General features: G+C 45.8%; 45 protein-coding genes and 2 tRNA genes (2 of these 47 only partly in view). 21 read left to right on the top strand and 26 right to left on the bottom strand.

Going from position 1 to position 57,671, the window contains the following annotated elements; genetic code table 11:
• Nucleotides 1-912, bottom strand: the 5' portion of a protein-coding gene (locus CLV93_RS08095; RefSeq protein ID WP_106541677.1) for a DUF4301 family protein. The gene continues 633 nt to the left of window position 1, outside the view; only the first 912 of its 1,545 coding nucleotides appear in the window; it begins with the start codon at nucleotides 910-912; its stop codon lies beyond the left edge, outside the window.
• Nucleotides 913-1,068: 156 nt separating this feature from the next.
• On the opposite strand from CLV93_RS08095, the gene mnmL reads away from it, so the two are divergent.
• On the top strand, nucleotides 1,069-2,034 hold the full coding sequence (gene mnmL, locus CLV93_RS08100; RefSeq protein WP_106541678.1) for a tRNA modification radical SAM protein MnmL/YtqA: 966 nt from the start codon (nucleotides 1,069-1,071) through the stop codon (nucleotides 2,032-2,034).
• Here the strand turns inward: mnmL and CLV93_RS08105 are convergent.
• Nucleotides 2,031-3,932, bottom strand: a complete 1,902-nt coding sequence (locus tag CLV93_RS08105) for a YgiQ family radical SAM protein (protein ID WP_106541859.1) — start codon at nucleotides 3,930-3,932, stop codon at nucleotides 2,031-2,033. The two genes, mnmL and CLV93_RS08105, sit on opposite strands and share 4 nt — an antisense overlap.
• A 172-nt stretch (nucleotides 3,933-4,104) precedes the next feature.
• Here CLV93_RS08105 and CLV93_RS08110 point away from each other — a divergent pair, with 172 nt between their 5' ends.
• Nucleotides 4,105-5,919 (top strand): bifunctional lysophospholipid acyltransferase family protein/GNAT family N-acetyltransferase, encoded by a 1,815-nt coding sequence (locus CLV93_RS08110; RefSeq protein ID WP_106541679.1) that lies wholly within the window; start codon nucleotides 4,105-4,107, stop codon nucleotides 5,917-5,919.
• A gap of 68 nt (nucleotides 5,920-5,987) precedes the next feature.
• Here CLV93_RS08110 and CLV93_RS08115 read toward each other — a convergent pair whose 3' ends face one another.
• The 6 genes from CLV93_RS08115 to CLV93_RS08140 form a co-directional block, all read right to left on the bottom strand.
• Nucleotides 5,988-6,569, bottom strand: coding sequence for an indolepyruvate oxidoreductase subunit beta (locus tag CLV93_RS08115; protein WP_106541680.1), 582 nt, complete (start codon nucleotides 6,567-6,569; stop codon nucleotides 5,988-5,990).
• Nucleotides 6,570-6,592: 23 nt separating this feature from the next.
• Nucleotides 6,593-8,206 carry a thiamine pyrophosphate-dependent enzyme gene (locus CLV93_RS08120; protein WP_106541681.1) on the bottom strand — a complete coding sequence of 538 codons (1,614 nt, stop codon included), beginning with the start codon at nucleotides 8,204-8,206 and terminating at the stop codon, nucleotides 6,593-6,595.
• Between the two features lie 177 nt (nucleotides 8,207-8,383).
• Nucleotides 8,384-8,797 (bottom strand): secondary thiamine-phosphate synthase enzyme YjbQ, encoded by a 414-nt coding sequence (locus tag CLV93_RS08125; RefSeq protein WP_106541682.1) that lies wholly within the window; start codon nucleotides 8,795-8,797, stop codon nucleotides 8,384-8,386.
• Nucleotides 8,798-8,826: 29 nt separating this feature from the next.
• Entirely contained in the window at nucleotides 8,827-9,567 is a 741-nt protein-coding gene (locus CLV93_RS08130) for a CAP domain-containing protein (RefSeq protein ID WP_106541683.1), read from the bottom strand.
• Between the two features lie 11 nt (nucleotides 9,568-9,578).
• Nucleotides 9,579-10,004, bottom strand: coding sequence for an arsenate reductase/protein-tyrosine-phosphatase family protein (locus tag CLV93_RS08135; protein WP_106541684.1), 426 nt, complete (start codon nucleotides 10,002-10,004; stop codon nucleotides 9,579-9,581).
• Between the two features lie 5 nt (nucleotides 10,005-10,009).
• Nucleotides 10,010-11,212: an anaerobic sulfatase maturase gene (locus CLV93_RS08140; RefSeq protein WP_106541685.1), complete on the bottom strand. Its 1,203-nt coding sequence runs from the start codon at nucleotides 11,210-11,212 to the stop codon at nucleotides 10,010-10,012.
• A 171-nt stretch (nucleotides 11,213-11,383) separates the two neighbouring features.
• On the opposite strand from CLV93_RS08140, the gene CLV93_RS08145 reads away from it, so the two are divergent.
• From CLV93_RS08145 to rocD, 3 genes are all read left to right on the top strand, one after another.
• Complete coding sequence (locus tag CLV93_RS08145) at nucleotides 11,384-13,843, top strand: TonB-dependent receptor (protein ID WP_170108895.1); 2,460 nt, start codon at nucleotides 11,384-11,386, stop codon at nucleotides 13,841-13,843.
• 77 nt (nucleotides 13,844-13,920) lie between these two features.
• Nucleotides 13,921-15,969, top strand: a complete 2,049-nt coding sequence (locus CLV93_RS08150) for a vWA domain-containing protein (RefSeq protein ID WP_106541687.1) — start codon at nucleotides 13,921-13,923, stop codon at nucleotides 15,967-15,969.
• A gap of 156 nt (nucleotides 15,970-16,125) precedes the next feature.
• On the top strand, nucleotides 16,126-17,343 hold the full coding sequence (gene rocD / locus CLV93_RS08155; protein ID WP_281351393.1) for an ornithine--oxo-acid transaminase: 1,218 nt from the start codon (nucleotides 16,126-16,128) through the stop codon (nucleotides 17,341-17,343).
• Between the two features lie 77 nt (nucleotides 17,344-17,420).
• Here rocD and CLV93_RS08160 read toward each other — a convergent pair whose 3' ends face one another.
• The 4 genes from CLV93_RS08160 to CLV93_RS08175 all read right to left on the bottom strand — a co-directional run bounded on the left by CLV93_RS08160 (nucleotide 17,421) and on the right by CLV93_RS08175 (nucleotide 23,423).
• Nucleotides 17,421-19,928, bottom strand: coding sequence for a LysM peptidoglycan-binding domain-containing protein (locus CLV93_RS08160; protein WP_106541688.1), 2,508 nt, complete (start codon nucleotides 19,926-19,928; stop codon nucleotides 17,421-17,423).
• 157 nt (nucleotides 19,929-20,085) lie between these two features.
• Entirely contained in the window at nucleotides 20,086-21,072 is a 987-nt protein-coding gene (locus tag CLV93_RS08165) for a dihydroorotate dehydrogenase-like protein (protein WP_106541689.1), read from the bottom strand.
• A 21-nt stretch (nucleotides 21,073-21,093) separates the two neighbouring features.
• Complete coding sequence (gene gltA / locus CLV93_RS08170; RefSeq protein WP_106541690.1) at nucleotides 21,094-22,584, bottom strand: NADPH-dependent glutamate synthase; 1,491 nt, start codon at nucleotides 22,582-22,584, stop codon at nucleotides 21,094-21,096.
• Entirely contained in the window at nucleotides 22,584-23,423 is an 840-nt protein-coding gene (locus CLV93_RS08175; protein WP_106541691.1) for a sulfide/dihydroorotate dehydrogenase-like FAD/NAD-binding protein, read from the bottom strand. The genes gltA and CLV93_RS08175 overlap by 1 nt, the downstream gene beginning before the upstream one ends.
• Nucleotides 23,424-23,706: 283 nt before the next feature.
• On the opposite strand from CLV93_RS08175, the gene CLV93_RS08180 reads away from it, so the two are divergent.
• Genes CLV93_RS08180 through CLV93_RS08190 form a run of 3 tightly spaced genes read left to right on the top strand, consistent with a single transcriptional unit; the run spans nucleotide 23,707 to nucleotide 27,405 of the window.
• Nucleotides 23,707-24,042, top strand: a complete 336-nt coding sequence (locus tag CLV93_RS08180) for a TraR/DksA family transcriptional regulator (protein WP_211297780.1) — start codon at nucleotides 23,707-23,709, stop codon at nucleotides 24,040-24,042.
• A gap of 14 nt (nucleotides 24,043-24,056) precedes the next feature.
• Nucleotides 24,057-24,407, top strand: coding sequence for a translation initiation factor (locus CLV93_RS08185; RefSeq protein WP_106541692.1), 351 nt, complete (start codon nucleotides 24,057-24,059; stop codon nucleotides 24,405-24,407).
• Between the two features lie 58 nt (nucleotides 24,408-24,465).
• Nucleotides 24,466-27,405: a DEAD/DEAH box helicase gene (locus CLV93_RS08190; protein ID WP_106541693.1), complete on the top strand. Its 2,940-nt coding sequence runs from the start codon at nucleotides 24,466-24,468 to the stop codon at nucleotides 27,403-27,405.
• 517 nt (nucleotides 27,406-27,922) lie between these two features.
• Here CLV93_RS08190 and CLV93_RS08195 read toward each other — a convergent pair.
• The 4 genes from CLV93_RS08195 to CLV93_RS08210 form a co-directional block, all read right to left on the bottom strand.
• Nucleotides 27,923-27,996, bottom strand: a tRNA-Arg gene (locus CLV93_RS08195).
• A gap of 64 nt (nucleotides 27,997-28,060) precedes the next feature.
• Nucleotides 28,061-28,134, bottom strand: a tRNA-Arg gene (locus tag CLV93_RS08200).
• Nucleotides 28,135-28,249: 115 nt separating this feature from the next.
• Nucleotides 28,250-28,549, bottom strand: a complete 300-nt coding sequence (locus tag CLV93_RS08205; RefSeq protein ID WP_106541694.1) for an MTH1187 family thiamine-binding protein — start codon at nucleotides 28,547-28,549, stop codon at nucleotides 28,250-28,252.
• Nucleotides 28,533-29,282 carry a hypothetical protein gene (locus CLV93_RS08210; RefSeq protein WP_106541695.1) on the bottom strand — a complete coding sequence of 250 codons (750 nt, stop codon included), beginning with the start codon at nucleotides 29,280-29,282 and terminating at the stop codon, nucleotides 28,533-28,535. Before CLV93_RS08210 ends, CLV93_RS08205 begins: the two co-directional genes overlap by 17 nt.
• Nucleotides 29,283-29,441: 159 nt before the next feature.
• Here CLV93_RS08210 and feoB point away from each other — a divergent pair, with 159 nt between their 5' ends.
• Nucleotides 29,442-31,946, top strand: coding sequence for a ferrous iron transport protein B (gene feoB / locus CLV93_RS08215; RefSeq protein ID WP_106541696.1), 2,505 nt, complete (start codon nucleotides 29,442-29,444; stop codon nucleotides 31,944-31,946).
• 9 nt (nucleotides 31,947-31,955) lie between these two features.
• Entirely contained in the window at nucleotides 31,956-32,159 is a 204-nt protein-coding gene (locus tag CLV93_RS08220) for a hypothetical protein (RefSeq protein WP_106541697.1), read from the top strand.
• Between the two features lie 55 nt (nucleotides 32,160-32,214).
• Here CLV93_RS08220 and CLV93_RS08225 read toward each other — a convergent pair whose 3' ends face one another.
• The gene (locus CLV93_RS08225; protein ID WP_106541698.1) at nucleotides 32,215-33,378 is read right to left on the bottom strand and encodes an iron-containing alcohol dehydrogenase; all 1,164 of its coding nucleotides are present in this window, start codon (nucleotides 33,376-33,378) and stop codon (nucleotides 32,215-32,217) included.
• 220 nt (nucleotides 33,379-33,598) lie between these two features.
• On the opposite strand from CLV93_RS08225, the gene CLV93_RS08230 reads away from it, so the two are divergent.
• Nucleotides 33,599-34,210, top strand: coding sequence for a hypothetical protein (locus CLV93_RS08230; RefSeq protein WP_106541699.1), 612 nt, complete (start codon nucleotides 33,599-33,601; stop codon nucleotides 34,208-34,210).
• A gap of 75 nt (nucleotides 34,211-34,285) precedes the next feature.
• The gene (locus tag CLV93_RS08235; protein WP_170108896.1) at nucleotides 34,286-35,020 is read left to right on the top strand and encodes a head GIN domain-containing protein; all 735 of its coding nucleotides are present in this window, start codon (nucleotides 34,286-34,288) and stop codon (nucleotides 35,018-35,020) included.
• A 50-nt stretch (nucleotides 35,021-35,070) separates the two neighbouring features.
• On the opposite strand, the gene CLV93_RS08240 is transcribed toward CLV93_RS08235, so the two are convergent.
• Together CLV93_RS08240 and CLV93_RS08245 are read right to left on the bottom strand one after the other, a co-directional pair.
• Nucleotides 35,071-36,072, bottom strand: coding sequence for an ornithine carbamoyltransferase (locus CLV93_RS08240; protein ID WP_106541701.1), 1,002 nt, complete (start codon nucleotides 36,070-36,072; stop codon nucleotides 35,071-35,073).
• A gap of 96 nt (nucleotides 36,073-36,168) precedes the next feature.
• A complete protein-coding gene (locus CLV93_RS08245) occupies nucleotides 36,169-37,125 on the bottom strand; it encodes a carbamate kinase (RefSeq protein WP_106541702.1) in 957 nt (318 codons plus the stop codon).
• A 312-nt stretch (nucleotides 37,126-37,437) separates the two neighbouring features.
• Between CLV93_RS08245 and CLV93_RS08250 the strand changes: the two genes are divergently transcribed.
• Both CLV93_RS08250 and lolA1 read left to right on the top strand, forming a co-directional pair.
• Complete coding sequence (locus CLV93_RS08250; protein WP_106541703.1) at nucleotides 37,438-39,882, top strand: FtsK/SpoIIIE family DNA translocase; 2,445 nt, start codon at nucleotides 37,438-37,440, stop codon at nucleotides 39,880-39,882.
• Between the two features lie 42 nt (nucleotides 39,883-39,924).
• Complete coding sequence (gene lolA1 / locus CLV93_RS08255; RefSeq protein ID WP_170108897.1) at nucleotides 39,925-40,575, top strand: outer membrane lipoprotein periplasmic chaperone LolA1; 651 nt, start codon at nucleotides 39,925-39,927, stop codon at nucleotides 40,573-40,575.
• A 79-nt stretch (nucleotides 40,576-40,654) separates the two neighbouring features.
• On the opposite strand, the gene pyk is transcribed toward lolA1, so the two are convergent.
• Together pyk and aroQ are read right to left on the bottom strand one after the other, a co-directional pair.
• A complete protein-coding gene (gene pyk, locus CLV93_RS08260; RefSeq protein ID WP_106541705.1) occupies nucleotides 40,655-42,100 on the bottom strand; it encodes a pyruvate kinase in 1,446 nt (481 codons plus the stop codon).
• Nucleotides 42,101-42,304: 204 nt separating this feature from the next.
• The gene (gene aroQ / locus CLV93_RS08265; protein ID WP_106541706.1) at nucleotides 42,305-42,721 is read right to left on the bottom strand and encodes a type II 3-dehydroquinate dehydratase; all 417 of its coding nucleotides are present in this window, start codon (nucleotides 42,719-42,721) and stop codon (nucleotides 42,305-42,307) included.
• A gap of 164 nt (nucleotides 42,722-42,885) precedes the next feature.
• On the opposite strand from aroQ, the gene xerD reads away from it, so the two are divergent.
• Both xerD and pckA read left to right on the top strand, forming a co-directional pair.
• Nucleotides 42,886-43,785, top strand: coding sequence for a site-specific tyrosine recombinase XerD (gene xerD / locus CLV93_RS08270; protein ID WP_106541707.1), 900 nt, complete (start codon nucleotides 42,886-42,888; stop codon nucleotides 43,783-43,785).
• Nucleotides 43,786-44,059: 274 nt separating this feature from the next.
• Nucleotides 44,060-45,679, top strand: coding sequence for a phosphoenolpyruvate carboxykinase (ATP) (gene pckA, locus CLV93_RS08275; protein WP_106541708.1), 1,620 nt, complete (start codon nucleotides 44,060-44,062; stop codon nucleotides 45,677-45,679).
• A gap of 51 nt (nucleotides 45,680-45,730) precedes the next feature.
• Here the strand turns inward: pckA and CLV93_RS08280 are convergent, their stop codons facing one another.
• Nucleotides 45,731-46,597, bottom strand: a complete 867-nt coding sequence (locus CLV93_RS08280; RefSeq protein WP_106541709.1) for a TIGR01777 family oxidoreductase — start codon at nucleotides 46,595-46,597, stop codon at nucleotides 45,731-45,733.
• A 365-nt stretch (nucleotides 46,598-46,962) separates the two neighbouring features.
• Between CLV93_RS08280 and CLV93_RS08285 the strand changes: the two genes are divergently transcribed.
• On the top strand, nucleotides 46,963-49,272 hold the full coding sequence (locus CLV93_RS08285) for a penicillin-binding protein 1A (protein WP_170108898.1): 2,310 nt from the start codon (nucleotides 46,963-46,965) through the stop codon (nucleotides 49,270-49,272).
• A 347-nt stretch (nucleotides 49,273-49,619) separates the two neighbouring features.
• On the opposite strand, the gene CLV93_RS08295 is transcribed toward CLV93_RS08285, so the two are convergent.
• The 4 genes from CLV93_RS08295 to folP all read right to left on the bottom strand — a co-directional run bounded on the left by CLV93_RS08295 (nucleotide 49,620) and on the right by folP (nucleotide 53,923).
• Nucleotides 49,620-51,053: a glycoside hydrolase family 125 protein gene (locus tag CLV93_RS08295; protein WP_106541712.1), complete on the bottom strand. Its 1,434-nt coding sequence runs from the start codon at nucleotides 51,051-51,053 to the stop codon at nucleotides 49,620-49,622.
• 98 nt (nucleotides 51,054-51,151) lie between these two features.
• On the bottom strand, nucleotides 51,152-52,276 hold the full coding sequence (locus CLV93_RS08300; protein WP_106541713.1) for a mechanosensitive ion channel family protein: 1,125 nt from the start codon (nucleotides 52,274-52,276) through the stop codon (nucleotides 51,152-51,154).
• A complete protein-coding gene (cdaA, locus tag CLV93_RS08305; RefSeq protein ID WP_106541714.1) occupies nucleotides 52,266-53,048 on the bottom strand; it encodes a diadenylate cyclase CdaA in 783 nt (260 codons plus the stop codon). Before cdaA ends, CLV93_RS08300 begins: the two co-directional genes overlap by 11 nt.
• Nucleotides 53,045-53,923 carry a dihydropteroate synthase gene (gene folP, locus CLV93_RS08310; RefSeq protein ID WP_106541715.1) on the bottom strand — a complete coding sequence of 293 codons (879 nt, stop codon included), beginning with the start codon at nucleotides 53,921-53,923 and terminating at the stop codon, nucleotides 53,045-53,047. Before folP ends, cdaA begins: the two co-directional genes overlap by 4 nt.
• Nucleotides 53,924-54,067: 144 nt before the next feature.
• On the opposite strand from folP, the gene CLV93_RS08315 reads away from it, so the two are divergent.
• The 4 genes from CLV93_RS08315 to CLV93_RS08330 form a co-directional block, all read left to right on the top strand.
• Nucleotides 54,068-54,610: a DUF1599 domain-containing protein gene (locus CLV93_RS08315; protein WP_106541716.1), complete on the top strand. Its 543-nt coding sequence runs from the start codon at nucleotides 54,068-54,070 to the stop codon at nucleotides 54,608-54,610.
• Nucleotides 54,607-55,767: a BT_3928 family protein gene (locus CLV93_RS08320; RefSeq protein WP_106541717.1), complete on the top strand. Its 1,161-nt coding sequence runs from the start codon at nucleotides 54,607-54,609 to the stop codon at nucleotides 55,765-55,767. Before CLV93_RS08315 ends, CLV93_RS08320 begins: the two co-directional genes overlap by 4 nt.
• A 100-nt stretch (nucleotides 55,768-55,867) precedes the next feature.
• Nucleotides 55,868-56,626, top strand: a complete 759-nt coding sequence (tpiA, locus tag CLV93_RS08325; RefSeq protein ID WP_106541718.1) for a triose-phosphate isomerase — start codon at nucleotides 55,868-55,870, stop codon at nucleotides 56,624-56,626.
• Between the two features lie 166 nt (nucleotides 56,627-56,792).
• On the top strand, nucleotides 56,793-57,671 hold the 5' end (the start) of the coding sequence (locus CLV93_RS08330; protein WP_106541719.1) for a DUF5686 and carboxypeptidase regulatory-like domain-containing protein. 1,839 nt of this gene lie beyond the right edge of the window; 879 of the gene's 2,718 nt are visible here — the first part of the coding sequence; it begins with the start codon at nucleotides 56,793-56,795; its stop codon lies beyond the right edge, outside the window.

Below are 57,671 nucleotides of genomic sequence, written 5' to 3' on the forward strand. Positions count from 1 at the left end.
TTTATAACGTACGGTCGGCTCTTTTAGTCTGTCAGGCACGACATTATCAATATTTTTAATAAAGATGATGTCGCTGTCAATATCGTTCAGGTTTTCGAGCAATGCTCCGTGTCCTCCGGGCCTGAACAGCAATGAGCCGTCTTTCTGGCGGAAGGGCTCGTTTTTGGGCGTTACCGCGATGGTATCGGTTGATGGTTTCTGTTCCGAAAAACCAACCTGGTAATGAGCGCCGTACTGATGCTCATATTTCTTCGCCGCTTCATCGGTTTTCTCTTCAAAGTAAGAAAGGTGCTCCGGCGATACAGTGAAATGCAAGCTCACTTGCCTTCCCGAATCCTTCCCATACAATGCACCTTCCACCATGTGCTCTTCAACGGGCGTTCTGGATTTCTCGCCATATTGATGAAATTGCAGCAATCCTTTCGGAAGAAAGCCGTAATTCAAGCCTTTCTCTGTTAAGACAAATTCCAGAATTTCCCGGTAGGATATGTGTCCGTCACCATCAGCCTTTTTCAGCTCATCGGGCAACTGATGGTAAAAAGCAAATTTCGGGAGGTTGTCGAAGAAAGCTCTTACATCGGCATGTGCTTCCTCTTTTAACAGCGAAACGGCCTGCTCCTGCGATTGGGCTGCATCCTGAAAAGCGAAAAGCTTTTGAAACATGCGACTGGCAGCTCCCGAAGCCGGTACAAACTTTTCGATGGCGATTCCCCGGTTGACCTCGTGCTCAAAGATGCCGATGTACCTTTCAATCCGGCCCTCGTCGAGCTTTATAATTCCGTCGTTTACAGTGGCTGGACGGAGAACATTCATAAAGGGAAATCCCTTTTTAAAATTCTCGATTTGATGTTCTACTTCCGGTAGCTGACTACCGCGATTGCTAATTTGCTGAATATCCTTTTCTGTAAACATAATCAACCAGTTACTTTAGTCGCTAAAGATAGAAAAAGGTTTAAAAAATAAAAACGAATAAACCTCTCCGAAACCTTAAGTTATCAAGAAGAAATGAACCGTTCGACATAATTTTATCCCTGTGCGGAGAAACAAATAACCGCTATCTTTGCGGCCATGAGGGCTGATGCACATTCAAACAGGAATTTTCCCTGGGGACACCAACGGAGATACAACGATTTTCCTACCTTTTTCAGGCGCAAATTTAATGAAAGGGTTCAGAAAATCTCAATCGATGCGGGATTTACCTGCCCCAACCGTGATGGCAACCGGGGAACCAGAGGTTGTACCTACTGCAACAATAAAACTTTCAAGCCTACCTACTGCAACCTCGAGAACAGCGTTTCCAGTCAGCTGGAAAAAGGCGTGGCGTTCTTTCGCAAGAAATACGACAGCATCAAATTCCTGGCTTATTTTCAAGCCTACTCCAACACCTACGCTCCGATTGAGGATCTCCGAAAACTATATGAGGAAGCGTTGGCTTACCCGGGCGTCATTGGTTTGGTCATTGCCACCCGTCCCGATTGTCTGGACAATGAAGTGCTCGACTACCTGCAAGCGCTTTCAGAAAAGCATTACGTGATGGTAGAGCTGGGTATTGAATCGGTTCATAACGACACGTTGAAAGCTATCAACCGTGGCCATGCCTGGGAAGAATCTGTCAGAGCGCTGGAAGAAACATCGAAAAGAGGGATTCATAATTGCGCTCACATGATTTTGGGACTTCCGGGCGAAAGCCGGGACAACTTGCTGCAACAGGCTGATATCATTTCCCGGTTGCCGGTAGAAAATCTGAAATTGCACCAGCTGCAAATTCACAAAGGAACAGTAATGGCCAAACAATATGCTGACACGCCCGAGATGTTCCATCTTTTCTCTGTCGATGAATACCAGGAACTGGTTGTTGACTACCTTGAACGGCTGAATCCTGAAATCATTGTCGAACGGTTTGTCAGCTCAGCTCCACCGGAGATGCTGATTGCTCCCCGCTGGGGACTGAAAAATTTCGAGTTTGTGGCTAAAGTGGAAAAACGTCTGGAAGAACGAAATACCTGGCAAGGACGCCTTTTTCAGAAACTCTAACGCCGCTTATGATGTTTCGGCTTCTTTCTTTTTGACTGATTTCTCTTATTTCCAGCCGGTTGTTGCTCTGCATCAAACAATCGTTTCTCCAAATCGGGCCGGTTAAGTCGTTGTAATTCCTGCATCAGTGAGTTCCGGTATTCTTTTTTGTACCAGAAGAAGAATTTTCGTTGTCCCAGTTTCTCCTTCTCGGTTTTCGGAACGAACACTTTTTCTAACGTGTACGGATGATATCCTGAATAATAAATCACGGTAGCCACCGTCATCGGCGTGGGCGTAAAATCCTGCACCTGCTCCAGTTTAAAATCCAACTCCTTGGTTTCAGCTGCTAGTTCCGCCATGTCCTCCAACTTACTTCCCGGATGACTGGAAATGAAGTATGGAATCAACTGCTGCTTCAGGCCTTCTTTCCGGTTCACAGAATGAAAGAAAGTGGTTAATCGGCGAAACAGTTCGAATGAAGGCTTGCGCATTACGTTCAACACATCATCCGAAGTGTGTTCCGGCGCCACTTTCAATCGGCCGGAAACATGGTGCCGGATCACTTCACGCAGATATTCCAGGTTGCCTTCGTCTTTTTTCGCACCACCGGTTTCGTGAAAGGCCAAATCGTAGCGAATGCCGCTACCAATGAATGCTTTTTTCACACCCGGGAAACTGGCTACTTTTTGATACAAACCGGTTAACGTACGATGATCAGTTTCCAGGTTCTTACAAACCGATGGATAGATGCAGGACGGGCGTTTGCACTGGCGACAAAGCTCCAAATCCTTGCCTGCCATGCGGTACATATTGGCCGATGGTCCTCCTACATCGGAAATGTAGCCTTTGAAATCGGGCATGTCTACAACGGCTTCCACCTCTTTCATCACCGATTTTTCGGAACGGGAAACCACAAATTTCCCTTGGTGGGCCGAAATCGTGCAGAAAGAACAGCCCCCAAAACACCCGCGGTGAATGTTAATAGAGTGACGAATCATTTCGTAGGCCGGGATTGCTCCTTTTCCGTTGTAGCGAGGATGCGGCAACCGGGTAAAAGGCAAATCGTAAACCTGGTCAATTTCCTTAGTTGAAAGCGGGGGCCATGGTGGATTAACCACAATCTGCCGACGACCAACCTGCTGAACGAGTTTATTAGCCTGCCAGCGGTTCGACTCTTCTTCGATGTACCGAAAATTGGCCGCAAACTTCTTTTTATCCTTCAGACATTCTTCATGAGCATTGATTTCCAGTGCTTCCCAATCGACCTTTGTTGCATAACTTTCGCCTTCCGGATTCATAAAGGCTGTCTGCGGAATGTTGGTCAGCGATTGCACGGGAACGCCCCGTTGCACCAGCCGGGCAAACTCTGAAATGGATTTTTCGGCCATGCCATAAAAGAGCAAATCGGCACCACTCTCTTCCAGAATTCCCGGTTTCAGCTTATCCGACCAGTAGTCGTAATGCGTCAGCCGGCGTAATGAAGCCTCAATACCGCCAAGCACAACGGGAATGTCGGGATATAATTTTTTAAGAATATTCGTATAAACCACCGAAGCGTAGTCGGGACGGGCTCCTGCTCTGCCTCCCGGCGTATAAGCGTCATTCGAACGACGACGCCGATTGGCCGTGTAGTGGTTCACCATCGAATCCATATTTCCGGCGGTAACGCCAAAAAACAAACGAGGTTCTCCAAGCTTTTTGAAATCGCGCAAATCATCCGTCCAGTTGGGTTGTGGCACAATCGCCACCCGCAATCCAGCGGCTTCCAGGATGCGCCCGATTACCGCTGCTCCGAAAGAAGGATGATCGACATACGCATCGCCGGTAAACAGGATCACATCTGCTGCATCCCATCCCAATGCCTTCATCTCTTTCGCCGAAGTCGGCAACCATCCGGATGTTTCTGGTCTATTCAAATTCTGAGTCAATTTGCTTTGTTTGCGGCAAAGTTACACTTTTCAGCATCTACATTTTCAAAAGCCTTTATTTTTACATTTTACATACAGAATGGTTACATCTCTCCAAAACATATCATACAGATTCCATTTTTTTTATCTTTAGCCCAACCTAGCACATGTTAAATTAACCATGGGAATCGTTAGCTCTAAAGACCTGGTAAAAGCCAGCCCATTCATCCAATATCTTGGGGGTGAATATTTTGCCAAATTCCTGATGCACCTCCTGCGCTTCAACGAGTTGAATACGCTCTACGAAGAAATTGGAAATAAATCGGGTATCGAATTCATTGATGCTTTAATTGATTATCTGGACATCCGTCTCGAATTTAATCCGCAGGACCTGGAACGCATTCCGGCAACGGGTGGATTTATAACGGTTTCGAACCATCCGTTTGGCGGTATCGATGGCATTCTGCTCATCAAACTAATGTCGATGGTACGCGATGATCAGAAAGTATTGGCCAATTTCCTGCTGAAAAAGGTCAAACCGATCGGAGAATACTTTTTCGCAGTCAATCCGTTTGAGAATATGCCGGAAGCGGGGTCGAGTGTCAGCGGGATGAAAGCTGCTTTCGACCACATTAATGAAGGAGGCGTTCTCAGCATTTTCCCTGCCGGGGAAGTTTCGACCAAATACAACTCTGCCAATTTCATTGCCGACCGGGAATGGTTGTATCCCGCCATCAAATTCATCCGGAAAGCAGATGTGCCGGTAGTTCCCATCTTTTTTCACGGAACCAACAGCCGCATGTTTCACTGGCTGGGACGTATTCACCCGACACTTCGAACAGCCAGACTGGCTTCGGAGTTGCTGAATAAAAAAGGGAAAACCATCAAGGTGCGCATTGGGAATCCCATTCCGGTGAAAGAGCAACATTCGTTTACCGATATACATCAATACGGACGTTACCTCCGCTCAAAAACGTACTGTCTCGACACTGGTCTGGAAGTGAAACGCTTTTTCAACTATTCACTGAAAAGAAAAACCAAACCGGAAGAGATTATAGCTCCGGCATCCAAAGAAGCCATTCTGGAAGAGATTCGAAATCTTCATCCGGATTTTTTGCTTTTCGACATCAAGAACTACTCAATATACTGCGCTCCTTCAGAAGTTATGCCCAATATCCTGCATGAAATAGGAAGATTGCGCGAAATTACCTTCCGGGAAGTGGGTGAAGGTACCAACCGCGCCACCGACCTCGACGAGTTTGACCTGTACTACAACCAGATGTTTATCTGGGACCGGGACGAGGAGAAAATTGTGGGTGCCTACCGCATTGGAAAGGGAGCTGATATCATCCGGCAGTTTGGTGTTCAGGGATTTTACACCCAGAGCCTTTTCCGGATGAAAAAAGGTTTTAAAGACACATTGAATCAATCGTTGGAACTCGGACGTTCGTTCATTGTAAAGGAATACCAGCGGAAACCGCTGCCTTTGTTCCTGCTGTGGAAAGGTATCCTGTATTTTCTCTTGCGGAATCCGGAATACCGCTATTTACTTGGACCGGTGAGCATTAGCAATACGTATTCAGAGAAATCGAAGGAGCTGATCATCCGCTATATTATGGCCAACTTTTACGACTACAAAAGCGCCAAACATATCCGTCCGCGAAACCGGCACAAAGTGACCACGCTGGATGAAAACCTGAATGTAGCGCTCGAGAATCTGACTGACGACATCCGCTCGCTGGATAAGTTTATTGGCGATATTGATGAATACAACAAAGGATTACCGGTACTGCTGAAAAAATACCTGGGACTGAACGCCAAAATTATCGGCTTCAATGTCGATCCGAAATTCAATAACTGTCTGGACGGGCTGATTATTTTGGATCTTTTCGATGTTCCTCAGGAAACCATTGTTTCCCTTTCGAAAGAAGCGAACGACATGAGTATTCTGGAACGGTTTTATTCCAACACAGAAACAGATAAAGCAAAAGAATAAGAGCAACTTAACGACATAAAAAACGCCCTTCAAAAGAGGGCGTTTTCATTTTATGGTGTGATAAATAACTATCGGTTAGCTTCCGCAAACTTTCTTCCGGCACGCAATGCTTCGAGGTTTAGATTAACAATCGCCTCTCCTTTCCGCGTAAAAATTTTGCGAATTCCGTCTTCAATCAGCTCAAACGGAATATCGATAAACGGCGAAGCAGCTCCCAGCATCACCATATTCGATGCGCGTGAGTTGCCCACTTCTTTCGCTACTTTGTCCGCATCTATGGCAATGTGATGCGGTTGTTTTTTTACTTCGCCCAACACTTTGTCAAGCTCCGGGTAATTCGGAATATTCACAAAGGGCGTGGTATTGGTTACCACATACCCTTTTTTCGACAAGAAAGGCAAATAACGAAGCGATTCCATCGGCTCGACCGAAAGAATAATATCAGCTTCTCCAGCTGGAATTAAATCCGAATAAATGGGATTATCCGACAATCGAAGGTACGATTGAACGGCTCCACCACGCTGACTCATTCCATGCGTTTCGGCCTGTTTGAGATATAAATCGTTTTCAACGGCAGCCATTCCAAGCACAGCAGCAATCGATAAAATGCCCTGTCCGCCAACGCCTGCCAATACAATATCACATTTCATTTGTTTTGATTTTTTCGGTTTGACTAAGCGTTCTGTTCACTCTTCATCTTTTCGGCGCGGATGCGACGAGCTGCTTTCTGAATACATTCCCTTCGAGGAACAATCACCGATACGCCCTCGTAATTCACCTCCCGGTCAAGCAATTCTACCAACTTATCGTGATTTTTGGGATGCGCTTCAATGGTATGCAGGTGATCCGGATCGACACCTAATCCAAGGCAAATGGATTCAATTTTACCCAACGCTGCCGAATCCTGACCTCCGGTCATCGAAACCGATTCGTTGTCACAAATCAAAACTGTAATCGGAGTTTTTTCATTCACTGCATCCAGCAAACCAGTCATCCCCGAATGAGTAAACGTGGAATCACCAATCACAGCAACCGACGGAAACAATCCGGCATCGGCCGCTCCTTTGGCCATGGTTATAGATGCCCCCATATCGACACAGGAATTGATAGATGAATAAGGAGGTAACGCGCCCAACGTGTAACAACCAATATCGGAGAATACATGGCCGTCACCAAATGGCTCCATCACCAAATTCAACGCTTTGTATGTATCGTGGTGACTACAGCCTTTACAGAGTGCGGGAGGGCGGTTGGCAATAACTTCCGGAGCTTTTTCTCCTTTTTTCACTTTTATGCCCAACGCATTCGCCACATGATCAGGATTGAGCTCCCCCATACGGGGAAGTGTTCCGTCGAGGCGACCTAAAATGCGACGGCCACGACAGAAGAATCCGCTCAGCATCTCTTCCACCAACGGATAACCTTCTTCCAGCACCAGAATTTCATCCACCTGCTCTTCCAGCTTCTTCAGCATATCTTCCGGCAACGGGTACTGACTCAGTTTCACATGCGGATAAGGACATTCCTCGGGATAATTTTCCTTCAGGTAATTATAGGTGATGCCGCAGCAAATGATTCCCAAACTTTTGTCCTCGCCATCAAAATACTGATTAAATGACGCCTTTTCTGCGCTTTCGCGGAAAGAATCCTGTTTCTCCAGCAGGCCAGCATAACGCTTGCGGGCAATGGCCGGTAGCAAAACAAATTGTCTCGGGTCTTTCGGCAATGAGCCGGTATTTTCAGGCATCGGTTCAACGGTTTCCACGCCGGCACGCGAGTGTGCCAAACGGGTGGTAATACGTAGCAAAACAGGAACGCCTAGCTTCTCGGATAATTCAAATCCGGTACGGGCCATTTCGTAAGCTTCTTGCTGATTGGATGGCTCCAGAATAGGAAGCATCGAGAATTTTCCGTAAAAACGGGAATCTTGTTCGTTCTGAGACGAGTGCATCGAAGGATCGTCGGCTACCGTGACAATCAAGCCACCATTCACTCCGGTAATGGCCGAGTTGACAAATGCATCGGCAGCTACGTTTAATCCCACGTGTTTCATGCAGACCATGGCGCGCTTACCGGCATACGACATGCCCAGCCCTGCTTCCATTGCTGTCTTCTCGTTAGCTGACCATTCGCGGTGAATATTCCGCTCCTTCGCTACCGTATTTTCCTGAACATATTCGGTAATTTCGGTCGAAGGAGTCCCGGGATAGGCATAGACGCCCGACATTCCTCCGTCGATTGCGCCCTGTCCGATGGCCTCCGCCCCGAGCAGTAATTTTTTAGTCATAGCGTATATGTACGTTTATCGGTTTGTGTTGTTGAATCTTGTCCATTAGATTCTTAAAGCAACGGAAAAAACGTACCAATAAAAATGATCGAATGCAGGATTCAACGTCCTGCATTCGCTATGACCTAATATAAAATGTTTCTAAACCAGATGAATAAATCGATATGCAATATGTGGTTATTCCCCCATGATCGTCACCACAATCTTTCGCGAACCACCGCGATTCCTGAATTCGCAAAGATAAATTCCCTGCCAGGTTCCGAGGTTCAGGCGACCATTTGTCACCGGAATCGTGAGATTTGCGCCAAGAAGAGACGACTTCAGATGCGCCGGCATATCATCCGAACCTTCGAACACATGCGTGAAAACCGGATCATTTTCCGGAACCAACTTATTCATGAACGATTCGAAATCATCGCGTACCGATGGATCGGCATTTTCATTCAGCGAAAGCGCCGCCGATGTATGTTTAATGAGCAAATGGACCGGTCCAATTTTCGGCAACTCGGGAAGCTGCCGCTGAATTTCGCTGGTGATTAAATGGTAACCTCGCCGGTATGGCGAAAGAGTAATTTCGAATTGCTTCATCATAACGATTCATCTTTTTGATTTCTGAATGGTTATTTGGTGCCGAAATCCTGAACCAGATAGTTGTCATATTTGCTCGCAGTGTTCCGGTAAAAACCGATACCCACAACCCGATACGAACCATTCAGTATATTTTTTCGGTGACCAACACCCGATATGCCTGTATCGATAATCAGCAGCTTGACAAATGCAATGGCCGCTCCATTCGGATCCGATTCGGCGTTGTAGGATGGATACGAGCCGGCAGCAATATTTTCTCCAACCGAGCCAGTGTAACCTTCGGCCTGAGCCCGCGATTGCGGCGTCCCGTTTTCGGTGTGCCCGAAAACATTGTTGTCGGCCATGTACTTCGCATATTTGGTTGCTGAAGTGGTCAGCAGGTCATTCAAAGTTAAGGCATTTACAGCAGAGCGGCTGGTTAAATCATTGTACGCTCCATTGTCTGTACCTGAATTATACTCGCTTTTCAACCGCTGGTTGGCATAATCTGCCGGCTTCGTCCGGGCAAAATTGATTTCGGCCAACATCGCATCTTTGAATGTTACATTCCCCGACGGCGTGGTGGATGTTGTGTCCGGTGGTGTCGACGTTGAAGTTGACGTGGTATCCGTCGTGGCTGTTGACGTTGAATCCTGAACGCTCCCGCTACCTGATTGATTCGGTAAAGGAACCAACGAATCGTCTGTCGAACAGCTCCATGCCAGCGCTATTAAAAATAATACGGCCATTATCCGGCCGGCGACCCAATAATTCTTCTGTTTTTTCTGTTTCATTTTCCCCCTTTTTAAAATTCCAGCCCTAACTTGCGAACCGCATAGTTAAAGGCATAATCATCTATCTCATCTACACTCTGGCGATATATTTTCAATCGCTCTTTCTCCTCACCCGTCGCCAGCTTCGGATCGTCAAAAATGGCCTCCTCCACTGTTGCCGACGGGTATTTACTCATCGCTTCACTGGTCGCCAAGGGGGTAAGCGTTATGATTTGGTCGAAATGAGTCTCGTCCAACTCTCCCAGTGTTTTACTTTTGGCTTCCCGGATATCCACCACTGCCTCAATCATTGCCTTTACAGCAAACGCATCCATGTTGCAGGGCTTCAAACCAGCGCTTCGAATCACCACATTGTTTCGCGTATAATAGCGCAGCCATCCCTCCAGCATTTGCGAACGGGCAGCGTTTTCAGTGGTCAATATCAAAACTTTCGCCATAAAAATTATTTCTTCACAAAATCCTTAAATGCATTATACGTCCCGCCGGTTTGCTGATACTCCTGGTAATCTGCCTGCTGTTTCTTCCATTCAGCAGCCATTTGAGACAGCACTCCATCGGCATGTTCGAAAAACATCATGTATGCATCACAAAAACGTGGTTTCCGATGATCGCGCGGGTCCTTAATCCGGTCCTTCGTGCAACCACCGTAACATTTCGTATACCAACGGCATTGACGACATTTTACAGGAACAGCACTCTTCGCACGTCCAAAAGCCTGTTGTTTTTTGGAATTCAACATATTAACAATTTTGTCATGCCGAATATTTCCCAAACGGTATTTCGGATCGACAAAAAAGTCACATGAATAAACATTGCCGTTGTGCTCAATCACCGTGTAAACTCCGCATTCGCGCATAAATGCACACTCGGGGGCTTCCATTCCCACATACGTGTGAAAAACCGTTTCGAAGTGACGAATGGACGTGGTGGGTTGTCCGTTTTCGAAATCGGCCAGCCATAAATCGAAAAGCTCTACCAGAAACTTGCCGTATTTTTCTGCTGTTACCGAAAAGGATGCAGCTTGGGTGGGATCATCCTTGTCCGGTTCCACTATGGGAATGAACTGCATATAAGTTAAGCCGAGACTCTTATAATAATCGTAAAGCTCCGCTGCATAATCAGCCGAATAATCGGTCACGCAACACATGGCATTCACAGCCACGCCCTCTTCCAACAACATCTTCGCCACATTCTCCACTTTTTCCCAGGTCGGCTGCTCGCCTTTATCCTTACGAAAATGGTCGTGAATATGTTGCGGCCCGTCCAGCGATAAACCAATGAGCCAGTCGTATTCCTTGAAAAATTTGGCCCAATCGCGGTTCAATAACGTTCCGTTGGTTTGAAAACCGTTGCCGATGGCTTTTCCGTAACCATATTTCTTCTCCAGCTCAATGGCTCGTTTGTAGAAATCCAGTCCCATCAAAGCCGGTTCACCGCCCTGCCAGGCAATGGAAACATTTTGTCCCGACTGCTGCATCACCTGCCTTATCATCTCTTCCTGGATTTCCGGCGACATCCGGTGTACTTTCGTATCCGGAAACAGCTCGTCCTTCTCCAGGTAAAAGCAATAACTGCAATCAAGATTACAGTCAGGGCCGGCAGGTTTTACCAGCACCGAGTTCAATGGTTTGTAATGTACGCTCACGGAAAAATCTATACTCTACAATTCTTTCTCAGTCTCACAATTATGTGATATTTGCAAACATAGTCAAAAATATGAGCGAGAGAAAATCATTCCTTTAGTTTAAATTCGCTCAATTCAGACGATTTAACCATCTTTATGGTAACCAAATTCACGTTGAAGCGCCCGATTCTTATGAGAAAATTTTTCGTCGCTTTTTCTATGCTCATTTGTTTGCTGGCTATTCCTTTAACAGGAAAAAGTCAGACGTTGACGGCTCATGTCAAAGGACAGGTGACCGACGAGAAAGGAGCTCCGCTCGAATTGGTGAACATTTCGCTCAAAGGTCTGGCTGTTGGAACCAGCACCGACGAAAATGGCCGGTTTATTTTACAGGTTCCGGCACGAAAAGAGGAAACACTTTTTATCTCCCGGGTGGGTTATCAATCGGTCGAGATGAAAATTCGACTCGCTCCCGGTGAAGAAAAAACGATCACACCAGTATTGAAGCTGCTCCCCGGAGAAATAGACGAAGTAACGGTTTCGGAATCCCGCCGCGAAAAAAACGGGATGACCACAATCAACCCGAAACTAACAACACACATTCCGGAAGTTTCGGGTGGTGGTGTGGAAGCATTACTGAAAACCATGCCCGGCGTTTATTCCAACAACGAACTTAGTTCCCGTTACTCAGTTCGCGGCGGGAACTTCGACGAAAATTTAGTGTACATCAACGGAATCGAAGTTTACCGGCCTTTCCTTGTTCGTTCCGGGCAACAGGAAGGTTTGAGTGTTATCAATCCTGACATGGTTTCGTCCATTGAGTTTTCGTCAGGAGGTTTCGATGCTTCCTACGGCGACAAAATGTCTTCGGTACTAGATATTCATTACCGGAAACCAAAACAAACCGCCGCGTCCGCGGAAGTGAGTTTACTGGGAGCTTCCGCTCATATGGAAGGAACAGCGTTGAAAAACCGGTTCACCCACATCACGGGAATCCGATACAAAACCAATCGTTACCTGTTGGGAACATTGGACCAAAAGGGAGATTATTCTCCCAACTTCCTTGATTTCCAAACGTATCTCACCTATCAGTTTTCACCGAAACTCACGCTGGGTTTCCTTGGAAATATTGCTTCGAATGTTTATCAGTTTATTCCGACAACCCGAGAAACACAATACGGAACCTGGAGTCAGGTGTACCAGCTAAAAATTTACTTCGACGGACAGGAAAAGGACCGGTACGAAACGAAATTGGGCGCGTTGAATCTGAATTATCATCCAATAGATGAGCTTCACTTGAAACTAACCGCTTCCGCTTTTCACTCGGTGGAAGCAGAACGATATGACATCCAGGGGCAATACTTATTGAACGAAGTGGATATTTCTCCCGGCTCGGCTACTTACGCTGACAGTACTATGAACATTGGCATTGGCTCCTATCTCGACCATGCCCGCAACAATCTCGATGCCAGAGTAATGAGCATCGAGCATCGTGGTGAACTTAGGGAAGGGAATCACAAAGTAGACTGGGGATTGCAATTCAGGCATGAAACCTTTGACGAAAAAATCAACGAATGGCAAATGCGCGATTCGGCCGGTTATTCACTACCGCGAAACGACCAGATGGTGGAGCTTTACCAATCGGTGAATGCAAAAAATAACATCAGCAGCAATCGCTTTTCCGGATTTATTCAGGATACCTGGAACATTCCACTGTCAGACGGCAATCTCAACCTGAACGGTGGAATCCGGGCTCAATACTGGGATTTCAATGAACAAACCATTGTGAGTCCTCGCGTTTCGGCCACGTGGTACCCAAACTGGCAAAAAAACTACGTTTTTCGGCTGGCCTGGGGGAAATACCAGCAAATGCCCTTTTTCAAGGAACTACAGACCCTCGATGGACAAATCAACCGGAATGTAAAAGCTCAGGATGCAACCCATTATGTGGTCGGCGTCGACCATCTGTTTAGACTGTGGGAACGTCCGTTTAAACTCTCTTCCGAAGTTTATTACAAGTCGCTCAAAAATCTGATCCCCTACCAGATTGACAATATCCGCATCCGTTACCTTTCGGGAGAAGTGGCCAAGGGTTATGCGTATGGTCTCGACATGAAACTGAACGGTGAGTTCGTCAGCGGCATTCAGTCATGGGCCAGCCTTTCGCTCATGAAAACGGAGGAAGACATTATCGGCGACCATTACACGATTACCGATGCGAACGGAAATACGCAAATTGTTTATCCGGGTTACATTCCGCGCCCAACCGATCAACGTGTCAATTTCAGTCTCTTTTTCCAGGATTACTTTCCGGGATATCCATCCATCAAGATGTACCTGACGCTGCATTACGGTTCGAAATTGCCTTTCGGTCCACCAAACAACGAACGTTGGATGGACACTTTCAGGATGCCGCCTTACCGCCGCGTGGATATCGGCTTCACCAAAACATTGTTTTCCGGTGACAACCACAACATAAAAAACCGATTGGGCATGAAAGCTGCGTCCATTTCTCTGGAGGTTTTCAATCTGATGGACATCAACAACACCATTTCTTACTTCTGGGTAACCGACGTCTACAATCAAATGCATGCGGTACCCAATTACCTGACGGGAAGAAGAATCAACCTGAAACTTTCGGCCCGATTTTAACGGCCTTGGCGGATTTCCGATTTTCAGCTAATTTCGGAGCCGGGAATGATTAACACCTTAATTCAACGCTAAAGCAAATGACCTTTTTATATCCGACATATTTCTGGGCGCTGTTCCTGATTCTCATTCCCATTATTATTCACATTTTTAAGTTCCGGCGTTACACCACGGTTTATTTCAGTAATGTCAGGGCCCTAAGCCAACTGAAGAAGGAGAAGAAACAGCAAAAGCATCTGAAGGAATTGTTGATACTCGCCAGTCGGATATTGGCAATCGCATTTCTGGTTACCGCTTTCGCTCACCCTTTTATTCCTCCAAAGAATGCCTCAACGGATACCAATTTGAATAAAGCAGGCATTTACATCGACAATTCCTTCAGTATGCTGGCCGGCTCCGAGGGAAACAACCTGCTGGAACAGGCCAAACAGGAAGCGCTGAACCTGGCTAATGCTTATCCGGCTGATACCAAGTTTGCATTGGTCACGAACGATTTATCGCTGCAAAACCAGCGTTTGCTCGACCGGAGTATGTTGATCAACCGAATCAGCGCAGTGGAAGCCACGCCGGCCCGTCCGCCACTTTCGCAAATCATTCGGGTGCTTTCCCGACGACTGAAAAGCGAAAAGAATGCCAGCCCAAATTCGGTCTACCTGTTCAGCGATTTTCAGAAAAACATAGCAGATATAGGGCGAATAAAGGCTGACACTTCGTTGAGCCTGAATATTGATTTGTTAAAGGCACAGCAATCCGACAATCTCCTCGTTGATTCAGTCTGGTTTGCCGTACCCGGAAGAATTAAAGGGACCGCAGAAACACTTTATGCCCGGGTCAGAAATAACGGAGCTCAGGAGTTGGCAGACGTTCCCATGCGTTACATCGAAAACGACTCGCTGCGTGCTGTCACCAGTTTTGACCTGAAGCCCAACCAAGAAAAAACCGTTTCGCTGAAATTCACTGCCCGAAGTGCGGGAATTAAAAATGCCCAGGTGGAATTGACCGATTATCCGGTTACCTATGACAACACGCTTTACATCGGCTTCCGGGTAACCGGACGGATTAAAGCACTGGTGATTCACGGCAACGAAGAAGGGACTAAATATCTTTCTGCATTACTAAAAACCGACAGCCTGGTGCATTACCAGGAAGTTAGCTGGCAACAGGTCCGAACCGGCGAATTCAGTAAGCAACAAATTGTTTTTCTTACTCAACTTCCGGAAGTTTCTTCCGGGTTGACAGCAAGTCTGGCCCAATTTATCCGACAAGGCGGAACGGTTGTCTTTTTCCCGGCGAAAAACGGTGATCTGGAATCATACAACCGCTTCATCAACGAAATGCAGGGAAATCCTTTTTCCACAACTGCCGACACAACTTCCATGCGCATCGCAAAGCTTGATGTCACGAATCCGCTTTTCCAGGATGTTTTCAGTGGTCCCCATCCGGATGGCGATTTGCCGGAAGTGAAAATTCATTTGCCCAGTCAAACCGTTCAGACCAGGGTATTGCCTATTCTTACGCTGGCTAACGGAAATCTGCTTCTGAGCGAAAGCCAACCCGGCAAAGGAAAATTCTTCCTCTTTACGCTGCCATCATCGCAGGAAAACCGTGCATTCTTCACCAATGCGTTGTTTGTTCCCCTGATATACAAAATGGTGCTGAACAGTGTGCAAGGTTCACCGCTGTATTACACCATCGGGCAAAATAAAGTGATTGACCTTCCCTTTCCGGGAAACGGAAATACACAGAGCGAAATGCAACTAAAAGGAGTTGGCAACTCGTTCGATTGGCTGCCCACCATACAGCCTCTTCCGGGAAACCGATTTCAAATGAAAACCGATGCCGTTACCCAGGCCGGAAACTACGAATTGACATCCGGAAACGGAACGTTACCGCTGGCTTTTAATTACGATCGGAAAGAATCTGCCCCGGATTGTTACAACGCCGACCAACTCAGAGAGCAACTCCAACAAACTGGCTTCCAAAAGGTGCATTTTATTACCGCATCAAAGACTGAACTTTCTGCTCACTTCGATGTCGTACATAATGGGAGACAACTTTGGAGGTTATTCCTGGTGCTCGCCATCATGGCCCTTCTGGCTGAAGTTTTAATTATCCGTTTTTGGAAATAATCCGGTAACAAATTAGCAACCACTTTTCATCTTTCGCTTCCGGTTTAACGTCAAAATAAAAACGGGGCTATTGCAGAACATTTTGATAATGCCAATTAAATCCTTTAGCTTCAACTCCCGCTGATAAATTTCCAATTGTATAAAACCATATTACGTATGAATATGACGACGAAAGACTACATTGCCCGTGAGGATCAATACGGAGCACATAACTATCACCCGCTTCCCGTTGTACTGGAAAGAGGCGAAGGTATTTTTGTATGGGACGTGGAAGGCAAAAAATATTATGACTTCCTGGCTGCTTACTCGGCGGTAAACCAAGGACATTCGCACCCAAAAATTGTAAAAGCATTGACTGAGCAAGCCAATAAACTGGCGCTGACGTCACGTGCTTTTTATAACAACGTACTCGGTGAGTGGGAAGAGTACATCACCAAGCTGTTTGGCTACGATAAAATGCTGCCGATGAACTCGGGCGCCGAAGCCGACGAAACAGCGCTGAAGCTGATTCGCAAATGGGCATATAAAGTAAAAGGCGTTCCGCAGAATGAAGCCCGCATTATTTGCTGCGACGGCAACTTCCACGGACGTACCATTTCCATCATTTCGATGTCGACTGACCCGGATGCATATGGCGACTACGGACCTTATACGCCTGGGTTTGTAAAAGTTCCGTATAACGATTTGGAAGCACTCGAAGCAGAGCTGAAGAATCCGAATACGGCAGGTTTCCTCGTTGAGCCGATTCAGGCTGAAGCCGGTGTTTACGTTCCGGAAGATGGTTACCTGAAAAAAGCCAAAGCATTGTGTGAAAAACACAACGTTCTTTTCGTTGCCGACGAAGTGCAAACCGGACTGGGCCGTACAGGCAAAATGCTGGCCTGCGACCACGAAGATGTTCGTCCGGACATTCTGGTACTCGGGAAAGCCATTTCAGGCGGTTTAATGCCCGTTTCCTGCGTGTTGGCCGACGATGATGTTATGCTGACCATTAAACCGGGAGAACACGGTTCTACGTACGGTGGAAACCCAATTGCCGCAAAAGTTGCGATTGCCGCTCTGGAAGTACTGCAGGAAGAGAACCTGGTGGATAACTCCGAAAAGATTGGCGCTTATTTCCGCAAGGAGATGAAAGCCATCGACTCGCCGTTGATTCAGGAAGTACGCGGAAAAGGTTTGCTGAACGCAATTCAGATTAAACCAACCAACGGTAAAACGGCATGGGATGTTTGTCTCGCGATGAAAGAGCACGGTCTTATCGCTAAACCAACCCACGAGCACACCATTCGTTTCACTCCGCCGCTTACTATCACCGAGGAGCAAATGGCTGAAGCCATCTCTCTGATCAAAAAAGCATTCGCTGAATTCGAATAAATACAAAACGTCAGACACAAAAAAAGGCCTCTCCGCATTGGAGTGGCCTTTTTATTTTTAATTCCCTGGTTTATTGACTAATTCCGGTTGCCCGGAAACGTAATAACATTGTTCTGTTGATTCGTATTTGTACTGTCGGACTGCATCTCTTCCGTTTGTCCTGAAATCAACAACGGCAAATCACCTACTTTTCCAACTGCCTTCACATGATAGTCGCGTGTATATTTCATGATGTACAGCGTGTGGTTCATATAACCGCCAAAATCGGAAACCTTCTGGAAGTTATAGTCGCCTTGCAGCAAGTGTACATTCAGGTACGGAAGGCATTGAGCAAAGTTGGTTCCGAATTTCTGAATAGCATGCACAAAATAATTCGTGATATCGTATCCCTGGAAACTAAACTGATTGGGCTCGTCGTAGAAATTATTCCGATAGCGCTCAATAAACCGCACCACACCTTTATCACGATAGTCGATGTAATAAGGCGTCAGGTAATGCAGCTTCAGGTTGTGCAGATAATCAGTTTCAATACTCCGGTAACGTGAAAATTCCGAAAGACCGACCAGCGTAATGTTATATTTCTTGGCCGCTGTATTCAGGTTTGTTACTGCCACACTTACGTCGGCTTCACGAGTCATCGGCACAATCACCACGTTATCCTTGTTCGGCTCAAGCAGATGAATCAGTCCGTAGTATCCGCCTTCGCGGAAATCGAATTCGTGAAAAAGAACCGACGGTGTTTGGTCATAATAGCCGGTAGCGAAGAATTTGTTCCGCACCCAATCTACCAGTTTCGATTCATCGAGATGCGCATTGTTGCCCATCTGCATCACAATGAAGTTCTTGTTAAAGTAGTCGTCGCCCAGATAGTCAGCCGTTGCTTTCAAACGGTACATCTTGTCCGGATTAATTTGGAAATAATACGGATTCTTGTCAGCAAGCCCTCCGTTTGACGCCAGCGGAGAAACCATCGGAATCCGGTTTTTGGCTGAAAGCTCCGATACCATTTTCTGGCATTTAGGGTACACCGGACCTATAATCAAATTCAGCGACAAGAACTCGGGACGTTGAACCAATTGCCGGATTACACTTGTATCCTGGTTTGTATCGTAAACATACAATTCCGTTTTAATACCTTGTTGTTTCAACGTATCCAATGCCAGTAAAACTCCTTCGTAAAAATCGAGGAAATTAACCGATGGCTCGTACACAATCTTGTGGTCTCTTACCTTCACCGAATCAACAACCGGGTCATCAATTCCAGCAGCCTTTTGTTCGTCAATCTGCTTCTGTATTTCGTCCGGTGTCATCCGGATATAATTGACCGTGTCATTTGCTTCGAGATACAACGGAAGGAACAATCCAATTTTAATCGGTTCGTTACCCGACCAGCTCATTCCCATACATTCAGCTTTCGGTGCAGCCGGATTAGGCTCGACTTCGTAAGCGGGCGTTTGAACCGGAACGTTGGATTTAATTTCATCCGAAAGATTTTCCTTCAACTCTTCCGGTACACCGGCCTTGGGAATCAGCAGTTGCTCGCCAACTACCGGTCCACGCAATTTCAGCACAGGGTTCAGCTCTTTCAGCTGACTGATTTTCACATTGTACTGATGTGAAAGTCCGTAAAGCGTTTCGCCTTTGGTAACTGTATGGTATTGAAACAGATTCTTATTGATGGGAACAACTTTCGTTGAAGCCACCTGTTTTTCCGGAATACGAATGACCAGACCAGCATTCAACCCATCATACAATTGCGGATTCAACTTCACCAACTCGTCCTGCGATACACCGAAACGCTGTTTCAGACTGAAATAGGTATCGCCCGTTTCTACACGGTAGGTAAAATATTTTCCTGAAGCCGTTGGAACCAACTGGGTAGGTTGAGTGGAAGCCTGTTTGGGAATTCTCAGCATACTTCCGGTTTCGAGTGACTGCTCTGCCCCGGGATTCGCTTTCACTATTTCGCTTATCTTCCTGTTATACTCTTTCGAAATGGAATAGAGTGTTTCCCCTTTTTCCACTTTGTGGTAAAAATAATTATCATTTGCCTGGGGCGCTTGCTGCATTTCCGTTGTCGGTTGTGTTTGCCGCGGAATGCGCAAAACTTCGCCTACCAGCAATTCTTTTCTAGCTTCCGGATTGTATTTATATATGGTTTGAACGTCGACGCCATACTGACGGGAGATGGAGTAAACCGTTTCCTGCGGTTTCACCGGATGGAAAAAGAAATCAGCCGAAGGTGGCAAAGCGTGCTGTTTTTCACGTGTTTTATGTCGGCGGCGTCTTTTTTCTTTCCGCGATTCACTTTTTTGCATCTTCCCCACAGGAATGCGCAGGATTTCGCCAATCGAAAGTCCATCCTTCACCGACGGATTTTCGTCCGCAATTTCGGTTTGTGGAACTCCGTACGATTGAGAAATCGAATACAAGGTTTGCCCTTTTTCAACGGTATGTAACAGGTATTTTTTTCCTCCAATAACTACGGTCTCGGACGAAATTTTGACCTGAGCCACTGTCGGGATTACCGTCAGCGCAAACAAAAAAGTGAAAACTATGGTAAAACGGCTTATTCTGGTCTTCATTTTCAATATCTACAGAAATGTCAAATAGTTGGCCGAAAGGTAAGAAATTTTGCAAACATTCCTGAACGCTCTCTTCCTCACAAGTGACGGAGAAACAAAAAAAAGCCGGCTTTCATTTGTCATTAAAAGCCGGTTAGTCTGAAGTATTAAATTTTGTTTAATCGTGCTCGCCAAAGTTACGCATGAACTGAACGCGCATATAAGCAGCTGGGTCGACATCATTCCCAAGGCTCAACTTACCTTTGAAATCTGCAACCGAAGCGTAGTTGTGACGCTCCATCCAGTCGGAAAGTCCCTGGTTGAAATCTTTGATAACGCTTACTTTATCGATATACAATGCCGATACTACCTGTACTGCCGAAGCACCTGCCAGCAACATCCGGACGACTGTCTGCCAGTCGTGCACTCCGGTTGAAGCAGCCAAATCGCAATTAACGCGTTTGGCCATAATACCAATCCACCTGAGTGGCAGCGTATAATCCGAATCGGTTGAAAATACATCGGCACTGATCATTTTCTCGTTTTCTACGTCGATATCCGGGCTGTAGAACTTGTTGAACAACACCAGTCCACTGATTTCAGCAAACGACAAGTCGCGAATCATCCCTCCAAGGTTCGAGAAGTACGGACTGATTTTCAGCGAAAGCGGAATTTTAATATTTGAAGCAACCCGGGTGGCCACATCGAAATAGATGCTTTCATTCTCGCGGCTGTTCTGCGAAAGGTCGGAAGGCCGGATGAACATATTCAGTTCGATAGCATCGGCGCCGGCCTCTTCCAGCTTTTTGGCAAAGAATGACCACTCCTGGTTTGAGACACAGTTAATACTAGCAATTACGGGGATCGATAATGCTTTTTTGGCATCGGAAACCAGTTGAATGTAACGCTTCAGATTTCCTTCACGGATTTCATAATCGTAATAATCCAAAAACTCGAGGTTGCTTTCCATCGGCCCCAGCTTCTTCATCTCTTCGGCGTACTCGAGGTAAATTTCTTCCTCGAAAACCGACTTGAGCACGACAGCTCCCGCTCCGGCTTTTTCAATTTCCCGAAGACTTTCGATGGAATTGGTTAATCCGCTACTCCCGGCGATTATGGGGCTTTTTAATTCCAATCCAAGATATGAAACAGAAAGATCAGGCATGATTCGATTTACTTTTAGACATTAATTCACAGCATATTTTTCCTTGAGAAAATGGTCCATCTTTTCAGCAGCCCGACGGCCATCTCCCATGGCTAAAATCACGGTTGCACCACCACGAACGATATCGCCACCCGCAAACATTTCCGGTATAGATGACTGCATCTTCGTTTCATCGACCACGATGGTTCCCCATTTGGTTACTTTCAACTCTTTCAAACTCGAAGGTACTAAAGGATTTGGCGAAACGCCAACCGCCACAATCACTAAATCCACTTCCATCTCAAATTCCGAACCTTCCATCGGAACCGGACGACGGCGCCCTGAAGCATCGGGTTCTCCCAGTTGCATCCGGATTAGCTTCATCCCACTGACACGTCCTTTTTCGTCGCCATAGTATTCCAGCGGGTTACAAAGGTTGTGGAATTCCACGCCCTCTTCCTTTGCATGTTTGATCTCTTCGATACGGGCCGGCATTTCCTCTTCAGAACGACGATACACAATCATTGCTTTTTCAGCACCCAGTCGTAAAGCGGTGCGAACCGAGTCCATGGCTGTATTTCCGCCACCAATTACGGCTACGCGCTTTCCGTGCAGAACAGGCGTATCGGTTTCGTCATACTGAGCTCCCATCAAATTTACACGGGTTAGATACTCATTCGACGAAAGAATGCCGTTATAATTTTCTCCGGGAATGCTCATAAAACGAGGCAAACCGGCTCCACTTCCGATGAAAAACGCCTGGAATCCCTGCTCTTTCAAATCATCAAAAGAGGCTGTTCTTCCCACAATAAAGTTGGTCTCGAAATGAACGCCCATCTTTTGCAGGTTCTCCAATTCCTTATCGACTATTTTATTCGGTAACCGGAATTCCGGAATTCCGTATTTCAACACGCCGCCAATTTCGTGCAACGCCTCAAAAACAGTGACATCGTACCCCTTTTTAACCATGTCGCCGGCAAACGAAAGTGCCGCCGGACCAGAGCCAACGGTAGCGACTTTAATTCCATTTGATTTCGCTGTTTCCGGAATACTCATTTCTCCACTCTCGCGCTCAAAATCGGCAGCGAAACGTTCCAGGTGACCAATGGCCACTGCGGGTTTGTTCAGTTTCTGAACGTAGAAGCACTGCGCTTCGCACTGTTTCTCCTGCGGACAAACGCGACCACAAACAGCTGGCAATGCACTGGTTTCTTTCAACACAGACGCTGCCTGTTGAATTTCGCCCCGCTCAATATTTTTAATGAACTTCGGAATGTTGATGCTTACCGGGCAACCTTCTATACAGGTGGGATTGGCACAATCCATGCAACGAACCGCTTCCTGCATGGCCATTTCGCGGGTCAGGCCACTGTTGACTTCCCGGTCCTGGTAATTTACCCGGACCTCAGGCTCCAGCTCAGGCATGGAAACCCGTTCAATCAGCATCCGGTCCTTGTTCTTTGTTTGTTTTCTCAGTTCGGCGCGCCATTCGGCTTCGCGTTCCTGTTTTAGGTATAATGAATCGAGTCCCATTATTCTTCGACCAATTTGTGCTGTAAATGATAACGTTCCAATGCTTCTTTCTCTTCTTCGCGATAGCCGCCAAGGCGCATCAGCATCTCGTCAAAATCGATGTGATGAGCGTCGAACTCCGGGCCATCTACGCAAGTGAAACGCGTTTTCCCGCCCACCGATACACGGCAGGCACCACACATTCCGGTACCATCGACCATGATGGAGTTAAGACTGGCCTGTGTTGGCACGTTGTACTTTTCTGTTAGTAAAGCTGCAAACTTCATCATGATTGCGGGACCGATGACAATGCATTCGTTCACCTCTTCACGCTGAAGAATTTCTTCCATTCCGGCGGTTACCAAACCTTTTCGCCCATGCGAACCATCATCCGTCATCACGATGAGCTCATCGGACCACTGGCGCATTTGGTCTTCCAGAATAATTAAATCCTTGCTTCGGGCAGCCAAAACCGTAATTACACGGTTCCCGGCTTTCTTAAATGCCTCTACAATGGGAAGCAACGGAGCAACACCTACGCCGCCACCTGCAGCCAAAATTGTTCCTACGTTTTCAATGTGTGTTGGCTTACCGAGCGGGCCAACCAGGTCGGTAATGTAATCGCCCGGCTCCAAATCAGCCAGCTTCGAAGTACTCACCCCAACCACCTGTGCCACCAGGTCGATAGTTCCTTTTTCGGCATCAGCCGAAGCAATCGTTAACGGAATCCGCTCACCTTTTTCTCCCACACGGAGAATAACGAAATTTCCTGCTTTCCTGGAACGGGCAATCAGAGGTGCTTCAACAACCAATCTGACAACCTTTTCCGAGAAAAACTCCTTTTTTACAACTTTATTCATCTAACAGGAAATAGTTTCTTATTAATTCACATAATTTTTTCAAAAATAGGAATTTCGTGAAATTAAGAGCCAATATGGAAGTTAATCTTCATGTGCTACACAACCTATGCCTCAAAGTATTAATGAATCAGCCAGTTCAAAAATGCGCCTGAGATTTTCGGTTCTATCCTGATGTTTTTCGAAGGAAATATTTATTTTTAAAGTTTTCTTTATCGCAAAGTGATTTTTGCGGATACCAAATATTAAGGATTGAGAACTTGACAGTTTCATTACCGGATAGAAAATGACAAAAGAAGATCGGGAAAAACTACGGGAAACCATGACGACGAAAGTGGCCGGACTAAAGGAAGAGCTGCTCGATTTAAAAGAGTTGACACGCCCGGAGGCTCCGGATTGTGCTATTGGACGAGTAAGCCGGATGGACGCCATTAACAACCGTAGCGTGAACGAAGCTGCCATGCGAAACAAACAATTAAAGTTGTCAAAACTCGAAGAGGCACTGGAGAAAATCGATTCTCCCGACTTTGGGAAGTGTACCCGCTGCGGCGAAGAAATTCCATGGGGACGCATCGCTATCATGCCCGAATCGACATTGTGCATCCGGTGTGCATCGCGTTAAAATTGATTGAGAGAATGGGAAAAAACAAGAAAAAGAATGACCGGCAGGGAATCGTCTATTCGACCGATGACCAGTTTGATTACGAATACAACGAGCAGGAAGAGGAAGAAACATTGCCCCCCTCGCAACAGAATCTGAAAATCATGCTCGACAGAAAGCAGCGAAAAGGAAAAGAGGTAACACTCATCACCGGATTTGTCGGTGCCGAAGACGACCTGAAAGCACTGGGCAAACAATTGAAAAGCAAGTGTGGAGTCGGAGGATCGGTGAAAAACGGTGAAATTCTGCTCCAGGGCGATTTCCGCGATAAAGCCATGCAACTTCTTACCAACGAAGGTTACAAAGTGAAGAAAGCCGGCGGTTGAACCGCTACTCCGTTTAATTCATGCCATAACGGCAAAAGCTAACAAAGAGGGATTATTTGTGAGTCTACAGTTCATTATTGCCATCACGGAACACCGGAATCTGGGTTACGTTCTTGCCCCTTATTTGGTTGAGAAGAAAGGGTCGAACACTTTCTATTCTGTCGTAAAGAAAATCCATTGCCACAACCTCGATGACGGAGATTATGCCTACTCTCCTACCGAGAAAAAACTGGTCAGCCTGATGGAGAAATACAGCAATGAAAACTTGCTGGATCGGTTCGGTAACAGGGGAGGACTGAATGATTTTTTCAAACACATCGACTTGGATACTTTCACCAAACAGGTGGTTCCGTACATCGAAAAGCAAATACTCAAGTGCCTCGATTTGCTGAAAGAGGATTCCATCCCGTTGTACCGGAAAGAGTCCAAATACAGCAATTTATACGAAGAGGATCGCATAGAACTTTGCTACCGCGACACCAGTGCTGTTTTCAATTTCGAGCGACTTGAACATGAAACCCGCTACTATTTGACCATCCGGTACCACGATCAGGAAATTTCGCTGCAACATCGCAATGTGATTCTGCTGACCAATCATCCTTGCCGGTTGCTTTACCAGGGGAAACTGTATTTCTTCGATAACCTGGCCGGGAATAAGCTGCTTCCCTTTTTCGAGAAAAATTACGTCAGTATTCCGCGCAGTGTGGAAGACAAGTACTACCGTACGTTTGTCCTGAGCACGATTCGTCATCACCAGGTTCACGCCAAGGGTTTTGACATTGTGGAAGGAAATCCGGAAAAGAAAGCCATACTTTCGTTAGAAGAAGACCAGCGGAAGAATCCGCGCCTGATGCTCAAATTCAGATATAATCAGCGCGATTTTCCTTATATCGACAAGGAGATGCAGGCTGTTTATCTGCGCAAACAAAATGGAAATTATACCTTTTACAAATTCGAGAGAGACAAGAACTGGGAGAAAGATTTACTGAAGTCGCTCCGAAAAATGGGATTGGTCAAAACGTCTTCCGGACTTCATCCCGAAGGGATCTCAGATGTTACGAGCAGCGAATACTTCTATTCGTTGATCAACTGGCTGAATAATCATCGGCAAGAGATGGAAGAAGCCGGCATTGAAATAGAGCAACACAACCTCGACCGAAAATACTACACCGGAAGCCATACACTCAACATTGAGATAAGTGACGAAAGCGACTGGTTCGACATTTATGCTTACGTCAATTTTGGAGAGTTTCGTTTTCCTTTTGTCCGGCTGAAAAAGAATATCCTCAACGGAGTCCGGGAATTTCAATTGCCTAACGGCGAAATTGCTGTTCTTCCGGAAGAATGGTTTGCCCGCTACCGCGATATTTTCACCCTTTCGGAAGCCGATACTGAACATCTGAAGCTGAGAAAACACCATTTCCCGGTACTGGAAAACAACCTGGGCGGCGTCCATAAAAAATACCTGAAGAAGTTTGAAACACTGACTCAGGAACAGCCGGAAGCTCCCGAAGTGCCACAGAAACTCAATGCCCTGCTTCGCTCCTACCAAGAAGAAGGCTTCGGCTGGATGTACCATCTTCACCAGCACCATTTTGGCGGTTGTCTGGCGGACGATATGGGATTGGGAAAAACGGTGCAGACGCTGGCATTGCTCTTAAAAACGCAACGCAAAGTCAACGGATATCCTACGCTATTCGATCAGGTTGAAGATGACAAAAACGGAAAAAACCGGCAGTTTTCGAAGAATCATCAACCAGCCAGCTTGATTGTGCTGCCGACTTCGCTTGTTCATAACTGGGAAGATGAAATCCTGAAGTTTGCACCATCACTCAGGTACTATAAATATATAGGTGCGCGCCGCCGGCATAAAATCAGCATGCAGGATATTATTCACCAGCATGACGTGATTCTGACCACCTACGGAACCGTGCGCAACGATCGGGAATTCCTGAAGCAATACCAGTTTTATTACCTCATTCTCGACGAAGGACAATACATTAAAAATTCGGGTTCGAAAACTTACCGGGCCATTAATGATATGAACGCCTCGCACCGGCTTGTACTGACCGGTACACCCATCGAGAATTCACTTTCCGACTTATGGTCGCAAATCAATTTTTTGAACAGGGGATTACTCGGAAGCCTGGCTTGGTTTAAACGCGAATTCATTTCTCCTATCGAGCGGAAAAACGATGAAGAAGCACAAAAAAAACTACAGCAACTCATTCAGCCTTTCATCCTTCGGCGAACGAAAGAGCAGGTAGCCCGCGATCTTCCGCCTTTAAGCGAATTAATCCGGTATGTAGATATGACGCCGGAGCAGAAGAAGGCATACGAAGCTGAAAAGTCTTCCATCCGAAACAACATCCTTTCAAATATCGAAGAAATCGGGTTGGAGAAATCGGCTTTTGTGGTTTTGCAGGGGCTCATCCGGTTGCGACAACTGGCTAATCATCCGGCCATGATTGAGGACAACCAGCACATCGAATCGGGAAAATTCAACGAGATTCTGCGCATGCTAAGTATTTTAGTTGCTGAGAAGCACAAGATTCTCATCTTCTCCTCCTTCGTCAGACAATTAAAATTGCTGGCTAAAGAATTTGAAACGAATGGCTGGAACTACAGCCTGCTGACAGGGCAAACCCGCGACCGCAAAAAGGTGATCGACGATTTCCAAAATAACCCCGACAACAATATCTTTCTTATTTCACTAAAAGCCGGCGGCGTTGGTCTGAACCTAACCTCAGCGGATTATGTGTTCATCGTCGACCCGTGGTGGAACCCGGCAGCTGAAATGCAGGCTGTGAATCGTGCTCACCGTATCGGACAGGACAAAAAAGTATTTGTGTACCGCTTTATCACCGAAGGAACCATTGAAGAGAAGATTCAAAAGCTGAAAGAAAAGAAATCGTCGCTGGCCGAGAAATTCATCAATTCCAACAACCCGTTCCGTTCTGTCTCCAAAGACGAACTCATGCACCTCTTCGAAGACTAAAAAAGAAAAGGACAGACCGGGCGGCCTATCCTTTTACTAAACTAACCAAACTAACTAACCTAACTAAACCTAAACTTATGAAATCATTGCAAAAATAATTCGCAACACTTCAAATAATATTAACTAAAGATTAAATAAACGTTTTCTTCATTTCAATGCTCTTTTCAACAGAGCCTCATCAGACCTTTTTAAAAGTTAAAAAAGAAAAGGACGGACCGGGCGGTCCATCCTTTTACTAAAACTAACCAAACTAACTAACCTAACTAAACCTAAACTTATGAAAAAAAATGTACCACAAAGATAACCGCGCCCCCAGGGGTTCGACGAATTATTTCTGTTAAAAATTGTAAAGATTTATCTAAAAAACCTTAACAAACGTAAAGGCTGTAAAGGCTTTCATTGACTGGGGACAGGCCATTTCCGGTCGCAAAACTGAATAATGCTAAAGATGTGAACACCTGCCACTTGAGAATTAAACGCACGAAAAAAGGAGCTCCTTTTTCAAGAAACTCCTTTGTGAACCCGAAGGGATTCGAACCCCTAACCTCCTGATCCGTAGTCAGGTGCTCTATCCAGTTAAGCTACGGGTCCGTGCAATGCAGTGATAAAAACTTTCAAAAAAAATAGAAGCTTCTCACTGCAAGAAACTTCTTTGTGAACCCGGAGGGATTCGAACCCCCAACCTCCTGATCCGTAGTCAGGTGCTCTATCCAGTTAAGCTACGGGTCCTTTTGTTTTTGAAAGCGGTGCAAATATAAAGAGTTTTCAATAAACACCGTTACTTTCGGAAGCTTTTTTCGAAAAAAATCGCACCAATTCTGGTAGCCTTCCGAGGCTCAAAACTTTATGCACCGTCGTATTTGGCCATTTTGTCTTCTATCGTGACCGGTGTTTCGGCGTTGCTTTGGATTTTCACGTACGCGAGCATATTTTCCGCGCCAGCGGCATAGCAAGCCTCATGCACTTTTTTAACGACATCCATCAATTGGTCGAAATCCCCCTCCATAACCGTTTCGAACGGACAAACCCGGTATTTTACACCCGATTCTTCAATAATTTTTATCGCTTCATCCACCAGCGCGTAAGTATCTTTATCCTCTGCCCGCGGCAATACCTGCAGAGCTAAGTTAATCTGCTTGTTCATTATCTTCTTCTTTAAGAATTTTATTTTCCAGAATATCTCTCAATTCCTCGGCGCTAAATTGCTTTACATTGGTGATAAGCATATCGGTCCGGAGGAAACCGCCAATCTGGTTGCATTCCATAATGATATCACGGAAGATGTTTCGTAGTGGCTCCCGAATGGGAATCATCGCCGTAAGGGCAACAAATCCTGTATGAAATTCGATTGATTCGAGTTCTGAGTCATAATGATCGAGTGCAAACAGAATTTCTTTTTCGAGCAGTTCTTTCTGCCAGTCGGTAAAAGGCTGGTCTTCCAAAGCGAACAATGCTCCAAAATAACGGAACTTGTGTCCTCTTCCTCCCAATCCGGAAGAAATAAACACCGGACGTTCGCCCAGCAATGAGCTTTCGAGCCGGATACGACTCTCCTGGAAAGCCAGTTCGGTCCAATCGGTCAAAACGGTTTTATTCTCGTCTTTAAAACGCTCGATCAATCGTAACGCGTCAATTCGCTCAAGAGAAGCCAGCTGCACCAACAATTTCTGCTTTTGGTCAACCGGTGTCGTATCAGCAAATAAATTTTCAGCCTGGTCCAATACTTCAGTCGCATCGAGTCCTTCCTTCGCTTCCCGCGATTGGCGGAAATATTCCTTCTGAAGTTCTATATCGATTTTCTTTTCCAGAATCCGGATATTATCCGGCACCTGGTGAAGCGCGTCCTGAATTTTTTCATAAAAACTCTCAAATTCCATTAGTCGACGATTCAGGTTCGGCGCGAAGTTGCAAAATATTCACATATCCACCTCGAATATTACCGTTCTCATTCAGCTTTTTAACAAATAAGAAATATCTTTGCCATTATTTTTATTTGTACTAATTACAAAGTAACCGCGTAAAAATTAGCATCTTACATGCGTCTCTCAGAAGTCAGTGAAAACCATACTGTCGTTATTTCCAAGGTGATGGGGCACGGCGCTTTCCGCCGCAGGATAACGGAGATGGGTTTCGTGCGTGGAAAAGAGGTGAAAGTCTTAAAAAATGCTCCTCTTCGCGATCCGGTTGAATATGAGGTCATGGGATATCATGTTTCGCTACGGCGTGAAGAAGCGCGGTTGATCGAAGTGGTGTCACGCGAAGAAGCACTCCATTATATTGAACCGACCTATGATGGTACCATTGATTTGGAAACCCTGAAAACATCAGCGGGTGTCAAAGGGAAGGAAATCAATATTGCCTTAGCAGGAAATCCAAACTGTGGGAAAACATCGCTTTTTAACCGAGCTTCAGGAGCCAAAGAACATGTTGGGAACTATAGCGGAGTGACCATCGATGCAGCCAAAGCCAACCTGCACTGGAAAGGTTACTCACTTACCCTGATTGACCTTCCGGGAACGTACTCGCTGACTGCTTACACACCGGAAGAACTATATTCCCGAAAATACATCATCGACGAAACGCCGGACATCGTCGTTAACGTGGTGGATGCCTCCAACCTGGAGCGCAATCTCTATCTCACCACCCAGCTCATCGATATGGACATCAAAGTCGTGCTGGCATTAAACATGTACGACGAGTTGGAAGCCGGGGGCGCCAAACTGAAAATAGAAAGACTGGCCAAACTCCTCGGAATCCCCATTATTCCGACCATGGCCAACAAAGGCATGGGGATTGACAAGTTGCTCAACAAGGTGATTGACGTATACGAAGAACGCGATCCCATTGTGCGGCATATCCATATTAATTACGGCGCTGAAATGGAGAAATCCATCAAAGCGTTGCAGAAGATCATTCGTGAAGGGAAGCCAGCACCGGCCCGGGCATCATCACGTTATTTGTCGTTGCGGCTTCTCGACAAAGATCCGGAAACCGCCAAAATCATCGACGATTTTCCGAATGCTGAACAAATAAATGCTACCGCGAAGAAAGAAATCGAGCGACTGGAAGAACGCATGGACGATGACAGTTCACACCTGATTACCGATGCCAAATACGGTTTCATCGCCGGGGCATTAAAGGAAAGTTACAGTGAAGGAGTACGTAGGCGTCATGCCATTACGGAACAGATAGACAAACTGGTTACACACAAATTCTACGGCTTTCCACTTTTCATGCTGTTCATGCTCGCCACTTTTACAGCTACCTTTACCCTGGGAGCTTACCCCATGGACTGGATTGACGCCGGTGTTTCGTGGCTTGGCGACCTGATTAGAAACGGGATGGCCAATGGAATGCTGAAAGATTTGCTCATCAACGGAATTATCAATGGTGTGGGCAGCGTGGTTGTCTTTCTGCCGAACATCCTTATTCTGTTCTTTTTTCTTTCCTTCATGGAAGACACGGGCTACATGGCCCGGGCAGCTTTCATCATGGACAAGCTGATGCACAAAATAGGCCTGCACGGACGTTCCTTCATTCCCATGGTCATGGGATTCGGCTGCAATGTCCCGGCCATCATGGCTACCCGAACACTTCGTAACCGGAATGACCGTCTGCTCACCATGTTGATCATTCCGTTCATGTCCTGTTCAGCCCGGTTGCCGGTTTATATCGTGCTGATCTCTGCCTTCTTTGGAAAATATCCGGGACTGGTCCTGATGGGACTTTATTTCCTGGGAATTCTGTTGGCGGTCGGAACAGCGAAACTTTTCAACCGGACCATTTTCAAACGAAAGGAGACACCTTTTGTCATGGAACTTCCTCCCTACCGGATGCCCACGCTAAAAAATACGTTGTTGCACATGTGGGAAAAGGGAAGTCAGTACCTGCGAAAAATCGGAGGCACCATTCTGGTCGCCGTGATTGCTATCTGGGCGCTGGAATATTTTCCCCGAACGAGTCCACAGGCGGAACACTTTGTCCAGCAAAAACAAGAGGCAACTCAGCTATACCAATCAAGGGTTGAAGCTAATCCCGAACAGAAAGATTTCCTGCTCAGTGAGCGAGACTCTGTTTTGCATCACCTGACTTTGGCCGAAGAATCATCGCGCATCGAGAATTCTTATATCGGCAGAATGGGGAAAGCCATCGAGCCGGCTATCCGACCACTGGGGTTTGACTGGCGAATGGGTGTGAGCTTGCTGGCCGGACTTCCGGCAAAGGAAATTGTGGTGAGCACCATGGCTATCCTGTTCCAGGTAAACGATGATCCGGAAAACACACATCTTTTGCAGGAAAAGTTGCAAACGGAAAGGTATACCTCTGGCCCAAAAACTGGAAAACCACTTTTTACTCCTCTTGTGGCCCTTTCGTTCCTGGTTTTTGTGCTGATTTATTTTCCGTGCATCGCTGTTATTGCAACGATCCGGAGAGAATCGGGAAGCTGGAAGTGGGCTATTCTTACCGTTGTCTACACAACAGGTGTGGCATGGTTTATGGCATTTATCGTGTACCAGTTGGGAACATTAGTCACAGGATAAACAACACGTATGGCTCAAACACTGATAACCATCGTCATTATTGCAATTGCTGCTTATTTCATCATTAAAAAAGCAATTGAAACCATCCGCTATTTCCGAAAGCCGGCCCCTTGCCGGGGATGTGGAGGTTCCTGTAACACCTGTCCCATTACCGAATTTCCACATGCTGGAAACAGCAAAAAGACAACTGCGAAACCCCAGAAGAAAAAGTAGAGCCGGAAACACAACTGCTCCCGGCCATAAATATTTTGAAGAAATAATCGTCTTTTTATAACTGGTGTTCCAGAATCTCAGCAATCTGGTCAGGTGAAATATCACCATGCTCACCGATTCCCATCATCCCACGATGTAAAAAGCGAGTTTTCACTTTCGTGATGAAATTGGCGTCAATATCGTAATCGCTCAAGCGAGTTTTGATACCTACCGATTCGAAGAACTTAACCGTCGCAGCTATGATTTGGTCGATTCGTTCGTCTTCGGTTCCTTCTGTAATGTTCCATACGCGGGCACCATACTGAAGAATTTTATCCTTCTTGTTACTTCGCTTGATGTGCATCAATCCCGGTAGGACAACCGCCAGGGTGCGGGCATGATCGACTCCGTGGAAAGCGGTAATTTCATGTCCGATGGCATGTGTCGCCCAATCCTGGGGAACGCCAACGCCAATCAGTCCGTTCAGCGCCATGGTTGCCGCCCACATGAAATTGGCTGCTGCGTTATAGTCGTTACGGTTCGCCAACACTTTCGGACCTTCTTCAATCAATGTCGTCAGAATAGATTCAGCAAAACGATCCTGAATCGGAGCATCGACCGGATAAGTCAGATACTGCTCCATCACATGCACAAACGCATCGACAACGCCATTTGCCACCTGTCGGTCGGGCAATGAGAAAACAACAGTCGGATCGAGGATGGAGAATTGCGGCATCACCAACGGCGAACCAAATGCCAGTTTTTCCTGTGTCTCAACTCTTGTCACAACCGAGTTTCCGTTCATTTCGGAACCAGTTGCCGGAAGCGTTAGAACAGAACCTAACGGTAGAGCTTTTAACAGAGGGAAGTCAGTTTTTCCTGTTAAGATTTCCCATGGATCTTCTCCCGGCCAAAGTGCACCGGCAGCAATAAATTTGGTTCCATCAAGAACAGAGCCACCCCCAACAGCCAACAGAAAATCAACTTTCTCCTTCTGCACAATTTCGATGGCTTTCATCAGTGTCTCGTAGTGTGGATTGGGCTCAATTCCACCAAATTCAATCACGTCCACTCCCTGAAGAGCTTCCTTCACCTGATCGTATACGCCATTCTTTTTAATGCTGCCTCCGCCATATGTGAGCATCACCTTTTTGTCTTTGGGAACCAGTCCTTTGAGAGCACTTATCTCACCTTTTCCAAAGACAATCCTCACCGGATTATAGAATTCAAAATTGTTCATAGTAATTTATTTAGTATTCGATATACTTATACACTGATCCGCGTAAGCGCAACAAAATTAATAATTGTGGGAAATCCATTTAAGCAATTATTGCTTTCCCACGGAAGATTAATAAAAGAAGAACGAAGCTTTCTTTATCATTGCACTGTTTTTGATGTAAATTGCAAAACAGAATTCTAGTCCAACAGTAACAAAAAACATAACATCGTAAGGAAAGTTTATGCTGAAAACTGATAAAGTATTTGATCCCGAAAAAGTTGATTTCACCGAAAAAATGGCTGGTTTGTCCGACCATGAACTGATAATTGCTTTGCGTAAAAGGAATGACTATCACCCAAAAGCTGCAAAAGCGGCCATCACTGAGGCCATGCAACGCGGGATTATAAAAAGCGAAGATGATTTGGAAAGCGAAGAGTTCAAACCGATTCCCTTTAAGCGTTTTGGATTATTCGTGCGTGCAGAAAGCCAGAAGCAGGCAAGAGGAATCCTGTCTAGCCTGATATTGATTTTATACGTTTTCTCACTGATTCCCTTCTTGTACGGCGGAATCGATATTGCTTCGGGCGACTACCTGATGGCTGCCAAGAGTGCCATTCTGGGGGCTTTTACGCTGTATTTTGCATACCGTACTTCGAAGACAGAACAACCGGCCGATGCCGTGAAGTTGATCATTGCGTCGACACTAACTGCACTTTTCAGCGTTTACCACTTCTGGTCGCAGCTGAGTACGTTTGGCTACATGGAGATACTGGTCATTGTAGTGATTCTCGGACTCGTGCTATTTACGTCCGTCAATGTCTGGCAGCTAACCAAACGACTTCGTTCGATGTAAATGCAAATTTATTTTTCGGTTACCCGGAAAACTTTATTTGACAGACTAAATATGAAACCATTAAAACCCAGACCAATGAAAAAAGAACTATTGTTTTTTCTCTTCCTGATCTTTTCACTCGCGTTTACCACCTCATGCAGCGCAGGTAAGCATGATAAAAACCCGGAGGACGGGAAAACACTCAACGTACAGGAGTTCAACTCCATTTCACTTAGAGGAGGTTTTACCGTAAGCCTTTCTCAGGGTGATAAGTCTGGCATTTCAGTTGAAGCACCCAACGCCTTGATGAACGAATTAAGAGTGACAGTCGATGATGGAGAACTGAAAATTGTCGACACCCGTTTTGAGCGCGGTGAGCACCACGACGACTGGGAAAACATGGCCAGAAGGATTCACCTTAACATCACCATAAAAAATCTGAAAGATTTAAGAATCAGCGGCTACGTCAGTCTCAAAACAAAAGAGCCACTGATGACAGACAATCTGAACATTGATATTGAAGGCGGTGGCCGGTTAAGAATGGACCTGGTAACCGAAAAACTGGGAATTAATATTGAAGGTGGCGTAAGCATGGAACTGGGAGGACAGGTGCGGTACCTGACAAGTCACATTGAAGGAGCCGGCAAGATTTCGGCCTATGATATGAAAGTGAACCGGGCAGACATTTCGATTAACGGAGCCGGTTATGCTTCGGTGAATGTAAGTGACCACTTGAAAGTAGACATGGATGGCGTTGGATGGGTTCGGTACAAAGGAGACCCAATGGTCGAAAAAAATGTAGACGGTGTAGGATTTGTCTCTAAAGAATAAAAAAAGCCGGGAAATATCCCGGCTTTCACTTTTAGCTTTCCACAAACATATTACTGACCCAGCGTTGCAACCATTATGGCTTTAATGGTATGCATCCGGTTTTCAGCTTCATCAAATACAATGGAAGCAGAACTTTCGAAAACGTCCTCGGTTACTTCCATTGCTTCTAATCCGAATTTCTGGTAAATATCTTCACCTACTTTGGTTTCGCGGTTATGGAACGCCGGCAGACAGTGCAGGAATTTCACATTCGGGTTACCTGTCATCTTCAGCACTTCGCTGTTTACCTGGTAAGGTTTCAACAACTCAATCCGCTCGGCCCAAACTTCTTCGGGCTCACCCATCGATACCCAAACATCGGTGTACAGGAAGTCGCAATCCTTTACAGCTTCGGCAACATTGTCGGTTACGGTAATTTTCGCTCCTGTTTCCTTCGCTATTTCGCGGCAAACGTTCTGCAGCTCCTCTGACGGTTGACTTGCTGCAGGCGCTGCTGCGCGGAAATCCATTCCCATTTTGGCCGCTCCTACCATCAGCGAGTTCCCCATGTTGTTGCGGGCATCGCCCAGGTAAGCAAACTTCACTTCCGAAAGCGGCTTATCGGTATGCTCCATCATGGTCAGAAAATCAGCCAAAATCTGCGTCGGGTGAAATTCATTAGTCAAACCGTTCCAAACCGGTACGCCGGCGTATTTTCCCAACTCCTCAACGATATCCTGTCCAAAACCACGGTATTCAATTCCGTCGTACATACGTCCCAACACGCGGGCAGTATCTTTCATCGATTCTTTGTGACCAATCTGTGAGCCGCTTGGGCCTAAATAGGTAACATTGGCTCCCTGATCGTGTGCAGCCACCTCGAAAGCACATCGCGTGCGGGTTGACGATTTCTCAAAAATAAGCGCAATGTTTTTTCCTTTCATGCGGGGTTGTTCGGTACCTGCATACTTGGCAGCTTTCAAGTCAGCCGACAATTTCAACAGATGCTTTATTTCTTCCGGAGTGAAATCGAGTAATTTCAGAAAATTCCGGTTACGTAAATTAAATGCCATTTTCTTGATGTTTTTATGATGCTATTAATGATTCACAAAATTGATAATTCTCCGCCGGTCCACCTAACTTTTATTTTTCGGTTACCCGGAAAAAGATTAATCATTGTAGTGCATGGTGATTTTTGAACCGTATGATTTATCGGCCAATTTCTTTGCTTCCGTAATCACCGATTTCTTTCCGCCATTCTCCACAAAATTCAATGCAGCTCTGATTTTCGGAGCCATATTTCCTTCGCCAAAGGTACCGGCTTCGAGATATTTCATGGTATCGGCGTGATCCAGAAATTCCAGTTTTTCCTGCGTAGGCAACCCGAAATCTTTGTATATGAAAGAAACATCGGTCAAAATGTACAACTCATCGGCACCAATACTGGAAGCCAGTGTAGCTGAAGCCAAATCTTTATCTACGACGGCATCAACCGTACGGCAATCCTTGTTCTCATCGAAATAAACCGGGATACCGCCGCCACCGGCTGCAATCACAATATTTCCCTGCCGGGCCAGTGATTCGATCACCTCTTTATTCATTACCTGCTTAGGAAACGGCGATGATACCACACGGCGCCAACCGCCTTCTTTTTTCGGGCTCGGTTTGAATGCCCAACCTTTTTCTTCCTGCAGTTTTTTCGCCTGCTCTTCAGTATAAATCATGCCGACCCGCTTGGTTGGATCCTGAAACGCCGGATCATCCTTGTCCACTTCCACCATGCTAATCATGGAAATAATATTTCGCTGTATTCCATGTTTATTCAGCAAGTTTCTGAACATCCTTTCAATCATGTAACCTATTCCGCCCTGCGAATCCGCCACGCATACGTCCAATGGCATGGGAGCAACACCATACATTTGCTCTCCGGCGTCGTTCCGCAACAGGATATTTCCCACCTGCGGTCCGTTACCATGGGAAATTACCAGGTCGTACCCTTCCTTTAACAGGAAAACAAGATTCTCCAGCGTATCCATCGTATTGGCTTCCTGCTGCTCGATGGTACCTTTTTCATCTCCGCGGAGTAAGGCATTGCCACCCAGGGCCACCACTGCCAGTTTATTCATAGTTTTATGTTATTAATTTTTCTGAATTTTGCCCTAAATTAGTGAGTCGAAGCTCCTGTTCTCTCTACTAAGTTCATGCTTTGCAGCAACATTTGACAGTTTGAACGATTAAGAATCGGGGAAGCTACAAATCACAACATTCGGCACTGTAATTGCTTGCAAAAAGAAAGAAATTTAAACAGCGGGGAAAGATGATTTTCGTCACACTCCTTATTTGTTGTTCCGAAGAGGGCATATCACGCGTTAAAAATTTGGTTAAATTTGCAGAGCATTAGCATATTTTTCATTCAGATTTAAACCTTTATCAGGTAAATGGCCAGGAAAAAGACCTCAAATACTTCCAGAAAAAAAAATCAAAAATCCAACTTCAGGAACCGTCTGAGCAAACTCAGCAGCTGGGAACGAGTCGGTGGAATTCTCTCCATCGGACTGTTTTTCTTTGCGCTTTATTTGCTCATATCACTCATTTCCTTTCTCCTGTCGGGAGGAGCTGACCAAAGTCAGTTGAGCCTAACAGCCCGGGAAATTTTGACTAATCCCAATTTGAAAATTGAGAATGTAGGTGGAAAATGGGGAGCCAACATGGCCGACTGGTTCATTAACCGCGGTATTGGCCTCGCCTCCTTTGGAGTCGTCTACCTGCTGTTGATACTTGCCATCAAGCTGGGACGAATCCATAAAGTTTCGCTGTCGAGAAACTTTGGCTACGGAATATTTCTCATCATCTGGACATCGGTAGCTCTGGGTTATTTCATGGCGCCACTCTATGAGCAGTCGTACCTCTATCCGGGTGGTGCTTACGGTTTTTTCATTAGTCAATGGTTTAATTCTGTTATCGGGAATGTGGGAACCTTCTTCCTGTTGATGGCTACCATGTTAATCTGCATTATCATTGCCTTCGAGAATGCCTGGCCGGTGATGCGCAAATGGATGACACGTGTGAAAAAGCAGCCGGCAACCGACGCCCCGCTCTCCGATGAGGAAGTTTATTCAGAGCCCAAGGCTCCCGTTATCAACGAAAAAGACGATGCCTTCGCTAAAGTTGTTGAAGAAGACGACGAGGTGGAAGTGGTGTATGCCGACGACAAAAACAAAGAAGACGATATTGAAATAGAGCTCGAACCTGAACCGGAAGAAAATTCGCCGCTGCAAAAAACGGAGGGTGACAAGGAAAAAGGTCCGAAAGATCCGGAACTGGAAGTAGAGAAGCGGAAAGAGGACGATGTGGTGGATTCCATTCAGCAGGATCTATCCGAAGATTACGACCCGACGCTCGATCTTTCCCGTTATGAATTCCCTTCACTCGATTTACTGAAAGAGTGGTCGACCGGAAATCCACAGGTGACCAATGAAGAGTTGATTGCCAACAAAAACCGGATCGTCGAGACACTGAAAAATTACAACATCGAGATTGTCAAAATCAAGGCGACCTCTGGTCCGACGATTACTTTGTACGAAATTGTTCCGGCACCGGGAATCAGGATTTCCAAAATCAAAAACCTGGAGGATGACATTGCTCTGAGTCTGGCGGCACTGGGAATCCGCATTATTGCGCCTATTCCCGGAAAGGGAACCGTGGGTATTGAAGTTCCGAACCGGAAACCGGAAATTGTTTCCATGCGCTCCATTATCGCGTCGCGTACTTTCCAGGAATCGGAATACGAACTGCCTATCGCGTTAGGTAAAACCATCTCGAATGAAACCTATGCGGTTGATTTAACCAAGATGCCGCACATCCTGGTGGCAGGTGCTACCGGTCAGGGTAAATCGGTTGGTTTGAACGCTATCATTACTTCGCTGGTATACAAAAAACATCCGTCGCAGTTGAAGTTTGTTTTTGTCGACCCGAAAAAGGTGGAATTGAACCTGTACTCGGTGATGGAGAAACATTACCTCGCGAAAATGCCGGGTGAAGATGATCCGATTATCACGGATGTGCAGAAAGTGAAAAACACGCTGAACTCCCTGAATTTGGAAATGGATAACCGATACGACTTGTTGAAAAAAGCCCATGCCCGAAACATCAAGGAGTACAATCAGAAATTCATATCCAGAAGATTAAACCCGGAAAAAGGTTTCCGGTACCTGCCCTATATTGTAGTCGTCATCGATGAGTTTGCCGATCTGATTATGACGGCCGGCAAAGAGATTGAATTGCCTATAGCACGGATTGCCCAATTGGCCCGGGCCGTTGGTATTCATATGATCATCGCAACGCAGCGGCCTTCGACCAATATTATTACCGGTGTCATCAAAGCCAACTTCCCGGCGAGGATTGCTTTCCGGGTAGCCTCGATGGTTGACTCCAGAACTATTCTCGATTCGCCCGGAGCCAACCAGCTGATCGGAAAAGGTGATATGCTGGTTTCTACCGGAAGCAGCCTCACACGTGTGCAGTGTGCTTTCGTTGATACCCCGGAGGTGGAATCGATTGTACATTTCATTGGTGAGCAGCCAGGTTATCCTACTGCCTTCCTGCTGCCGGAATACATGGATGAAAGTTCTGATGAACCGGGCGCAGTCGACTTAAAAAACCGCGATGATTTGTTCGATGAAGCCGCCAGGTTGGTCGTTTTGAACCAAACAGGCTCCACTTCGGCTATTCAACGGAAATTTTCTATTGGTTACAACCGGGCAGGCCGAATTATGGACCAACTGGAGGCTGCCGGCGTTGTAGGTCCCAACGAAGGAAGCAAAGCACGACAGGTATTATTACAGGACGAATATTCTTTGGAACAATTATTGAATAACCTTTAAAAAATAAAGCCCTTGTTAAGCGGGAGTACAAACATGAGTAGAATGAAAAATTTTACATTAACCGTCTTGCTCGTCATGACAACCAGCCTGCTGTTTGCTCAGCAGGATAACAAAGCGAAAGAAATCCTCGATAAGCTTTCGGCAACAACAAAAAGCTATAAGACCATTCAGATCGATTTTTCCTTTACCCTGGAAAACCAGCAGGAAGACATCAAAGAAACGAACAGTGGCTGGGTAGCTTTGAAAGGTGACAAATACCGGTTACATATGCCGGCTTTAGGTATGGATGTTTACTCGGATGGAAAAACCAACTGGAGTTACCTTCCGGATGCCGGTGAAGTAAATGTAACGGACAATACGCCCGGACAGAATAATTCACTTAATCCGGCCAACCTTTTCACTATTTATGAAAAAGGTTTCAAATACCGGTACATTGGTGAAAAAAAGGTGGATGGCAAAAATGCATATGTGATTGACCTTTATCCGAAAGATTTAAATAAAGATTTCACGCGGGTTAAGCTGTACGTTGACGCAGCCAAATACCACATCATTAAGGCAATTACTTATAGTAAGGATGGTAACATTTACACGGTTGCATTGAAGAATATGAAAACCAACGTGGATTTACCTGACAGTTATTTCAAATTCGATACTTCGAAACATCCGGACGTGGATGTTATTGACATGCGGTAATTCCAGAAGTAAAAGACACAAAAAATGCTGACCCGTTTTTCGAGCCAGCATTTTTTTATATCGAAATTTCCTGTATTTCTTATTTATTCTTGGCGCCGGAATCTGATTTATTCTTCCGGGTCAATTGGCCTACTTCGGCAATCTCCATAAACGACGTTCCGCCGCCAACACCAAAGCTTCCGCCTACATAAACCACTTTGTCTTCCTCAGCCAGACAACCTTCTTCTACCAAACCGCGGAGAGCGTGTTTTACCAACTTGTCTTTATTCTTTTTCACAACAATTTCACTGGCGTGAATACCGTAGGAAAGTGCAAGCTCTCTTTTCACTTGTCCGGTGTGACACTTGGCATATACGGGACGACCACTACGGAATGCAGCCAGGTAACGTGCTGTTCTTCCCGTTAAGGTATCAGTAACAATGGCTTTTACATCCAATTCTTCAGCGGCCATTACAGCAGCTTCCGACAAGAATGCAGGTACCTCACCATCGAGACGTGGCACCGGCAGGTCATTTCGCTTATCCTTGCTTTTTTCGACTTCCATGGCAATGCGGGTCATGGTTTCAACCGCTTCAATCGGATAACTTCCGTAAGCTGTTTCACCCGAAAGCATAATCGCATCCGTACGGGCATAAATAGCATTGGCCACATCACTTACCTCGGCACGGGTTGGCCTTGGATTCTGAATCATGGTATGCAACATCTGCGTAGCGATAATTACGGGCTTTTTCCGCTGCACGCATCGACGGATAATGTGTCGCTGAACTCCCGGAATTTTCTCGGCAGGAATTTCAATTCCCAAATCACCGCGGGCAACCATAATACCATAAGCATAATCCAAAATCTCGTCGACGTTATTGACACCGTCCAGATTCTCAATTTTTGCTATGATTTTGATTTTACTTCCCTTGCGATCGAGAATCTCCTGAACAGCCAGTACATCCTCTTTATTACGCACAAACGAGTGAGCAATGAAATCCAAATCATTATCGACGGCCCATTCGATGAACATTTCATCTTTGGGTGAAATAGCAGGCAAAGAGAATGAAACTCCCGGAACATTGATGCTCTTCCGGTTTTTGATTTCGCCGTCATTGACAACTACCGCCTCTAGCGCGTCGTCCTTTACGGCTTCCACTTTCAACTCCAGTTCTCCGTCGTCAATCAAGACCGAACGGTCAACTGACACATCTTTGGCAAAACCAGGGTAATCAACGTAAAGAACTTCTTTACTGGATTCTCCTTCGCCCCCTTTAATCAAAAGGCGATCGCCCTTCTTCACAACGATGGGCTCAGCAATATTTTTAGTCCTGACTTCAGGTCCTTTGGTATCGAGTAAAATAGCCAGAGAATCGGATACAGCCCGGACATCATTTACCAGTTGCAAAGCAGTCTCGGGAGTTTGGTGTGCCGTATTGATTCGGACAACGTTCATCCCCGCGTCGTACAATTTTGAAATAAATTCCGGATTACTGGTTTTGTCGGAAAGTGTTGCGACAATTTTGGTGTGCTTGTTTCGATTCATCTTGATAGAAAGATATTTTAATATAGTAATTGGCCGCGAAATTAAGTGATTTCAGCAAATGCCAGCTCTTTTCACCTTTCTAACAGCAGGAAATAAGATTTGTTTAATATGCCCGGAGCGTCAAACACATATAACCCACTGATTTTATTGCAGATAAATAAAAATATAATTATCTGGTTGTCATAACATTAAAATTACATTCCGTCAGACAAGAAAACTTTCCACCGCCAACCGGTATGAATCGAGACCAAACCCCATGATGCTTCCTTTGCAAACCGGCCCAATCAGCGATTCATGCCGAAAACTTTCGCGCGTCAGAATATTGGAAATGTGAACTTCGACCACCGTTGAATTAATTCCGGATATCGCATCGCGTATGGCAACGGATGTATGTGTATACGCTCCCGCATTGATGATTATTCCATCTGCAGAAAAACCAACTTCATGCAACTTGTTGACAATCTCTCCTTCTACATTCGATTGAAAATAATCAAACTCGATTTGAGGAAACCGTTCTTTCAATTTTACGTAATATTCATCAAAGGACTGATTTCCATAGATGGTCTTCTCTCTAACGCCCAAAAGATTAAGGTTTGGGCCATTTATTAAAATAATTTTCATTTAACTCAGATAATTCTTATATTTAACTAGATGTCAAAAAGAAAACATCATATTATTTCAAAACCTTTTCTTGCATCCCCCCTGGCATTTTTAACAATAATAAATGTTTTCTTAAACCAAATTTATTTAAAATTGTTACAAGTTAAAACTAAAATTGCTTCATTATGAATTGGGTTGAGAGCAAAAAGGGATACGAATCGTTTTTGAGACTTGAGAAATCGCTTTCTCAAAACTCAATTAGCGCCTACATTAACGATATCAATAAATTGATTTCGTTTTTGGAGGGTAAATTTAAAGAACTTCCGCCAGACAAGGTAAAACTCCAACATCTTCGTGAATTTGTTGAATGGATGAACCAGAAAGGTGTAAGTCCGCGTACGCAAGCCCGGACCATTTCGGGTATTAAGTCGTTCTACAAGTACTTACTCATGGAAGGTGTGATTGAAAACGACCCGACAACTTTGCTCGAATCGCCCAAAATCGGGAGGAAGTTGCCGGATATACTCAGTGACCAGGAAATTAACGATCTGATTAATGCGATCGATTTAAGTAAACCGGAAGGACAGCGGAATAAAGCCATGATTGAAACCCTTTACAGTTGCGGTCTCCGTGTCTCCGAACTGGTTAACCTGAAATTGAGCAATCTGCATTTCGATCAGGAATTCATAAAAATTGAAGGAAAAGGCGATAAAGAACGTCTGGTCCCAATCAGCAAGCAAGCAATTGAAGATATCAACAAATATTTGATTGGTTACCGAAAACGTCTGAAAGTGGATAAGGACAGTGAAAATATCCTCTTCCTGAACCGTCGGGGTAAGCAGCTCAGCCGTGTGATGATTTTTACCATCATTAAAAACCTGGCACAAAAAATCAACCTGAAGAAGAACATTAGTCCTCATACATTCCGCCACTCATTTGCCTCGCAGTTGATTGATGGCGGTGCCGATTTAAGGGCTGTGCAGGAAATGCTGGGACATGAATCCATTCTTACGACTGAGATTTATACCCACCTCGATAAAGACTATCTGAAGGATACGGTTAATCGCCATCATCCCAGATCCTGATAGGAAATTTTTATTTAAATTAAATAACAATATTACTAGAGAAGGTAGGCAAATTCTATGATTTGTTAATGCCTTCTCTTATTTTTTATCATTTTATCACACCTCTCTATTACAGACCATTACACATACAACGAGACCGTATCGGAAGCTTCTTTTTAGAATCAATATGCTTTACAGCAATAATATGTTTTAGAGCATAGAATTTTCAATTATTCGTTTATCTTTGACCACTGCGAAACTACGAGCATTAAAACCTTTATCAAATTATCTCATTATGAAAAATTTAGATTTGTCTGTTTACGGAATTGACAACGTAACAGAGATCGTCTACAACCCTTCTTATGAGCAGCTGTTCGAAGAAGAAACTAAACCTGGTCTGGATGGTTATGAGAAAGGTGTTGTAACTGAATTAGGTGCAGTGAATGTAATGACAGGTGTTTTCACCGGACGTTCGCCCAAGGACAAGTACATCGTCAAGGATGAAACCACCGAAAATACGATGTGGTGGACAACTGCACACTCTCCTAACGACAATAAACCGATTTCACCCAATGTATGGAAGCAACTGAAAGAAGTTGTTACTGACCAACTTTCAGGCAAGCGTCTCTTCGTAATGGATACCTACAGCGGAGCCAACGAAGATACCCGCATGAAAATCCGTTTCATTACGGAAGTTGCATGGCAGGCGCATTTTGTAAAAAATATGTTCATTCGCCCCACAGAGGAGGAACTGGCCAACTACGGTGAACCTGACTTTGTCGTGTTAAACGGCTCGAAAGCGACCAACCCCAACTGGAAAGAGCAGGGATTGAACTCTGATGTATTCACCGTATTCAACCTGACTGAAAAAATGCAGGTAATTGGTGGTACCTGGTATGGTGGTGAAATGAAGAAAGGTATGTTCGCCATGATGAACTACTACCTGCCTCTCCGTGGTATTGCTGCGATGCACTGCTCGGCCAACGTTGGTAAAGATGGCGATACCGCTATTTTCTTCGGTCTTTCCGGAACCGGTAAAACCACACTATCAACTGACCCGAAACGCCAGTTGATTGGTGACGATGAGCACGGATGGGACGACCAGGGTGTATTTAACTTCGAAGGCGGTTGCTATGCAAAAACTATCCGTTTGGATAAAGATAGCGAGCCTGATATTTTCAATGCCATCAGGCGCGATGCACTTCTCGAAAACGTTACAGTTGACGAAAATGGCAAAGTTGATTTCAATGATGGTTCGGTAACTGAAAACACCCGTGTTTCTTATCCGATCTATCACATCGAAAATATCGTAAAACCGGTATCGAAAGCAGGGCATGCGAAGAAAGTTATCTTCCTGACGGCTGATGCATTTGGTGTATTGCCTCCTGTCTCTAAATTGACAAAAGAGCAAACCAAATATCACTTCCTTTCAGGATTTACGGCAAAACTGGCCGGAACTGAGCGTGGTGTTACTTCACCTCAGCCTACGTTCTCTGCTTGTTTTGGTGAGGCTTTCCTGTCTCTTCACCCGACCAAATACGGTCAGGAGTTGGTAAAACGGATGGAAGCTGCCGGTGCTGAAGCTTACCTGGTAAATACCGGATGGAACGGAACCGGAAAACGTATCTCAATCAAAGATACCCGTGCGATTATTGACCGCATTTTGGACGGCTCGATTGAAAAAGCAGAAACTAAAATGGTTCCGATCTTCAATCTGGAAGTTCCAATTGCGCTAGAAAATGTTGACACCAACATCCTTGATCCGCGTAATACGTACGCTGATGCAGCGGAATGGGAAAACAAAGCCAAAGACCTGGCTGAGCGTTTCATCAAGAACTTCGAGAAATATACCGACAACGAAGAAGGAAAAGCATTGGTTGCTGCCGGTCCACAACTCGAACATTCGAAAATTTAATATCCACTTCTTTACATACAAATCCCGGGAAATTGAGTTTTCCGGGATTTTTTATGGCTTAATCAAATCGTCAAGTGCCGAATCGATATCCGGAAATTGGAACTTGTACCCGGCTTCCGATAATTTTCGGGGTAGAACAGTAGGACCATGACTGAGTGCTGTTGCTCCTTCTGAGAACACTAATTTTAGCGCAAATGCTGGAACCGCCATAAACGAAGGCCTTCCCAACTTCCGGGCCAACTTTCGGGTAAATGTTTCATTATTCACCGGATAAGGAGCTGTAAAATTGAACACCCCTTTTAATTCTTTTTTGGCCAAAAGAAACTGAACTGCGCCCACTACATCGTCCAGATGGATAAAGGAAAAGCCTTGTTTTCCACTGGCCACAGTGCCGCCAAGTCCCATTCTGAAAATGGGCAATAATCTTCCGAACATGCCGCCATCTTTTCCAAGAACGAGCCCCATCCGCATAATCACCAACCGAACACCCAACGCTTCCACTTCCGATGCCGCACCTTCCCATCGCGTAGCTACTTCTCCCAGAAAATCGTGTCCGTATTCAAACACCTCTTCATCGTGCGTGCCCGAGTTAGCGTAGATACCGATAGCCGAAGCCGATAAGAACATCTCCGGCCGATCATCAGTAGACATCGCTTTTAATGCGCCAACCAGCTGACGGGTCACCTTAATCCGGCTCTCCATAATTTCCTGCTTGTAGGCCTGTGTCCAGCGCTTCACGATGGGAGCACCAGCCAGGTTGATAATTCCGTCGACGCCGGTTAAAAGCTGCACGAGATAGTTCTCGCCGCGCTTAAAATCAGCTCTTAGCAACGGAACCACTTCAATGCCGGAGCTAACAAATGCCTCGCGCAATGCTCCGCCAATGAATCCTGTACTTCCTGATATGGCAATTTTCATTCTGATGTATTTTTCTGTTTAGGTTTATAATATTTATTTGGTTTCGGTGGCAACCTGCTTCATGGGTAGCGCCGATATCACTTTTCGCTAAAAAGGTTCAAAAGAAAATAATTCCGAAAACCGGAAAGAATCGCGTCATTTTAAATCTGTCCGGGCATAAGGAAAACTCTTTACAATAAAATTACCTGTTTTCGCTAAAACAACTTTATTTTGTATCGGACAAAGACAGATTTATGGTCAAGAAAAAGAATACATCCTCCACACGCGGAAAAAGAAAACGTATACCTGTTAAAAAGAACAGTAGATTTCATATTCCCAAACAAATTACAAAGCAAAGAGTTTGGCGATGGGCGCTCAATATCTCGATGTTTGGAATCTTTCTGCTGGGAGCCCTTTTTGTTTTGGTTTACATCGGTGCTTTCGGGCCGCTACCGACGACGCAGGAGTTAAAAGACGTCAAAAATCCAGTAGCTTCGGAAGTATATTCTTCTGATGGACATCTCCTGGGACGCTATTACATCCAGAACCGAAGTAATGTATCTTTTGACCAAATTTCACCAAACGTTATTCATGCGCTGGTGGCCACCGAGGATGCCCGTTTTTATGAACATCGCGGAATCGACGAATGGGCTTTGCTGCGGGTCTTTGTCAAGTCCATTTTGTTGCAGGACCGGAGTGCTGGCGGCGGCTCCACCCTTTCGCAGCAAATCGCCAAAAATATTTTCGGTCGCGATAACTACGGGCCACTTTCCATGCCGGTCAACAAATTGCGGGAAGCCATCATTGCTTACCGTTTGGAGAAGATTTACACCAAAAACGAAATTCTGACGCTATATCTCAATACCGTTCCGTTCAGTGAAAATACGTACGGAATCGAAACTGCATCGGAACGTTTCTTCGATAAGAAGCCTGCTGATTTAACAGTTCCGGAAGCGGCAACACTCGTGGGAACACTAAAAGCCAGCAATGCTTACAATCCACGTCTTCATCCCAAAAGATCGAAAGAGCGCCGCGATCTCGTCATCAGCCTGATGGTGAAAAACAATTATCTGTCGGAAGCTGAAGGCAAAGAATATCAGGAAACACCGCTGACCCTTCACTACAATTATCTGGTATACAACACCGGGCCGGCAGCGTATCTCCGCGAACGCATCCGGTTGGAGATGGAAGATTGGTGCAGCCATGTGACCAAACCCAACGGTGACCCGTATGATTTATATACCGATGGTCTGAAGATTTATACAACCGTCAATTACAAGATGCAGGAGTATGCCGAAAAGGCGATGCAGGAACAGATGAAGAGTCTGCAGGACATATTCGACAAGCATTGGCATAACCGGCAGCCCTGGGGACATGATGAGGAGGTATTGAAAAGAGCGGTGCAGCGCTCCGACCGATATATCCGCATGAAAGATGCCGGAAAAACAGAAAAAGAAATCAGTGCAGCCTTTCATGAATTAATACCGATGAAAGTGTTTAGCTGGGGCGATATTAAAACGGTTGAAATGACGCCTATCGACTCGGTGAAACATTCACTGCGTACCCTGCGGAGTGCTTTTCTGGCCCTTTCGCCGAAAGACGGAGCCGTTAAGGTATGGATAGGCGGCAACGACTTCCGCTTTTACCAGTACGACCAGGTGACCGCCAGCCGGCAGGTAGGCTCTACCTTCAAGCCGATTGTGTATGCTGCGGCGTTGGAAAACGGAGTTGAGCCGGATAAATACTACGCCAACGAAGAGGTTACCTATCCGGAATATGATGACTGGACACCGCACAATGCCGAGGATGAATACGGCGGCTATTATTCGCTAGAGGGAGCGTTGAGTGAATCCATCAATACCGTATCGGTACAGGTATTGCTCGATGCCGGAATGGCAAACGCAGTTCGACTGGCGCACCGAATGGGCATCGACGTCGATCTGCCCGAAGTTCCTTCGCTCGCTTTGGGTGTGGCCGACATTCCGCTGGAGGAAATGGTCACTGCTTACGCACCATTTGCCAATGGCGGGAAAAGTGTAAAACCCTATTACCTACTTCGGGTGGAAGACTCGAAAGGTCATGTGCTGAAAACATTCCACCAGGACGAAGATTCCGATGAGGAACAGGTTATTTCCGCGCAGACGGCTCACATCATGACCCATTACCTGGAAGCCGTTGTCGACAGTGGTACAGGCCGTGCCATTCGCACCCGGTTTGGCATCCGTGGCGACTTTGCCGGAAAGACCGGAACCACGCAAAACCACGCCGATGGTTGGTTCATTGGTTACACGCCCGACTTGGTGACAGGCTGCTGGGTTGGAGCCGAAGATCCGGCCGTTCATTTCCGCACGTTATATTACGGACAGGGAGCACGGATGGCCTTGCCCGTTGTCGGAGATTTCTTCCATAAACTCTATGCCGACCGCTCTTTTGCTTCACTCCGTTATCACAGTTTCGATATGGGAGACGACCAGCGTTTACTGGCCTCGCTTGATATTCCGCACTACCGCGATGAGCTTCCGCGAAAGAAATTCATCGACTTTGGTTGGTTATTCGGTCGCCATAAAGACAAGACTCAAAAAGACAACGCGCAATTGCAACAACAGGAAGACAGTACGCAGTCGCCCGCCGACCAGGAGAAAAAGCATTCCAGCATTTGGGAAAAAATCCGAAATGCTTTCCGCAAGAAGAATTAAAGCTGTTACAGCACGGCGGAAAGAGAAATACGCGTGCATCTCTCATGCCCTGGCTTCAGGGGGCTAAAAATACGCGTGTATTTTTCATGCCGGCGCTTCAGGTGATGGGAGAGTCACGCAACATTTTGATGCCCGGCTCCCCAGGGAAAGAAAAGTCATGCAACATTTTGGTGCCCGGCTCCCCGGGGAAAGAAAAGTCATGCAACATTTTGGTGCCCGGCTCCCCGGGGAAGGAAAAGTCACGCGACATTTTGCTGCCACACTACACTTTCTCAATAAAAACGAAAGAAGGATGTCGCCCGATCGCCGGATGACATCCTTTTAAAACTCTTCCATCAAGCCTCCAATCAGGCATAATTTCGTTTGAGCAACTCCGGATGTTCTTTATCGACTTTCATCAGTAGCTCACCAAATAGTGTGTTAGCCCAGGCAAACCACTTACGTGTGAAATCTTCCGGATTATCCTTATTAAAGCTTTCGTGCATAAAGCCGGTGCCGGCATCGGTGTTGCGCAGCATTTTAATGCAATGTGCAATCTCTTCTTTATCGTTGCTGGTCATAGCCCGCATGATAATCGCCATAGGCCAAACGTAGTGCAAGCCCACGTGAGGTCCACCAATACCTTCGGCCGCTTTTCCCTTCCAGAACCACGGATTGTCCTCGCTCAGCACAAAATTCCGGGTACGGTGATACAACGGATCATCTGGTTTGAAAGCTTCCAGGTAAGGAAGCGCCAGCAAACTAGGGACATTGGCATCATCCATAAAGTTGGTATTACCGAAACCATCCACTTCGAACGACAAAATTTTGCCATGCTTTTCGTGCTCGAATACAGCATGCTCTTTCAATGCCTGCTCCACTTCATCCGCGAAAGCGGTACACTTTTCAGCGAAAGCGTTATCGTGATAAATTGCTTTGCTCATTTCGGCCAGTTGGCGAAGCGAAACCATCGCGAAATAGTTGGAAGGTACCAGGAAAAGGTAGGTGGTTGCATCATCAGACGGACGGAAACCGGAACAAATCAATCCGTTCGGACGAATGGGATTTCCCCATCCACGCCCGGGCATGGTATCGGTCGAGATAAATGTTTTCCGCATGAAATAGTATGGACCACGTCCCTCTTTTCGCTGCTGAACCCGGAAGGTTTTCACCACCTGTTCCATCGCCTTCTTCCACTCGTCACCAAAAGGCGATGCATCACCAGAGTGTTTCCAGTAATGATAGCTGAGCCGGATGGGATAACAGAGCGAATCAATTTCCCATTTGCGCTCGTGCAGCTCGGGTTTCATGTCCGTTTTGTCAGTCATCCACTCGCTGTGACCTTTCCCGTCGTTAAACGCATTGGCGTACGGGTCAATCAGGATACACCCGGCCTGGCGGTTAATCAGCCCTGCCACCATGTTTTTCAGCTTCTTATCTTCGTTAATCAACGGAAGATAAGGCCAAACCTGTGCTGACGAATCGCGCAACCACATGGCGTGAATATCTCCGGTAATCACAAAAGTATCCGGCTTGCCGTTTTTTTCCCGGTAGCTAACCGTGGTATCGATGGTATTCGGGAAACAGTTGGAAAACATCCAGGCTAGCTTCGGGTCCTTGATTTTCCCGTTCATCTCTTCGATGACCCGTTCGACTGCTTCGCTGGTAAAATTGCGCTCAGCCGGCGCCGGACGCTTCGAAGGATATTCAGCGACAGCTGTATTCCCAAAGGAGATGGACGGTGCGGTGAGTCCGACCCCGATAGCTCCGCATGTTTTCACAAATTCGCGACGATTTTTCATTGTTCTGATATTTGGTTTACGGTTCCTAAAATATTCAAGAACCGCCCATATCTCCAAAAATTTGTGAAAGGAATGCTGAAAAATATTGGCAAAGCGAACTACTCGGAAGGTTCGTTGCGAATAATGATGGGATTTTTGAAATGGACATCGCGCTGCGGGAACGGAATATTCACGTTATTCTGGCGGAACAAATCGTCGATAGCAAAGCGCAGTTCACTCTTCAGGTTTTCGACGTAAAAACTGTTAGCCGTCCAAAAGTAGAGCTGAAAATCGAGTGATGAGTTGCCAAAATCGTTGAAGCGAACAAAAGGTTTGGGATTGGCACTGATGTCGTCGTGCCCGTTAGCTGCCTCGAGCAGTAGTCTTTCCACCAACCTAACGTCGGAACCATAAGCCACCCCCACACTCACCTGGAAACGGGTATTCGCTTCGTTATGGCTCCAGTTGACGATGGTATCGTGAGTAAATTTCGAATTCGGTACAATCAGTACCTGGTTATTGCGGGTTAAAATTTTCGACGCACGAAGATTGATCTCGAGCACCTGCCCCACTGTTCCGTCTGTCAACTCAACGATATCATAAACTTCCAGTGAGCGATCGAACAAAATGATGAGCCCGGATACGAAATCGCTGAAGATATTTTGCAGACCAAATCCAATACCTGCCAGAAACGCCGCCGAAGAGGCGACAACAAACGTCAATTTCAATCCGAGTGCCTGAAGTGAAAGCAGGATGGCCATGAACCAGACAAGGTACTGAACGATGGTGTAAATGGACCGCCCACGCCCCCGGTCGAACCGCTTCTGTTTTATCTTGTTGTCGAAATGGTACTCTATCAGGTTCAGTATAAACCGGGTGATAAACAGAATTGCAAGAACAATCAGCAGATGAGTAACGGTAAATTTAATCTTGTCGGTCTCGAAAAGCTGAAAGGCCAGTACCTGTTTAATCCTGAAGCCCAGCATACTCAGCGACCCCAAGATGGCTCCAAGGAAAAAGATCAAACGAATGATGCGAAGAAAAGAACGCCACCGTTTCATCCCCAGCTTTTCAGCAATCGACAAATGCATCATCCATTTGCGGAAAAACCGGAAAATGAAATAAGCACCGGCCAGAATCAACACGACAATGGCGATGCGCAGGATGGAAATCTTCAAACTACCATAAGTGAAGATGGAGTAATTGAGCAACTCCCATAAGTTCAGTTTGTGGTCAGGCTGCATGATTTTCCTCCAATTTTTTGAAGAGATTATCTACTGTCAGGTTTTCTTCCAGCTGTCCGTTGTGTGCCACAGAAATACGGCCGGTTTCTTCGCTCACCGTCACCACATAAGCATCGGTCTGTTCCGACATTCCCATCGCGGCCCGGTGCCTCAATCCCAGCGATGGACGCAAGTTCTTCTTTGCCGAAACAGGAAGAATACAACGCGCAGCCCTAATCCGGTTTCCGACAATAATGACGGCTCCGTCGTGCAATGGCGCATTCTTATAAAAGATACTTTTCAGCAACTCCGCTGTGATACCGGCATCGATGATCTCGCCCGTTTCGGCAAACTCTCGTAGCTCGGTACTCCGCGCAATAACAATCAATGCACCGGTCTTGGTGCGCGACATATCCTGACAAGCATCCACAATGGCACGAAGACTCGACTCGGTGGTCGACTTGAAATGTTGCGGAAAAAGATTTTCGAACGACAGTTTATTATTTGCCTGGTAACGACTTCCCAACAACAGTAAGAATTTACGAATTTCCTGCTGAAAGACCACAATCAGGGCCAGCACTCCAACGCCGAACAACTGTCCCAGGATGGTACTGACCAGCTCCATATTCAACGCCTTCACCACGAGCCAAACGAGGTAAACAATGAATATTCCCATGAAAATGTTGAAAGCGACTGTTCCCCTTATCAACATATACAGTTGATAAAGCAGATAGGCTACCAGCAACACATCCAGAAAATCGAGAAATCGTATGGTAATGAATAACTCAGTCATTTGACCATGCTTTTCAGCTTGCTGTAAATTTTTATGGTTTCCACCGCTTCCTTCACATCGTGTACCCGCAGGATATCAGCTCCGCCCATCAGCGCCAGGGTATTCAACACTGTCGTTGCATTCAGGCTCTCTTCCGCTGATGTTCCGAGATATTTCCAAATCATCGACTTACGCGAGACGCCCACCAAAAGCGGGAACTGAAACAATCCGAAAGAATCGAGCCGGTTCATCAGATCAAAATTATGATCGATCGATTTTCCGAAGCCAAATCCGGGATCTAATATAACGTCTTTTACTCCCAGTAGTTTTAGTTGCTGAACCCTTTCGGCAAAAAACATTAGAATTTCCTGTACCACATCGTCGTAATGCGGATTTTTTTGCATGGTTTGCGGAGTTCCCTGAATGTGCATCATAATGTACGGAACGCCCAATTCGGCTAACGTTTCAAACATCTTGTCATCCATGGTTCCGCCGGAAATATCGTTGATAATGCATGGCCCTTCTTCAGTGATAACCTCACGAGCCACCGAAGCCCGAAATGTATCGATGGAAATGATGGCGTCCGGAAATTCTTTACGAACCAGGCCGACGGCTGATTTCAGCTTGCTGGCTTCTTCGGGCGCTGGTACATCCATCGCACCGGGACGCGTCGAATAAGCGCCAATGTCGATAATTTCGCCTCCTTCTTCCAGTATCTTCTCCGCCCTTTTCAGGATAGCTCTGTGACTCACATATTTCCCGCCATCGAAAAAGGAATCGGGCGTTACATTCAGAATGCCCATGACCATCGGATGATCGATTTCAATCAACCGCCCATCGAGTGTGATGGTTTTCTTCCGGGAATAGAATGGTTCTTTTTTACGCGTAAACAGCATAGAATTTCTTTTCAAACGGTGTTTCCTAAACGCTTTCCACAAAAGCAGACGCAGGTTCGGAGCACCTTTCTACAAAAGTAAAAATAAATTGGCACGCCGATTTTCATATTTTTATACTTTTATGGTTCATTTCAACAGGAAACTATGGAGAAGACGGCTCAGCAATTCGATCATATTATCAGCATTTGCCACGATTTGTTTGTCAAGAAGATGCGCGATTACGGAACCGCATGGCGTATTCTGCGTCCCCGTTCCATGACGGACCAGATTTACATCAAAGCACAACGCATCCGAAGCATCGAGGAGAAAGGAGTTTCCAAAATCAATGAAGATGAACGCGCCGAATTCATTGGCATCATCAACTACTGCTCCATGGCGCTTATCCAGCTCGAACTCGGCCCCTCGGAAGAAGAGCTGCCGGCCGATATTACTGAACGGATGTTTTTGGAGAACCTCGAAAAAGCCAAAACGCTGATGCTCGACAAAAATCACGATTACGGTGAAGCCTGGCGACAGATGCGCATCAGTTCGTTTACCGATCTCATCCTGATGAAACTGAAACGAACCAAGCAGATTGAAGACAACAAGGGAAAAACACTGGTATCGGAAGGCATTGAAGCCAACTACCTCGACATTATTAACTATGCCATCTTTGCGATGGTGAAACTCGAATTTGGCGAAGAATGATGAAGTGGCTCCGCAATATCAGTAGAATCCTGGTCGGCCTGGTTTTTATTTTTTCAGGCTTCGTCAAAGGAATCGATCCGTGGGGCGGAACGTATAAAATCACCGATTACTTTTACGCTTTCCATCTCGATTTCCTGGTTCCCCTAGCACTACCACTCTCTTTTATTCTTTCGTTTGCTGAATTTGCCATCGGAGTTGGACTTTTGAGCGGAAGATTTCTCCGCTTTTTCTCCTGGCTGGCGCTCATTTTTATGAGCTTTTTCACGCCGCTGACCCTTTACCTGGCGTTAACCAACCCGGTAACCGATTGCGGCTGTTTCGGCGATGCATTGGTGATAACCAACTGGCAAACGTTTTATAAAAATATTGTCCTTATCACTCTGGCGATTATTCTCTTCGCCGGAAGGCGGAAAGCTGACCACCCGGTAAAAAGAAAACCGGGCCGGATAATTTTTTCCGGCCTTATCTTCGTATACATTGTATTGGTCACCTGGTCGTACAATCACTTGCCGATTATCGATTTCAGACCGTACAAAGTGGGCGTAAATATTTCGAAAGCCATGGAAATCCCGCCCGATGCGCCCCATGATGTATACGAAAACAACTTCTACTACAAGAATAAAAAGACCGGTGAAGTCAAAAAGTTCTCGGAGAAAAATATTCCGTGGCGCGATTCTCTTACATGGGAATTTCAATCGATGGACCAGCCGGTTCTCGTGAAAAGAGGATATGTTCCGCCCATTCACGATTTTTCTATTCAAACGCCACAAGGCGACGACGTAACCGATTATTTCCTGAAAGACGACAACTATACTTTTATGCTGGTAGCCTACGACCTGCAAAAATCGTCGACCCAAAATCAGGAACGCATCAATGCACTGTCCAAATGGGCGGAGGCAAAAGGATACAACTTTATTTGCCTCACCGCTTCGCTGGAAAGCGAACAACAGTCTTTTATCGGGGAAACCGGGGCTTCATATCCGTTCCTCTCAACCGATGAAATTACCCTCAAAACCATGATTCGTTCCAACCCGGGACTCATCCTAACGTACAAAGGAACCATTCTGGGCAAATGGCACTATAACGACATCCCCGATTCTACTGCTTTCCGGGAAGATATTCTACCGGAAATGAATAAAAAGTTAAATAAGAACTAAGCCGTTTCAGGTATTTTCAACTTCGGTGGGATGTTTTTATCTTTGTCTGCAAGTTTAATAACTTGAATAGCAACCATTCATCATTTTAAATAAAACCACAATGAGAAAGAAGATTGTAGCCGGAAACTGGAAATGTAATACCACCCTGCAAGAAGGTGTTGAACTGGCCAAAGCTGTTAACGAACTGGTCGTTAGCAAAGGTGATAAAGATGTCGTAGTTGTATTGGGAACTCCCTTTACCCATCTTACCAAAGTAGTTGAAAGTGTTGATGCCAGCCGCGTTGGCGTCTCTGCACAAAACTGCGCAGCCGAAGCTAAAGGTGCCTTCACGGGTGAAGTTTCTGCCGAAATGGTTAAATCAACGGGTGCAACTTACGTGATTCTTGGACACTCTGAGCGTCGTGAATATTACAACGAAACCAGCGAAATCCTCAACAAAAAAGTAGCGCTGACACTGGAAAACGGTTTGACTCCGATTTATTGCTGCGGTGAGCCGCTGGAAATCCGCGAAGCTGAAACGCAGAACGATTTCGTGAAGAAACAGCTGGACGAAACCGTCTTCCAACTTCCGGTTGACGAATTCAAAAAACTGGTTATCGCTTACGAACCTATCTGGGCTATCGGTACCGGAAAAACGGCTTCAACCGAGCAGGCACAGGATATGCTGGCTTTCATCCGCAGCCTGATTGCTGACAAATTCGGTAAAGATATTGCTGAAGAAATTTCCATCCTTTACGGTGGTTCATGCAAAGCAAGCAACGCTCCTGAACTCTTCTCTCAGCCTGACATCGACGGTGGTTTGATTGGCGGTGCTTCGCTGAAAGCTGAAGAATTCCTCGGAATTATCAATGCATATTAAGAAATAACAGCTGCGATAATTGTCGTAACTGATTTTTCTTCAAGATAAAAAGGTGATTGAAACATATGTTTCGGTCACCTTTTTTATTTTATGAGCATTTTGGCTAAAGAATTGTTATTATTCAACGAATAGCTATTAAATTGCATCTAAGTAGATATATGACCTTATGAGCAAACCTGTTTTCATACCAACATTCACTCGTCTGCTTCTTTTCTCGGTTATTCTTTTTCTGCCAGATATAGCTAATTCACAACAACTGAAAGGAAAAATCACCGACGAGAAAGGAGCGCCTATTCCCTATGCTACCGTTTTTATCAAGGAGCTTTCGCAGGGAACGACCAGCAATGTCAATGGGAAATACGGCATCGATGTGCCGGAAGGAACCTATACCGTTATATACAGAAGCCTGGGATATGCGCCGCAAAATATCAAAGTGAAGGTCAACACGAAGTCGGTTACAAAAGATATCACCATGGTCGACCAGGTTCATCAACTCAGAGAAATCAGGGTTTACGGCAATGGCGAAGATCCGGCCTATTCGATTATGCGACATGTTATCGGGCTGTCCAACTTCCATAAAAATCAGGTCGAATCATACAAAGCCGATGTTTACCTGAGAGGTACTGTCCATTTTCAAAAGGTATCGCGAATTATCCGCAATCAACTGCGCAAACAAAAAGTGGAAGTGAAGTCGGGCGACACATTCGTCGACGAAACATACAGCACCATTACCTTCGATGCACCCGACCATTATAAACAGGTGATTAAGTCGGTCAATTCGACCTTTCCGGATATTGTCGATTTTCCGGTCATGAAATTCTTTGCTGCCAGCCTGTACGATGATAATATCGATATCCTGATTTCGCCATTGGGACGCAACGCCTTTAACCATTACAAATACGTTTACGAAGGATTTAGTTACGAAGGCGTTTATACCATCGACAAAATTAAAGTCATTCCGCGAAGACGAAGTAAACAGCTTTTTTCCGGGTATATATACATCATCGATGGCTTGTGGTGCCTGCACAGCGCCGATTTGAATTTC

The organism is Prolixibacter denitrificans, from assembly GCF_003014495.1.
GTDB classification, from domain to species: Bacteria; Bacteroidota; Bacteroidia; order Bacteroidales; family Prolixibacteraceae; genus Prolixibacter; species Prolixibacter denitrificans.

Coding starts and splice junctions, on each gene's coding strand:
- CLV93_RS08130 (WP_106541683.1), bottom strand. CDS start 9,567: ATGAAACAGAAAAAACAGAAGAATTATTGGGTCGCCGGCCGGATAATG.
- CLV93_RS08205 (WP_106541694.1), bottom strand. CDS start 28,549: ATGAACAAGCAGATTAACTTAGCTCTGCAGGTATTGCCGCGGGCAGAG.
- CLV93_RS08230 (WP_106541699.1), top strand. CDS start 33,599: ATGCTGAAAACTGATAAAGTATTTGATCCCGAAAAAGTTGATTTCACC.
- CLV93_RS08315 (WP_106541716.1), top strand. CDS start 54,068: ATGGAGAAGACGGCTCAGCAATTCGATCATATTATCAGCATTTGCCAC.
- CLV93_RS08285 (WP_170108898.1), top strand. CDS start 46,963: ATGTTTGGAATCTTTCTGCTGGGAGCCCTTTTTGTTTTGGTTTACATC.
- CLV93_RS08145 (WP_170108895.1), top strand. CDS start 11,384: ATGAGAAAATTTTTCGTCGCTTTTTCTATGCTCATTTGTTTGCTGGCT.
- CLV93_RS08185 (WP_106541692.1), top strand. CDS start 24,057: ATGGGAAAAAACAAGAAAAAGAATGACCGGCAGGGAATCGTCTATTCG.
- CLV93_RS08110 (WP_106541679.1), top strand. CDS start 4,105: ATGGGAATCGTTAGCTCTAAAGACCTGGTAAAAGCCAGCCCATTCATC.
- CLV93_RS08245 (WP_106541702.1), bottom strand. CDS start 37,125: ATGAATAAACTGGCAGTGGTGGCCCTGGGTGGCAATGCCTTACTCCGC.
- lolA1 (WP_170108897.1), top strand. CDS start 39,925: ATGAAAAATTTTACATTAACCGTCTTGCTCGTCATGACAACCAGCCTG.
- aroQ (WP_106541706.1), bottom strand. CDS start 42,721: ATGAAAATTATTTTAATAAATGGCCCAAACCTTAATCTTTTGGGCGTT.
- CLV93_RS08235 (WP_170108896.1), top strand. CDS start 34,286: ATGAAAAAAGAACTATTGTTTTTTCTCTTCCTGATCTTTTCACTCGCG.
- CLV93_RS08300 (WP_106541713.1), bottom strand. CDS start 52,276: ATGCAGCCTGACCACAAACTGAACTTATGGGAGTTGCTCAATTACTCC.
- CLV93_RS08225 (WP_106541698.1), bottom strand. CDS start 33,378: ATGAACAATTTTGAATTCTATAATCCGGTGAGGATTGTCTTTGGAAAA.
- CLV93_RS08280 (WP_106541709.1), bottom strand. CDS start 46,597: ATGAAAATTGCCATATCAGGAAGTACAGGATTCATTGGCGGAGCATTG.
- CLV93_RS08115 (WP_106541680.1), bottom strand. CDS start 6,569: ATGAAATGTGATATTGTATTGGCAGGCGTTGGCGGACAGGGCATTTTA.
- CLV93_RS08120 (WP_106541681.1), bottom strand. CDS start 8,206: ATGACTAAAAAATTACTGCTCGGGGCGGAGGCCATCGGACAGGGCGCA.
- rocD (WP_281351393.1), top strand. CDS start 16,126: ATGAATATGACGACGAAAGACTACATTGCCCGTGAGGATCAATACGGA.
- CLV93_RS08295 (WP_106541712.1), bottom strand. CDS start 51,053: ATGAAAAATCGTCGCGAATTTGTGAAAACATGCGGAGCTATCGGGGTC.
- CLV93_RS08165 (WP_106541689.1), bottom strand. CDS start 21,072: ATGCCTGATCTTTCTGTTTCATATCTTGGATTGGAATTAAAAAGCCCC.
- pyk (WP_106541705.1), bottom strand. CDS start 42,100: ATGAATCGAAACAAGCACACCAAAATTGTCGCAACACTTTCCGACAAA.
- CLV93_RS08180 (WP_211297780.1), top strand. CDS start 23,707: ATGACAAAAGAAGATCGGGAAAAACTACGGGAAACCATGACGACGAAA.
- CLV93_RS08125 (WP_106541682.1), bottom strand. CDS start 8,797: ATGATGAAGCAATTCGAAATTACTCTTTCGCCATACCGGCGAGGTTAC.
- CLV93_RS08220 (WP_106541697.1), top strand. CDS start 31,956: ATGGCTCAAACACTGATAACCATCGTCATTATTGCAATTGCTGCTTAT.
- tpiA (WP_106541718.1), top strand. CDS start 55,868: ATGAGAAAGAAGATTGTAGCCGGAAACTGGAAATGTAATACCACCCTG.
- pckA (WP_106541708.1), top strand. CDS start 44,060: ATGAAAAATTTAGATTTGTCTGTTTACGGAATTGACAACGTAACAGAG.
- CLV93_RS08210 (WP_106541695.1), bottom strand. CDS start 29,282: ATGGAATTTGAGAGTTTTTATGAAAAAATTCAGGACGCGCTTCACCAG.
- folP (WP_106541715.1), bottom strand. CDS start 53,923: ATGCTGTTTACGCGTAAAAAAGAACCATTCTATTCCCGGAAGAAAACC.
- CLV93_RS08150 (WP_106541687.1), top strand. CDS start 13,921: ATGACCTTTTTATATCCGACATATTTCTGGGCGCTGTTCCTGATTCTC.
- CLV93_RS08135 (WP_106541684.1), bottom strand. CDS start 10,004: ATGGCGAAAGTTTTGATATTGACCACTGAAAACGCTGCCCGTTCGCAA.
- CLV93_RS08250 (WP_106541703.1), top strand. CDS start 37,438: ATGGCCAGGAAAAAGACCTCAAATACTTCCAGAAAAAAAAATCAAAAA.
- xerD (WP_106541707.1), top strand. CDS start 42,886: ATGAATTGGGTTGAGAGCAAAAAGGGATACGAATCGTTTTTGAGACTT.
- CLV93_RS08175 (WP_106541691.1), bottom strand. CDS start 23,423: ATGAATAAAGTTGTAAAAAAGGAGTTTTTCTCGGAAAAGGTTGTCAGA.
- CLV93_RS08240 (WP_106541701.1), bottom strand. CDS start 36,072: ATGGCATTTAATTTACGTAACCGGAATTTTCTGAAATTACTCGATTTC.
- CLV93_RS08160 (WP_106541688.1), bottom strand. CDS start 19,928: ATGAAGACCAGAATAAGCCGTTTTACCATAGTTTTCACTTTTTTGTTT.
- mnmL (WP_106541678.1), top strand. CDS start 1,069: ATGAGGGCTGATGCACATTCAAACAGGAATTTTCCCTGGGGACACCAA.
- CLV93_RS08320 (WP_106541717.1), top strand. CDS start 54,607: ATGATGAAGTGGCTCCGCAATATCAGTAGAATCCTGGTCGGCCTGGTT.
- gltA (WP_106541690.1), bottom strand. CDS start 22,584: ATGGGACTCGATTCATTATACCTAAAACAGGAACGCGAAGCCGAATGG.
- feoB (WP_106541696.1), top strand. CDS start 29,442: ATGCGTCTCTCAGAAGTCAGTGAAAACCATACTGTCGTTATTTCCAAG.
- cdaA (WP_106541714.1), bottom strand. CDS start 53,048: ATGACTGAGTTATTCATTACCATACGATTTCTCGATTTTCTGGATGTG.